Source organism: Micromonospora sp. NPDC023633 (assembly GCF_040640035.1).
Classification (GTDB): domain Bacteria; phylum Actinomycetota; class Actinomycetes; order Mycobacteriales; family Micromonosporaceae; genus Micromonospora.
Map to the genome: position 1 here is coordinate 1 of NZ_JBFABB010000010.1, position 57,671 is coordinate 57,671.

General features: G+C 75.6%; 5 protein-coding genes (1 of these 5 running past the window's edge). All 5 read left to right on the top strand.

The annotated features are described in order from the left end of the window. Positions 1-663 (top strand): phosphopantetheine-binding protein (locus AB0G13_RS04920; RefSeq protein ID WP_357868998.1); only part of this gene is annotated, 663 nt, incomplete at its 5' end. Positions 664-884: 221 nt separating this feature from the next. Further along, positions 885-1,745, top strand: coding sequence for a metallophosphoesterase (locus AB0G13_RS04925; protein WP_357869001.1), 861 nt, complete (start codon positions 885-887; stop codon positions 1,743-1,745). 325 nt (positions 1,746-2,070) lie between these two features. Beyond that, complete coding sequence (locus tag AB0G13_RS04930) at positions 2,071-24,666, top strand: type I polyketide synthase (protein ID WP_357869003.1); 22,596 nt, start codon at positions 2,071-2,073, stop codon at positions 24,664-24,666. A 26-nt stretch (positions 24,667-24,692) separates the two neighbouring features. Then, a complete protein-coding gene (locus AB0G13_RS04935) occupies positions 24,693-54,554 on the top strand; it encodes a type I polyketide synthase (RefSeq protein WP_357869006.1) in 29,862 nt (9,953 codons plus the stop codon). Positions 54,555-54,908: 354 nt separating this feature from the next. Further along, positions 54,909-57,671 carry the beginning of a type I polyketide synthase gene (locus AB0G13_RS04940; protein ID WP_357869009.1) on the top strand. The gene runs 7,509 nt beyond the window's last position, so the window shows 2,763 of its 10,272 coding nt (coding positions 1-2,763); it begins with the start codon at positions 54,909-54,911; its stop codon lies beyond the right edge, outside the window.

A 57,671-nucleotide genomic window follows, 5' to 3' on the forward strand; every position in this document is an offset into this window, starting at 1 on the left:
GAGGCGCAGGTGGTGGTGGCGGATGTGCGGTGGGATCGGTTCGTGCCGTCGTTCACGGCGTTGCGTCCGTCTCGCCTGTTCACCGACATCCCCGAGGCCCAGCCCGGGCCGGACGAGGAGGCGCCGAAGGGCGAGGACCGCGGCGCGGCGTCGGCGCTGCGGGAGCGGCTGGCCGCCGCCTCCGGGCCGGAGCGCGACCGGATCCTGCTCGACCTGGTCCGCGGCACCGCCGCGGCGGTGCTGGGACACGCCACGCCCAGCGTGATCAGGCCCGGCCGTGGCTTCCTCGAACTGGGCTTCGACTCGCTCACCGCCGTCGAACTGCGCAACCGGCTGACCGCCGAAACGGGCATCGGGCTGCCCGCCACCCTCGTCTTCGACCACCCGACGCCGGCCGCGCTCGCCGGTCACCTGCGGGCCGAGTTGGCCCCCGAGCAGCCGGCGTTGCCGATCGTGGCGGAGATCGAACGCCTCGACAAACTCCTCGGCGGGCTGCCGGGCGACCAGGTCGACGATGCGGTCGTCGGCCGGCTGGAGGAGCTGGTGGCCAGGTGGCGGGGACGACCCGCCACCACACCGGCGCCGGCCGCCGCGGAGGAGTTGGAGTCAGCGAGCCGGGAGGAGCTCTTCGACATCATCCAGCGGGAGTTCGGCAAGTCCTGACCGGACGGTGGAGGCGCGCTGTCGGCGCGGCGACGCCGTGACCTGGCCGACGTCGGCCAGGTCACGGCCGCCTAGGGGTGCGCGCAGCCCATCTAGGGGTGTGCCTGTGCGGGCCCGGCTCCGTAGGGTCGGAGCCCGTCAGGCCGTCTCGCCCTGCCCACCGGCAGCCGAGCGGTACGGATGTGGGTGCGTGCGGTACCCCGGATGGACGGGAGGTCCGCATGGCCGGATCCGGCCTGCCTCAGTTGCTCGCCATCAGTGACCTGCACGTGGTCCACGCCGAGAACAAGGCCATCGTGGAACGGCTGCGGCCGGAGCGGGACGGCGACTGGCTCATCGTCGCCGGCGACGTCGGGGAGTTCGTCGGCGACATCGAGTGGGCGCTGGGACTGCTCAGCCGCCGGTTCGCCAAGGTGATCTGGGCCCCCGGCAACCACGAGCTCTGGACCCCCCGCGAGGACCCGATCCAGCTGCGGGGGGACGCGCGCTACCAGCACCTGGTGGAACTCTGCCGCGGGCTCGGGGTGGTCACTCCCGAGGACCCGTACCCCGTCTGGGACCCGCAGGGAGACGATCCGGTCCTGATCGCCCCGCTCTTCGTGCTCTACGACTACACCTTCCGGCCGGCCGGGACGTACACCCGGGAGCAGGCCCTGGCGCGGGCCCACGAGGTCGGCGTGGTCTGCACCGACGAGATCCTGCTGCATCCGGACCCGTACCCGACCCGGGACGCCTGGTGCCGGGCGCGGCTGGCCCTGACCGAGCGCCGGCTCACCGCGGAACGGGGCGGGCTGCCCACCGTTCTGGTCAACCACTTCCCGCTCGTCCGGGAGCCCACCCGGATCCTGCGGTACCCGGAGTTCGCGCAGTGGTGCGGCACCGAGGCCACCGCGGACTGGCACGTCCGATTCGACGCCCGCGTCGCCGTCTACGGCCACCTGCACATCCCGCGCACCACCTGGTACGACGGGGTCCGGTTCGAGGAGGTCTCGGTGGGCTACCCCCGGGAGTGGCGTCGCCGCTCGACGCCCCCGGGACGGCTGCGCCGCATCCTGCCCGCGGTCGCCGGACAGCCCGCCTGAGCGGCCGTCGCGATGCTGGTCACGGCTTCCTCGCCGGCCCGTCGCGACGGCCCTTGCGGGCCGGCCGATCAGGGGTTCTCTAGGGGTTGGGCGCGCGATGGGCGCTCAGTACCGTCCAGTCACGGTGGCGGGCATGTGTCGGCGGGACGGTCCGGCGTGGCGGGCGCCTGAGCAGGCACGACAACCGGAATTCGGAACAGGTGTCGGGTTCATGAGCCGAACGGCCATGTCTCCACCCACCTGTGCACGAAGCCGTTCCGTCGGCGGTGGTGTGGTCAACGAATCGGCAGATTCCGATCGATAGCAAGCTCTGGGCGGGTGGGTCATGGCGGACGAAGACAAGCTCCTCGAACACCTGAAGTGGGTGACCTCCGAGCTCCGCCTGGCGCGCCGGCGCCTGACCGAGCTGGAGAACGAGGACGCCGAGCCGATCGCGATCGTCGGCATGGCCTGCCGGTTCCCCGGCGGGGTCGCCTCGCCGGAGGACCTCTGGGACCTGGTCGCGGGCGGTGTGGACGCCATCGGCACGTTCCCCGACGACCGGGGCTGGGACCTCGACGGGCTCTACGACCCCGACCCGGACCACCCCGGCACCACCTACAGCAACCGGGGCGGCTTCCTGCACGACGCCGGCCTGTTCGACCCGAGCCTGTTCGGGATCTCGCCGCGCGAGGCGCTGGCCATGGACCCGCAGCAGCGGCTCCTGCTCGAAGTGACCTGGGAGGTCTTCGAGCGGGCCGGCATCGACGCCACGTCGGTGCGGGGCAGCCGTACCGGGGTGTTCGTCGGCACCGCGGGGCAGGACTACACGTCGGTGCTGCGGCAACTGCCCGAGGGCACGGAGGGCTACGTCCTCACCGGCACGGCCGCGAGCGTCATGTCCGGCCGGCTGGCGTACTCCTTCGGGCTGGAGGGGCCGGCCGTCACGATCGACACCGCCTGCTCCTCCTCGCTGGTCGCCCTGCACCTCGCCGGTCAGGCCCTGCGCGACGGCGAGTGCTCCCTCGCCGTGGCCGGCGGCGTGACCGTGCTGGCCACGCCCGGCGCCTTCGTCGAGTTCTCCCGCCAGCGGGGGCTCGCCTCCGACGGCCGGTGCAAGGCCTTCTCCGCCGACGCCGACGGGACCGGCTGGTCCGAGGGCGTCGCCATGCTGCTCGTCGAGAAGCTCTCCGACGCCCGGCGCAACGGTCACCCCGTCCTGGCGGTGATCCGGGGCAGCGCCGTGAACCAGGACGGCGCCAGCAGCGGCCTGACCGCCCCCAACGGTCCCTCGCAGCAGCGGGTCATCCGGCAGGCGCTGGAGAACGCCCGGCTCAGCCCGTCCGACGTGGACGTGGTCGAGGCGCACGGCACGGGCACCCGGCTCGGCGACCCGATCGAGGCGCAGGCCCTGCTGGCCACGTACGGCCAGGGCCGGCCCGCCGACCGGCCGCTGTGGCTGGGGTCGCTGAAGTCGAACATCGGTCACCCGCAGGCCGCGGCCGGCGCCGGCGGCGTCATCAAGATGGTGATGGCGATGCGGCACGGCGTGCTGCCGCCCACCCTGCACGTGGCCCAGCCGTCCCCGCACATCGACTGGTCGACCGGCGCCGTGTCCCTGCTGGACGAGGCCCGCCCGTGGACGGGCGGCGAGCACGTCCGCAGGGCCGCCGTGTCGTCCTTCGGCATGAGCGGCACGAACGCCCACCTGATCCTGGAGCAGGCGCCCACTCCCGACCCGGCCGCCGACGAGGCCACCCCGGCCCGCCGGCCCGCCGTCGCGCCGGTGCTGCTCTCCGCCGCGCACCCGGCGGCGTTGTCCGCGCAGGCCAGCCGGTGGGCCCGCTGGCTGGGCGAGGACGAGGAGCCGCGCCCGCTCGACGTGGCCTGGTCGTCGGTGGTGTCCCGGTCGACGCTCGACCGGCGCGCGGTGGTGCTCGCCGAGGACCGGGCGGGCCTGCTGGCGGGCCTGGAGTCCCTGGCGGCGGGCGCGCCGTCGGGCACGGTGGTCACGGGCCAGGCCGGGGACCGGGGTCCGCTGGCGGTGCTCTTCTCCGGCCAGGGCGCGCAGCGCGCCGGTATGGGCCGGGAGCTGTACGGCGAGTTCCCCGTCTTCGCCGCCGCCCTGGACGAGGCGTGCGGGTACCTGGACCGGGTGCTGCCGCGCCCGCTGCGGGAGGTGCTGTTCGCGCCGGAGGGCTCCGCCGAGGCGGAGCTGCTGGACCAGACCGCCTTCACCCAGGCCGGGCTGTTCGCCGTCGAGGTGGCGCTGTTCCGGCTCGTGGAGTCGTTCGGCGTGGTGCCGGACTTCGTGGGCGGGCACTCGATCGGCGAGATCGCCGCGGCGCACGTGGCCGGGGTGCTGTCCCTCCAGGACGCCTGCCTGCTCGTGGCCGCGCGGGGCCGGCTGATGCAGTCGCTGCCCGACGGCGGCGGGATGCTCGCCGTGGCCGCCGACGAGGCCGCGGTGGTCGGGTCCATCGCCGGGCTGACCGACCGGCTCGGCGTCGCGGCGGTCAACGGCCCGACCTCGGTCGTGGTGTCCGGCGCCGTCGAGGCACTGGACGAGGTGGAGCGGGTCTGGCGGGACCGGGATGTGCGTACCCGCCGGTTGACCGTCAGCCACGCGTTCCACAGCCCGCTGATGGAGCCGGTGCTGGAGCGGTTCCGCGGCATCGTCGAGCGGTTGACCTTCGCCGCGCCCACGCTGCCGATCGTGTCGAACCTGACCGGGGCGCTCGCCGACGCCGACGAGATCCGCACCCCGGAGTACTGGGTGCGGCACGTCCGCGAGGCCGTGCGCTACGCCGACGGGATCGCCGCCCTGCGGGCCGCCGGTGTCGACACGTTCCTGGAGGTCGGTCCGCGCAGCGTGCTGACCGCGATGACGGCGGACGTCCTGCCCGACGACGACGTGCTGACCGTTGCCACCCAGCGCCGGGACCGGCCGGAGGCGCAGGCGCTCCTGGCGGCGCTGGCCGAGCTGCACGTGCACGGGGTGCCGGTGAGCTGGCAGCCGTGGTTCGCCGACACCGGGGCGCGGCGGGTGGACCTGCCCACGTACGCCTTCCAGCGGGAGCGGTTCTGGCCCGAGGTGGTGCCGTGGCGGGTCGGCGACGTGTCGGGCGCCGGCCTGGGCGTGGCGGGGCACCCGCTGCTCGGTGCGGCGGTGCGGCTCGCCGGCGACGACGAGGTGGTGCTGACCGGCCGGCTGTCGGCGTCGACGCACCCGTGGCTGGCGGACCACGTGGTCGGCGGTGCCGTGGTGGTGCCGGGCACCGCGCTGGTGGAGCTGGCGGTGCGCGCCGGCGACGAGGTGGGCGCGTCGCGGGTGCGGGAGCTGACCGTGGCGGCGCCGCTGGTGCTGCCGGAGTCCGGTGCGGTACGCGTGCAGGTGCGGGTCGGCGCTGCCGACGGCTCCGCCGCCCGGTCGGTGTCCGTGTACTCCCAGCCCGCGGACGACGACGCCGAGTGGGTGCGGCACGCCGACGGCGTGCTCGAACCGGTGTCGGCCGACGAGCCGGGCGTCGGGGCGTGGCCCCCGGCGGGCGCGACCGAGGTGGACCTGACCGGCTGGTATCCGGCGCTGGCGGAGCACGGCCTGTCGTACGGGCCGGTGTTCCAGGGCGTGCGGCGGGCCTGGACGGCCGACGGCGAGGCGTTCGCCGAGGTGGCGTTGCCGGACGGGGCGGCCGGGGACGCGACCGCGTTCGGGGTGCACCCGGCGCTGCTGGACGCCGCGCTGCACCCGGTGGCGCTGCTGCTGGCAACGGAGGCGGCGAGCGGGCCGCGCGTGCCGTTCGCGTTCGAGGGTGTGCAGGTGCACGCCTCGGGAGCCAGGACGCTGCGGGTGCGGTTGACCCGGGACGGCTCCGGGGTGCGGCTGGTCGCCTGCGACGCATCGGGCGCGCCGGTGGTGTCGGTGGACTCCCTGGTGCTGCGGGAGATGACCGCGACGGCGACCCGCAGCGCCGCCGCCCGGTCGCTGTTCGACGTGGCCTGGCAGGCCGACCAGATCGTCGGAGTCGACGACCTGCCGGGGTGGGCGACGCTGGGCCGGCAGGCCCCGGCCGCGCTGCCGCAGCTGCCGGTCTTCGCCGACGTGGCAGCGCTGGCGGCGAGCGGGGCCGCGCCCCGGCAGGTGCTGCTGACGGTCCCGGCCGGCGAGCCCGACGTCGCCGTGCCGGAGGCCGTGCGGGCGGTCACCAACGGTGTCCTGGACGTGCTGCGGTCCTGGCTCGCCGCCGAGCCGCTGGCGGACACGAAGCTCGTGGTGGTGACCCGGGGCGCGGTGGCCGCCGGGGACGACGACCAGGTCACCGACCTGGCCGCCGCGGCGGTCTGGGGTCTGCTGCGGTCGGCGCAGTCGGAGCACCCGGGGCGGATCGTCCTGGCCGACGTCGAGGGCGAGCTGACCCCCGCGACCCTCGCCGTGCTGGCCGGAGCCGCGGTCGACCCGTCGGTCTCCGGCGGGCAGCTCGCGGTGCGGGGCGAGCGGACCTTCGTGCCGAGGCTGGTACGGCCGGTGGGCGACGAGCTGACGCCGCCGTCCGGGTCGTGGCACCTGGCGGCCGTGGCGCCCGGCACCCTGGACGGGATCGAGCTGGTTCGTGCCGTGCCCGGGGCGCTGGACGCGGGGCAGGTACGCATCGCCGTGCGCGCGGCGGGGGTGAACTTCCGCGACGTGTTGATCGCGTTGGGGATGTACCCGGACCCGGCGGCCGTGATGGGCAGCGAGGGCGCGGGCGTGGTGGTCGAGGTCGGCCCCGGCGTGACCGACCTGGCGCCCGGCGACCGGGTGATGGGCATGTTCGAACTCGGGTTCAGCCCGCAGGCGGTCGCCCACCGGGAGCGCATCGCCAAGATGCCCGCCGGCTGGACCTTCACGCAGGCGGCGTCCGTCCCCCTGGTCTTCCTGACCGCGTACTACGCGCTGCGCGACCTGGCCGGCCTGCGGGCCGGCGAGTCGGTGCTCATCCACAACGGCGCCGGCGGCGTCGGCATGGCCGCCATCCAGCTCGCCCACCACCTCGGCGCCACCGTCCACGCGACGGCGAGCCCCGGCAAGTGGGGCGTGCTGCGCGGCCTGGGGGTGGCCGAGGAGCGGATCGCGTCGTCGCGGACCACAGAGTTCGAGCAGGTCTTCGGCGCGGCCACCGGTGGCGCCGGGGTGGACGTGGTGCTGGACGCGTTGGCCGGCGAGTTCGTCGACGCGTCGCTGCGGCTGCTGCCGCGGGGCGGCCGGTTCGTGGAGATGGGCAAGGCCGACCTGCGCGACCCGGAGGCCATCGCCGCCGACCACCCGGGCGTGGCCTACCGGGCGTTCGACCTGAACGAGGCGGGCAGCACCCGGATCGGCGAGATGCTCGCCGAGGTGCTCGCCCTCTTCGCGCAGGGCGCGCTGCGGCCGCTGCCCGTACGGGCGTGGGACGTGCGGCAGGCCCGGCAGGCGCTGCGGCACGTCAGCCAGGCCCGCCACGTCGGCAAGGTGGTGCTCCGCATCCCCGCGCCCCTCGACCCCGAGGGCACCGTGCTGGTCACCGGCGCGGCCGGGACCCTGGCCGGCGTGGTCGCGCGGCACCTGGTCGCCAGCGGTCAGGCCCGCCACCTGCTGCTGGCCTCCCGTCGCGAACCCGGCCGGCCCGGCGCCGACGACTACGCCACCCTGGTCAGGGAACTGACCGACGCGGGCGCCGACGTCACCGCCGTGACGGTCGACGTCAGCGATCCCGCGCAGGTCACCGGGCTGATCGCCGGGATCGACCCGGCGCACCCGTTGACCGCGGTGGTGCACACCGCCGGGGTGATCGCCGACGCGACCATCGGCTCGCTGGACGAGCGGGCCCTGCGTACGGTGCTGGCGCCGAAGGTGGACGCCGGCTGGGCGCTGCACGAGGCCACCCGGCACCTGGACCTCGCGGCGTTCGTGCTGTTCTCCTCCGTGGCGGCCACCCTCGGCTCCCCGGGGCAGGGCAACTACGCGGCCGCCAACGCGTTCCTCGACGCCCTCGCCCAGCACCGCCGGCAGCAGGGGCTGCCCGCCACCAGCATCGCCTGGGGCATGTGGGCCACCGCCAGCGCGATGACCGCCCACCTCGACGGCGACGACCAGCAGCGGCTGCGGCGGGTCGGGATGAGCGGTCTCTCTCCGGCCGAGGGCGCCGAACTCTTCGACGCCGCCCTGCCGGCGGTCCCGCCGGTCGTCGTCGCGGCCCGACTCCAGGTCACCGGCGAGGCGAGCCACGTGCCGCCGTTGCTGCGGCACCTGCTGCGCGGCGGACGGCGTCGCACGGCCACCGACCAGCCGACCGCCGGGACGTCGTGGCGGGACCGGCTCGCCGGCCTGTCCGAGGCGGACGCCCGCCAGGCGCTGGTCGACCTGGTCTGCGGGCAGGCCGCCACGGTGCTGGGTCACGCCTCGGCGCAGGCGGTTCCCGCCGCCCGGGCCTTCAAGGACCTGGGGTTCGACTCGCTGACCTCGGTGGAACTGCGCAACCGGCTGGGCGCCGCGACCGGGCTGCGGCTCTCCGCCACGCTGGCCTTCGACCACCCCACCCCGGCCCGGCTGGCCGACCACCTGTTCGCGCAGCTCGGCCGGTCCACCGGCGCCGGCCCCACGGTCCGTACGGTCGTCACCGCCGACGCCGACGAGCCGATCGCCATCATCGGCATGGCCTGCCGCTACCCCGGCGGTGTCGCCACCCCCGAGCAGCTGTGGCAGCTCGTCACCTCCGGTGCCGACGCGATCGGCGAGTTCCCCACCGACCGCGGCTGGGACCTCGACCGGCTGTACGGCACGGACGGCGACCAGGCGGGCGGCACCGTCACCGACCAGGGCGGCTTCCTCTACGACGCGGCCGACTTCGACGCCGGCTTCTTCAACATCAGCCCCCGCGAGGCCCTCGCCATGGACCCGCAGCAGCGGCTGCTGCTGGAGACCGCCTGGGAGAGCTTCGAGTACGCCCGCATCGACCCCACCGCGCTCAGCGGCACCGCCACCGGTGTCTTCATCGGCGCCGCCTCCTCCGGCTACGCCACCAGCGGACGCGACGACCTGGACGGCCTCGAGGGGCACCTGCTGACCGGCACGGCGGGCAGCGTCGCCTCCGGGCGGGTCGCCTACACGTTCGGCCTCGAAGGCCCGGCCGTCACCGTCGACACCGCCTGCTCCTCGTCCCTGGTGGCGCTGCACCTCGCCGCCCAGGCGCTGCGCGGCGGCGAGTGCGACATGGCCCTGGCCGGCGGGGTGGCGCTGATGGCGCAGCCCGGCATGTTCTCCGAGTTCTCCCGACAGGGCGGGCTGGCCCCCGACGGGCGGTGCAAGGCGTTCGCCGCCGGCGCGGACGGCACCGGCTGGTCCGAGGGCGTGGGGATGCTGCTGGTGGAGCGCCTGTCCGACGCCCGGCGCAACGGCCACCGCGTCCTCGCCGTCGTGCGTGGCTCCGCGGTCAACCAGGACGGCGCGTCGAACGGGCTGACCGCCCCGAACGGCCCGTCCCAGCAGCGGGTGATCCGGCAGGCCTTGGAGAACGCGCGGCTGACCCCGGCGGACGTGGACGCGGTCGAGGCGCACGGCACCGGCACCGTCCTCGGCGACCCGATCGAGGCGCAGGCGGTGCTGGCCACCTACGGGCAGGACCGCGACGGCGGGGAGCCGCTCTGGCTCGGGTCGATCAAGTCGAACATCGGCCACTCCCAGGCGGCGGCGGGCGTCGCCGGCGTGATCAAGATGGTGCTGGCGATGCGGCACGGCGTGCTGCCGCCCACCCTGCACGTGGACGAGCCGTCGCCCCACGTCGACTGGAGCGCCGGGGCGGTCGCCCTGCTCACCGAGGCACGGCCGTGGCCGGCCGCCGACCGGCCCCGCCGCGCGGCGGTGTCGTCGTTCGGCATCAGCGGCACCAACGCGCACACCATCATCGAGCAGGCCCCCGACGAGCCGGCCCCGGCGACGCCCCCGCCGGCCGGCGACCTTCCCGGCCTGGTCGGGCCCGCCGCCGTGCCCCTGCTGGTGTCCGGCAGAAGCCCTCGCGCACTCGGGGCGCAGGCCGCCCGCCTCGGCGAGCGGCTCGCCGCCGACGCCGACCTGGACCCGCGCGACCTCGGGTTCTCCCTGGCCGCCCAGCGGGCCCACCACCCGTACCGCGCGGTCGTCGTGGCCGCCGACCGGGACGACGCGATCGCCCGCCTGGCCGCCCTGGCCTCCGCTGACAGCTCGCCGGCCGCCGTGGACGCCGCACCGAAGGTCGTCTTCGTCTTCCCCGGCCAGGGCTCCCAGTGGACGGGGATGGCGCTGGACCTGCTGGAGACCTCGCCGGTCTTCCGGCAGCACATGAACGAGTGCGCCGAGGAGCTGTCCCGGCTGGTGGACTGGTCCCTGGAGGACGTGCTCCGGGAGGCGCCCGGCGCGCCGCCGCTGGACCGGGTGGACGTGGTCCAGCCCGTGCTCTTCTCCGTCATGGTGTCCCTCGCGCAGCTCTGGCGCTCGTGCGGCGTCGAACCGGCCGCCGTCGTCGGGCACTCGCAGGGCGAGATCGCCGCGGCCTGCGTCGCCGGCGCGCTGACCCTCGCGGACGCGGTGCGGCTCGTCGTGGCGCGTAGCCGCGGCCTGCTGGCGATCGTGGGTCGGGGCGGCATGGTCTCCGTCCCGCTTTCGGCCGCGGACACTGAGCAGCTGATCGCGCCGTGGCAGGGGAGTCTCTCCGTCGCCGCCGTCAACGGCGCCGCCGTGACCGTGGTCTCCGGCGACTCGGCGTCGGTCACCGCGCTGCTCGCGTACTGCGCCGAGCGGGACATCCGGGCCCGGCAGGTCGCCGTCGACTACGCGTCGCACTGCGGCCACGTCGACGCGGTCCGCGACGAGGTGATGGCCGGGCTCGGCACGGTCGAGGCGCGGTCCACCACGGTGGCCTTCCACTCCACCGTCACCGGCGAGCTGATCGACACCGTCGAGCTCGACGCGGAGTACTGGTACCGCAACCTGCGGGAACCGGTCCGGCTCGCGCCCGTGGTGGACCGGCTGGTCGACCAGGGCTTCCGGGCCTTCGTCGAGGTCAGCCCGCACCCCGTGCTGAAGGTGGTCGTCCAGGACGCGCTCGACCGGGCCACCGGCGCCGGCGACGCGGGCGTGGTGGCGGGTTCGCTGCGCCGCGACGAGAACGGTCCGCGCCAGCTGCTGGCCAATCTGGGCGACCTGCACGTCGCCGGGGTGCCCGTCGACTGGGCGGGCGTGTTCGCCGGCTCCGGCGCCGCCCCGGTCGACCTGCCCACGTACGCCTTCCAGCGGGACCGGTTCTGGCCGGCGGTCGACCGGTCCGCGACCGGCGACGTGTCTGGCGCGGGGCTGGGCGCGGCCGGGCACGGGCTGCTCGGCGCGGCGGTGCGCCTCGCCGGTGACGACGAGGTCGTGCTGACCGGCCGGCTGTCGGCGTCGACGCACCCCTGGCTGGCGGACCACGTGGTCGGCGGCGCGCTGGTGCTGCCGGGCACCGCCCTGGTCGAGCTCGCGGTGCGGGCCGGCGACGAGGTCGGCGTCTCCCGGGTCCGGGAACTGACCATCGCCGCGCCGCTGGTGCTGCCGAACTCGGGCGCGGTCCGCGTGCAGGTGCGCGTCGGCGCGGCCGACGGCTCCAACGCCCGGCCCGTGGCGGTGCACTCGCAGCCCGACGGCGACCCGGACGCCGCGTGGCTGCGGCACGCCGACGGCCTGCTGGAGGAGGCCGCCGACGAGCCGGCCCTGGGCCCCTGGCCGCCCACCGGGGCCGCCGAGGTGGACCTCGCCGGCTGGTACCCGGCGCTGGCGGAGCGCGGCCTGGCCTACGGGCCGGCGTTCCGGGGCCTGCGGCGGCTGTGGACCGCCGGCGACGAGGCGTACGCCGAGGTCGCCCTGCCGGACGAGGCGGCTGCCGACGCCGCCAGCTTCGCCGTGCACCCGGCACTGCTGGACGCCGCGCTGCACCCCGTCGGGCTGCTGCTGACCGAGCGGTCCGGCGGACCGCGCGTGCCCTTCGCGTTCGAGGGCGTGCAGGTGCACGCGTCCGGCGCCAGGACGCTGCGGGTGCGGCTGACCCGGTCGGGCTCGCGCGTGCGGCTGGTGGCCGGCGACGAGTCCGGCGCGCCGGTGGTGTCCGTCGAGTCGCTCGCCCTGCGGGAGATGACCGACGCCTCCGGCGCCGAGGCCGCGGAGCGGTCGCTGTTCGAGGTGACGTGGCAGCCCGAGCCGGTCACCCCGGCGCGGGACGTCTCCGGCTGGGTGCTGCTCGGCGACGGGGACGCGCCGGCGGGCCTGGCCACGCCGGTCTTCCCGACCGTCGACGAGCTGACCGCGGCGGTCTCGGCCGGCTCGGTCGAGGCACCTCGCGCGCTGGTCCTTCCGGTGCGCGCCGGCACGCCTGAGGGCGACCTGCCCGACCTCGTCCGTACGGTCACCGCCCGGGTCCTGGACGTGGTGCGGTCCTGGCTGGACAGCGCGGCCCTGGCCGACACGACGCTGGTGGTGCTGACCCGCGGCGCCATGGCCGCCACCCCGGCCGACGCGCTGCGGGACCTGCCCGGCGCGGCGGTCTGGGGCCTGCTGCGCTCCGCGCAGTCCGAGCACCCGGGGCGGATCGTCCTCGCCGACGTCGACGGCGAACTCACCCCGGCCACCCTCGCCCTGCTGGCCGCCGTGGCCGAGGACCCGTCGGCCACCGGCGGTCAGGTGGCCGTACGCGGCGACGAGGTGCGCACCCCCCGCCTGGGCCGGCCCGCCGGCACGGCTGCCGAGGAACTCGTGCCGCCGGCCGGGCTGTGGCGGGTCGGGGCGGTGAGCCCCGGCACCCTGGACGGCATCGGCATGGTGCCCGCCACGGCCGTCGCCCTGGACGCGGGCCAGGTGCGCATCGCCGTCCGCGCGGCCGGGGTCAACTTCCGGGACGTGCTGATCGGCCTGGGGATGTACCCCGATCCGACGGCCGTGATGGGCAGCGAGGGCGCGGGCGTGGTGGTCGAGGTCGGCCCCGGCGTGACCGACCTGGCGCCCGGCGACCGGGTGCTCGGCATGTTCGAGCCCGCCTTCGCCCCCGAGGTGATCGCCACCCGCGACCTCGTCGCGAAGATCCCCGCCGGCTGGTCCTTCGCCCAGGCCGCGTCCGTGCCGGTGGTCTTCCTGACCGCGTACTACGCGCTGCACGACCTGGCCGGTCTGCGGGCCGGCGAGTCGGTGCTCATCCACAACGGCGCCGGCGGCGTCGGCATGGCCGCCATCCAGCTCGCCCGGCACTGGGGCGCGACGGTGTACGCCACCGCCAGCCCCGGCAAGTGGGGCGTGCTGCGGGGCCTGGGCGTGGCCGAGGAACGGATCGCGTCGTCGCGGACCACCGAGTTCGAGCAGGCCTTCGGCTCGGTGACCGGTGGCGCCGGGATGGACGTGGTGCTGGACGCGTTGGCCGGCGAGTTCGTCGACGCGTCGCTGCGGCTGCTGCCCCGCGGTGGCCGGTTCGTGGAGATGGGCAAGGCCGACCTGCGCGACCCGGACGTGGTCGCCGCCCGGCACCCGGGCGTGACGTACCGCGCGTTCGACCTCAACGAGGCCGGACACCGGCGCATCGGCGAGATGCTCACCGAGGTGCTCGCCCTGTTCGAACAGGGCGCGCTGCGGCCGCTGCCCGTTCGGGCGTGGGACGTGCGGCAGGCCCGGCAGGCGCTGCGGCACATCAGCCAGGCCCGGCACATCGGCAAGGTCGTCCTGCGGGTGCCCGCGCCCGCCGACCCGGACGGCACCGTGCTGATCACCGGCGCCGGCGGCGCCCTCGCCGGCGTGTTCGCCCGGCACCTCGTCACCACCGGCCAGGCGCGGCACCTGCTGCTGGCTTCCCGACGCGGCCCGGAGCAGTACCGGGACCTGGTCGAGGAGCTGACCCGCGCGGGCGCCCGGGTCACCGTCGGCACCGCCGACGTGGCCGACCCCGCGCAGGTGACCCGGCTGCTGGAACTGGTGGAGCCGGCGCACCCGCTGACCGCGGTGGTCCACACCGCCGGGGTGATCGCCGACGCGACCATCGGCTCGCTCGACGCGCCGGCCCTGCACGCCGTGCTGACGCCGAAGGTGGACGCCGGCTGGGCGCTGCACGAGGCCACCCGCCACCTGGACCTGGCCGCGTTCGTGCTGTTCTCCTCGGTGGCGGCCACCCTCGGCTCCCCGGGGCAGGCCAACTACGCGGCCGCCAACGCGTTCCTCGACGCCCTCGCCCGGCACCGCCGGGAGCAGGGCCTGCCCGCCACCAGCCTCGCCTGGGGTCTCTGGGCCACCAGCAGCGCCATGACCGCGCACCTGGGCGGCACCGAACACCGTAAGGCGATCCGCGCCACCAGCGCCCCGCTGACCGACCGGCAGGGCGTGGCGCTCTACGAGCTGGCGCGCCAGCGCGGCAACGCGCACCTCGTACTCATGAACCTGCCGCCGGCCGCGTCGCGGCCGACCGGCCAGACGGTGCCCAGCCTGCTGCGTGACCTGATCCGGGCCACCGGCCCGGCCCGGCGCGCGGTGGGCCGGGGCCTGGCGGACACCGCGTCGGTGCGGGACCGGCTGGCGACGCTCAGCCCGGCGGAGCGGCGCGGCCACCTGCTCGACCTGGTGGCCGCCAGCGTGGCCGCCGTGCTCGGGCACCGCTCGGCGGAGAGTGTCGACACCCAGCGCGCCTTCAAGGAACTGGGCTTCGACTCGCTCACCTCGGTGGAGCTGCGCAACCGCCTCTCCGCCGCGACCGGGTTGCGGCTGCCCGCGACCGTGGCGTTCGACTACCCCACCCCGGTGGTGCTCGCCGAGTTCCTCGACAAGGAACTCGGCGGCGCGGCGGTCGTGGACCGGCCCGCCGCGGTCGGCACCGCCGCCGCCCTCGACGAGCCGATCGCCATCATCGGCATGGCCTGCCGGTTCCCCGGCGACGTGCAGACCCCCGAGCAGCTCTGGGACGTGGTCACCGCCGGCGCCGACGTCATCTCGCCCTTCCCCACGGACCGGGGCTGGAACCTGGACGACCTGCGCGTCGGCGGCGAGGACGGCACGGCCGTACCGCGCCAGGGCGGCTTCCTCCACGACGCCGCGCAGTTCGACGCCGCCTTCTTCGGGATCTCCCCCCGGGAGGCGCTCGCGATGGACCCGCAGCAGCGGCTGCTGCTGGAAACGTCCTGGGAGGCCTTCGAACGGGCCGGGATCGACCCCCACTCGGCGCGGGGCAGCAGCACCGGCGTCTACGTCGGGCTCATCTACCACGACTACGCCTCCCAGGCCGCCGGCACCGACGACGAACTGGGCGGCCACGTCGGCAACGGCAGCGCCGGCAGCGTCGCCTCGGGCCGGATCTCGTACCTGTTCGGCCTCGAGGGGCCCGCGGTCACCGTCGACACCGCCTGCTCGTCGTCGCTGGTGGCGCTGCACCTGGCCACCCAGGCGCTGCGGCAGGACGAGTGCCGGCTCGCGCTCGCCGGCGGGGTGAGCGTCATGTCCACCCCCGGCATGCTCACCGAGTTCTCCCGGCAACGCGGCCTGTCGCCCGACGGGCGGTGCAAGGCGTTCGGCGCGGGCGCCGACGGCACCGGCTTCGCCGAGGGCGTCGGCATGCTCCTGCTGGAGCGCCTCTCCGACGCGCAGCGCAACGGCCACCGCGTCCTCGCCGTTGTCCGCGGCAGCGCGGTGAACCAGGACGGCGCCAGCAGTGGCCTGACCGCGCCGAACGGCCCCGCCCAGCAGCGGGTGATCCGGCAGGCACTCGCCAACGCCCGGCTCGCCACGACCGACGTGGACGCCGTCGAGGCGCACGGCACCGGCACCGCCCTGGGCGACCCGATCGAGGCGCAGGCGCTGCTGGCCACGTACGGGCAGGGCCGGCCGCAGGACCGGCCGCTGTGGCTGGGGTCGGTGAAGTCCAACATCGGCCACGCCCAGGCGGCGGCCGGCGTCGCCGGCGTGATCAAGATGGTGCTGGCGATGCGGCACGGCGTGCTGCCGCCGACCCTGCACGCCGAGAAGCCGTCCCCGCACATCGACTGGACGACCGGGTCGGTCGCCCTGCTCACCGACGCGCGGCCGTGGCCGGTGGTCGAGCGGCCCCGCCGCGCGGCGGTGTCGTCGTTCGGCATCAGCGGCACCAACGCGCACACCATCATCGAGCAGGCCCCGGAGCCCGCCCCGGCGCAGCCCGCACCGCCCGCCACGACCGTCCCGGGCGACCTCGTCGCCTGCGTCCTCTCGGCCCGCGACGACGCCGCCCTGCGCGCGCAGGCGCGCCGGCTGCGGACCCTCGTCGACGACGAGCCGGACCTGACCGTCGCCGACGTCGGCCGGGCGCTCGCCACCGGCCGGACCGTCTTCGAGCACCGCGCGGTGCTGTTGCCCGGCGACCGCGCCGGACTGCTCACCGCCCTTGCCGCGCTGGCCGACGACGAGCCCTCGGCCGCCGTCGTGCGGGGGGTGGCCCGGACCGGCCGGACCGCCGTCCTCTTCTCGGGTCAAGGGGCGCAGCGCGCCGGCATGGGTCGCGAGCTGTACGCGGCCTTCCCGGTCTTCGCCGCCGCCCTGGACGAGGTGTGCGGGCACCTCGATGCGCTGCTGCCGCGCGCGCTGCGCGGGGTGCTGTTCGCCGAGGCGGGCACGCCCGAGGCGGAACTGCTGGACCAGACGGTGTTCACCCAGGCCGGGTTGTTCGCCGTCGAGGTGGCCCTGTTCCGGCTGGTCGAGTCGTTCGGTGTCGCGCCGGACCTGGTGGCCGGGCACTCCATCGGCGAGGTGGCCGCCGCCCACGTCGCCGGCCTGTTCAGCCTGGCCGACGCGTGCGCGCTGGTCGCGGCCCGCGGCCGGCTCATGCAGGCCCTGCCCGCCGGCGGCGGCATGCTGGCCGTGGCCGCCGCCGAGGACGCGGTGGCCGAGTCGATCGCGGGCCTGACCGACCGGATCGGCGTCGCGGCGGTGAACGCCCCGAACGCCGTGGTGGTCTCCGGGGACGTCGAGGCGCTCGACGGGCTGGAGCGGAGCTGGCGGGAGCGGGGTGTCCGTACCCGCCGGCTGACCGTCAGCCACGCGTTCCACAGCCCGCTGATGGAGCCGATGCTGGCCGAGTTCCGGCAGGTGCTCGACGGGCTGACGTTCCACTGGCCCGTCCTGCCGATCGTGTCCAACCTGACCGGCCAGGTCGCCGACCCCGACGAGATCGGCACCCCCGACTACTGGGTCCGGCACGTCCGGGAGACGGTCCGGTTCGCCGACGGGGTCGCGAGCCTCCGCGAGCGCAACGTCCGTACGTTCCTCGAACTCGGCCCCGACGCGGTGCTCGCCGGCATGGTGGGCGCCTGCCTGCCGGACGACGGCGCCGCGCCGTCGGCGGCGGTCGTGGCGACCCTCCGCCCGGGGCGACCGGAACCGGTGTCGCTGGTCCACGCGCTGGCGGAACTGCACGTGCACGGCGTGCCGGTCACCTGGACCGCCCTCCTGCCGGCCGCGACCCGCCCGGTCGACCTGCCGACGTACCCGTTCCAGCGGCAGCGCTTCTGGCCGGCCGTGGGCCGGCTGCGGGCCGGTGACGTCAGCGGTGCCGGCCTCGGCGTGGCGGGGCACGGGCTGCTCGGCGCGGCGGTGGACCTGGCCGGCGACGACGAGGTCGTGCTGACCGGCCGGATCTCCCTGAGCACGCACCCGTGGCTGGCCGACCACGTGGTCTCCGGCGTGACGCTGGTCCCGGGTACGGCGCTGGTGGAGCTGGCCGTGCGCGCCGGCGACGAGGTGGACCTGCCCCGGCTGCGCGACCTGACGGTGCTGGTGCCGCTGGTGCTCCCCGAGTCCGGCGCCGTGCGGATCCAGGTGCGGGTCTCCGCGTCGGAGTCGCCGCAGCGCCCCGTCGCCGTCTACTCCCGCCCGGACGACGACCCCGAGGTGGGCTGGACCCGCCACGCGGAGGGCGTGCTGGAACCGGCGACGGCGGACGAGCCGGGGACGGCCGCCTGGCCGCCGGCCGGCGCCGCCGAGGTGGACCTGGCGGGCTGGTACCCGGCGCTGCTCGGGCACGGCCTGGCGTACGGGCCGGTGTTCCAGGGGCTGCGTCGGGTGTGGACCGTCGAGGACGACGTGTACGCGGAGGTGGCGCTGCCGGACGACGCGGCGGCGGAGGCTGCCCGGTTCGGGGTGCACCCGGCGCTGCTGGACGCCGCTCTGCACCCGATCGGGCTGCTGCCCGGCACGGAGGAGTCGAGCGGGCCGCGGGTGCCGTTCGCGTTCGAGGGTGTGCAGGTGCACGCCTCGGGGGCGGGGCTGCTGCGGGTGCGGTTGACCCGCAACGGTTCCGGGGTGCGGCTTGTCGCCTGCGACGAGGCGGGCGCGCCGGTGGTGTCGGTGGACTCCCTCGTCCTGCGGGAGCTGACCGGCGTGGCCGCCGCGAGCGCGGCGTCCCGCTCGCTGTTCGAGGTGGCCTGGCAGGCCGAGGAGGCCGAAGCGGTCGACGACGCCTCCGGCTGGGCGGTGCTGGGCGGGCCGGCCCTGCCGGGCGTCCCCGGCGGTCCCTCCGCCGAGACGATCAGGCAGCTGCGGGCCGCGATCGACGCCGGCATCACGCCGCCGCGCCTGCTGCTGTTCACGCCGGCCGCATCGAACGCCGACGACGCCGACCCGGCGGAGGCCGTACGCACGGTGACCTCCGACGTGCTGGGCCTGGTGCAGGCGTGGCTGGCCGCCGACGCGCTGGCGGACTCGAAGCTCGTGGTGGTGACCCGGGGCGCCGTGGCCGTCCGCGACGAGGACCGGGTGACCGACCTGGCGGCTGCGGCCGTGTGGGGCCTGCTGCGCGCGGCGCAGTCCGAGCACCCGGGCCGCATCGTCCTGGCCGACGTCGACGACGCGATGAGCCCCGGCGTGCTGGGCATCCTGGCCCGCTTCGCCGGGGACCCGGCCGGCGGCCAGCTGGTCGTCCGCTCCGGTGCGGTGTTCGTGCCGCGTCTGGTGCGGGCGGTCGCCCCGGCTCCGGCGGAGACGCCGGTGGTGGGCGACGGCGCGGTGCTGGTGACCGGTGGCACGGGTGCACTGGGTGCGTTGGTGGCGGAGCACCTGGTGTCGGTGCACGGGGTGCGGTCGCTGGTGTTGGTGTCGCGGCGTGGCCCGGAGGCTGCGGGTGCGGGCGAGTTGTCGGAGCGGTTGTCCGGGCTGGGTGCGTCGGTTCGGGTGGTGACCTGTGACGTGACGGACCGGGACCAGGTGTTCGGGTTGGTCGGTGAGGTCGCTGCGGCGGGCCGGTTGGCGGGTGTGGTGCACACCGCGGGTGTCCTGGACGACGGGGTGGTCGAGCGGGTCACCGACGAGCGGCTTGCGGGGGTGTTGGCGCCGAAGGTGTCGGCGGGTTGGTTCCTGCATGAGGCGACGGCGTCTCTGGATCTTGATTTGTTTGTGGTGTTTTCGTCGGTGGCGGGGGTGTTGGGTTCGCCGGGTCAGTCGGCGTATGCGGCGGGTAACGCGTTCCTGGACGGGTTGGCGGTGTATCGGCGGCAGTTGGGGTTGCCGGCGGTGAGCCTGGCGTGGGGCATGTGGGACACCGCCGGCATGGCCGCGTCGATCGGCGGCAACGACCGGGCCCGGACGGCGCGCGCCGGACTCCGGCCGATGAACGCCCGCACCGGGCTGGAACTGTTCGACGCCGCGGTGAGGGCCGAGCGGGCGGTGCTGGTGCCGGCCGTGATCGACGTACCCGCGCTGCGGGCGGCGGCCTCCGGCGCGGTCGTACCGCCGATGCTGCGCAACCTGGTCGACGTGGCGACGACCCGCCGCCGCGCCGGGCAGGGTGACGGCGGCTGGGCCGACCGGCTCGCCGGCCTCAGCGCCGAGGACGGCCTCGCGCAGGTGGACCAGCTGGTACGCGGCCTGGTCGCGCAGGTGCTCGGGCACGGTGGCGCGGAGGCGGTGCCGGCGGACCGGGCATTCAAGGACCTGGGCTTCGACTCGCTGACCGCCGTCGAGCTGCGCAACCGGGTGAACGGCGCGACCGGCCTGCGCCTCACCTCGACCCTGGTGTTCGACTACCCGTCCCCGCAGGCCCTGGCGGCCCACGTGTACGCGGAACTCGCCGGCACCCGGCCCGGCGCCGTCGCCTCCGACGAGCCGACGGCCGGCGACGCCGACGAGGCGATCGCGATCGTCGGCATGGCCTGCCGCTACCCGGGCGGCGTGGAGTCTCCCGACGAGCTGTGGAAGCTGGTCAGCACCGGCGGGGAGGGCATCGGGGAGTTCCCGGCCGACCGGGGCTGGGACCTCGAGTCGCTGTACGACCCGGATCCCGACCACGCCGGCACCTCGTACACCCGGCACGGCGGCTTCCTGTACGGCGCGGCGGAGTTCGACCCCGGCTTCTTCGGCATCTCGCCGCGCGAGGCCCTCGCCATGGATCCGCAGCACCGCCTGCTGCTGGAGGCGTCGTGGGAGACGTTCGAGTCGGCGGGCCTGGACCCGACCGGCCTGCGGGGCAGCCGGACCGGTGTGTTCGCGGGCGTCATCTACCACGACTACTCGACGCGGCTCATGGAGACGCCCGAGGTCGAGGGCTACATCGGCACGGGCAACTCCGGCAGCGTGCTCTCCGGTCGGGTGGCGTACACGTTCGGCCTGGAGGGCCCGGCGGTCACCGTGGACACGGCGTGCTCGTCCAGCCTGGTGGCGCTGCACCTGGCGGTGCAGGCGCTGCGCAGCGGCGAGTGCGACCTCGCGCTGGCCGGCGGTGTGACGGTGATGGCGACGCCGGGCACGTTCGTGGAGTTCTCGCGCCAGCGGGGTCTGTCGCCCGACGGCCGGTGCCGGTCGTTCGCGGCGTCGGCCGAGGGCACGGGCTGGTCCGAGGGCGTCGGCGTGCTGCTGGTGCAGCGCCTCTCCGACGCGCGGCGCGAGGGCCGGCGCATCCTGGCCGTGGTACGCGGCAGCGCCGTGAACCAGGACGGCGCGTCGAACGGGTTGACGGCGCCGAACGGCCCGTCGCAGCAGCGGGTGATCCGCCAGGCCCTCGCGTCGGCGCGGCTCTCGGCCGCCGACGTCGACGTGGTCGAGGCGCACGGCACCGGAACGACGCTGGGTGACCCGATCGAGGCGCAGGCCGTGCTGGCCACCTACGGGCAGGACCGGCAGGGCCGGGAGCCGCTGTGGCTCGGTTCCATCAAGTCGAACATCGGGCACGCCCAGGCCGCGGCCGGCGTCGCCGGCGTGATCAAGATGGTGCTGGCGATGCGGCACGGGCTGGTGCCGCCGACGCTGCACGTGGACGAGCCGTCCCCGCACATCGACTGGACCTCCGGGGCGGTGGCGCTGGCGACCGAGCCCACTCCGTGGCCGCAGGTGGACCGGCCGCGTCGGGCGGCGGTGTCGTCGTTCGGCATCTCCGGCACCAACGCGCACGTGATCATCGAGCAGCCGCCGGTCGAGGCGATCGAGGGCGAGATCGTCGCCCGGGACGTACCGCCGGTGGTGCCGGTGCTGCTCTCCGCCCGCGACGCGGCGGGGCTGTCGGCGCAGGCGGGTCGGTGGGCGCGCTGGTTGTCGGCGGACGGGCAGCGGCGTCCGGTGGACGTCGCGTGGTCCTCGGTGGTGTCGCGGTCGGCGCTGGAGCACCGGGCGGTCGTGTCCGGGGCGAGCCGGGACGACCTGCTGGCGGGCCTCGCGGCGGTGGCCGCGGGCGAGCCCTCCGGGGCTGTCGTGACCGGCTCCGCGGCCGCACGCGGCCAACTCGCGCTGCTGTTCTCGGGTCAGGGTGCGCAGCGCGCCGGCATGGGTCGGGAGTTGTCCGCCGGGTTCCCGGTGTTCGCCGCCGTGTTGGACGAGGTGTGCGCGCAGTTGGACCCGTTGCTGCCGCGTCCGCTGCGGGAGGTGCTGTTCGCGGCCGAGGGCTCCGCCGAGGCGGGGCTGTTGGATCAGACGGTGTTCACGCAGGCCGGCCTGTTCGCGGTCGAGGTGGCGCTGTTCCGGTTGGTGGAGTCGTTCGGGATCGTGCCGGACATGCTGGCCGGTCATTCGATCGGTGAGGTCACGGCCGCGCACGTGGCGGGGGTGCTGTCCCTGTCGGACGCGTGTCAGCTCGTCGCCGCGCGGGGCCGGTTGATGCAGGCGCTGCCGGCGGGTGGCGGGATGCTGGCGGTGGCGGCGGACGAGGCTGCGGTGGTGGAGTCTCTCGCGGGCCTGGGCGACCGTATCGGCATCGCGGCGGTCAATGGTCCGACGTCGGTCGTGGTCTCCGGTGCCGAGGATGTGCTGGACGAGGTGGAGCGGGTCTGGCGGGAGCGGGGTGTCCGCACCCGTCGGCTGACGGTCAGTCACGCGTTCCACAGCCCGTTGATGGAGCCGATGCTGGCGGAGTTCCGTGCGGTTCTGGACGGGTTGACGTTCGCCGCGCCGTTGTTGCCGGTCGTGTCGAACGTGACCGGCGCGTTGGCCGACGCCGACGAGATCCGCACGCCCGAGTACTGGGTGCGGCACGTCCGCGAGGCGGTGCGCTACGCCGACGGGATCACCGCGCTGCGGGCCGCCGGGGTGGACACGTTCCTGGAGGTCGGCCCGCAGAGCGTGTTGACCGCGATGGCGGCGGATGTGCTGCCCGACGACGACGCCGTGCTGGCGGTCGCTGTGCAGCGGAAGGATCGGCGTGAGGCGCACGCGCTGCTGCACGCCCTGGCGGAGTTGCACGTGCACGGGGTGCCGGTGAGCTGGCAGCCGTGGTTCGCCGACACCGGTGCCCGCCGGGTGGACCTGCCCACGTACGCCTTCCACCGGGAGCGATACTGGCCCGAGCCGGCGGGCCGGCCACGACCGGCGGCGACCCACGGCGGCGACGCCGACTTCTGGGACGCGGTGGAACGCGCCGACCTGACCGCCCTCGCCGCGCAGTTCGGCGACGACGGCGCGGCCCTGGACGCCCTCACCCCGGCCCTGCCGGTCCTGTCGACCTGGCACCGGGCGCGCACGCGGCGGGCGGTCGTGGATGGCTGGTCGTACCGGGTCGGGTGGAAGCGGACCGACATCACCGCCGACCCGGCGCGGCCCGGCGTGTGGCTGCTCGTGACGGCGGAGGACGACCTGGCGGACGGCACCCGGGCGGAGGCGGTCACCAAGGCCCTCGCCGAGGTCGGCGCCGACGTGGTCCGGCTCACCGTCGACCCGGTCGGCACCGACCGGGCGGGCCTCGCCCGGCGGCTGGCCGACGCGCTGGCCGACGGGCCCGTCACCGGCGTGCTCTCCCTGCTCGGCCTCCGCGACCAGCCGCACCCCGCCCACCCGGCCGTGCCGGTCGGGACGGCCGCCACGCTGCTGCTGCTCCAGGCCCTGCACGACACCGGGGCGCCGGCCCGGCTGTGGTGCCTGACCCAGGGCGCGGTCAGCACCGGCGACGGGGACACGGTGCACGGCGTCGCCCAGAGCGGACTCTGGGGCCTGGGGCTCGTGGCTGGCCTGGAACATCCCCAGCTGTGGGGTGGACTGGTGGACCTGCCCGACCAGGTCGACGCGACGGCGTGGGACCGGCTCGCGCGGGTGGTGACCGGCTCCGGCGACGAGGACCAGCTGGCCGTACGCCCCTCCGGGGTGTTCGTCCGCCGCCTGGTCCGCTCGGCACCCGCCGCCCCCGACGCGGCGGAGCGGTGGCGGCCGTCCGGCACGGTGCTGGTCACCGGCGGCACGGGCGCGCTGGGCGCCCACGTGGCCCGGTGGGCGGCGGCCAACGGCGCCGCGCACGTCGTGCTGACCAGCCGTCGGGGCGAGCGCGCCCCGGGGGCGGTGGAGCTGCGCGAGGAGCTGACCGCGCAGGGTGTCCGGGCGTCGGTCGTCGCCTGCGACGTGGCCGACCGCGACCAGGTGGCGGCACTGCTGGCGCGGCTGGACGAGGACCCCGCGCCGTTGACGGCCGTGGTCCACGCGGCGGGCGCCGGCGAGTCCGGCCTGATCGCCGACACCGACCTGGCCGCGTTCGCCGGTGTGCTCGACGGCAAGGTCGCCGGCGCGCTGCACCTGGACGCCCTGCTCGGCGACCGGCCGCTGGCCGCGTTCGTGCTCTTCTCCTCCATCGCCGGGGTGTGGGGCAGCGGCGGGCAGTCCGCCTACGCCACGGGCAACGCCTTCCTCGACGCGCTGGCGGAGCACCGTCGCGGACGGGGCCTGCCGGCGACGTCCGTGGCCTGGGGACCCTGGGCCGACGGCGGCATGGCCACCGGCGAGGCCCAGCGACTGCTGGCCCGGCGCGGCCTGACCGCGATGGCACCGGCCGAGGCCGTGCACGCCATGCGGTACGCCGTCGGCCTGCCCCGGGCGGCACTGACCGTGGTGGACGTCGACTGGGCGGTCTTCGCCCCGGCGTACGCCTCGGCCCGTCCCCGACCGCTGCTCGACGACATCGCCGAGGTCCGGGAGGCGCTCCACGCCCGCGCCGAGGAGCAGCCGGGCGGGGTCGCCGACGCCCTCCGGGAGCACCTGCTCACCCTGCCCCGACCCGAGCGGGTCCGGCACCTGGTCGACCTGGTCCGTACCCACGCCTCCGCCGTGCTCGGCCACGCGGGCACGGACCGGGTCAAGCCCCAGCGCGCCTTCAAGGAACTCGGGTTCGACTCGTTGACGGCGGTCGAGCTGCGCAACCGGCTGACCGGGGCCACCGGCCTGTCGCTGCCGGCGACCCTCGTCTTCGACTACCCGAACCCGGCCGTGCTCGCCGAGAACCTGCTCGACGGACTGGTGCCCGAGGCGGCGCAGGCCGACGACGGCGACCCGGCGGAGGCGGCCGTCCGGCAGGCGCTCGCGACGATCCCGCTGGCCCGCATCCGCGAGGCCGGGCTGCTGGACCTGCTGCTCAATCTCACCGACGCCGACGGCGGTCCCCGCGACGAGTCCACCGACGAGGCCCTGGACCTCGACGAGCTCGACACCGACACCCTCGTCAGGCTGGCGCTTGACGGAACCGATTCCTGACCGTTGTCCCCAGTACGGAGCTCATGATGTCTACGTCCGCAGACAAGGTCGTCGAGGCGCTTCGCGCGTCGCTCAAGGAGACGGGCCGCCTCCGCCAGCTCAACCAGCAGCTGACCGCTGCCGCCCGGGAGCCCATCGCGATCGTCGCGATGTCCTGCCGCTACCCGGGCGGCGTCGCCAGCCCCGAGCAGCTCTGGGATCTGGTGGCCTCCGGCGGCGACGCGATCGGCGGCTTCCCGACGGACCGCGGCTGGGACCTGGACAACCTGTACGACCCGGACGCCGACCGGGCCGGCCGGTCCACCACCCGGGAGGGCGGCTTCCTCTACGACGCGGCCGACTTCGACGCCGAGTTCTTCGGCATCTCGCCCCGCGAGGCCATGGCGATGGACCCCCAGCAGCGGCTGCTGCTGGAGACGTCGTGGGAGGCGTTCGAGTACGCGGGGATCGCGCCCGCGTCCATGCGCGGGCAGAAGGTCGGCGTCTTCGTCGGGACCGCCGCCAACGGCTACGGGATGGGACCGCAGAGCGAGGCCGAGGGCACCGACGAGGGCTACCTGCTGACGGGTACGGCCACCAGCGTCGTCTCCGGGCGGATCGCGTACGCCCTCGGCCTGGAGGGCCCGGCGGTCACGGTCGACACGGCCTGCTCGTCGTCGCTGGTCGCCCTGCACCTGGCGTGCCAGGCGCTGCGGCAGGGCGACTTCGACCTGGCCCTGGCCGGCGGCGTGTGCGTCATGGCCACCCCTGGCCCCTTCGTGGGCTTCTCCCGGCAGCGGGGGCTCGCCCCCGACGGCCGGTGCAAGTCGTTCGCCGCCGCCGCCGACGGCACGGGCTGGTCCGAGGGCGTCGGCATCCTGCTGGTCGAGCGGCTGTCGGACGCGCAGCGCAAGGGGCACCCCGTCCTCGCCGTGATCCGGGGCAGCGCCGTCAACCAGGACGGCGCGTCCAACGGCCTCACCGCGCCCAACGGCCCCGCCCAGCAGCGGGTGATCCGGCAGGCCCTCGCCAACGCCCGGCTGACCACGGCCGACGTGGACGCCGTCGAGGCGCACGGCACCGGCACCGTCCTCGGCGACCCGATCGAGGCGCAGGCGCTGCTGGCCACGTACGGGCGGGACCGCCCCGCCGACCGGCCGCTGCTGCTCGGCTCGATCAAGTCGAACATCGGTCACAGCCAGTCCGCCGCAGGCGTGGCCGGCGTGATCAAGATGGTGATGGCGATGCGGCACGGGCTCGTCCCGTCCACCCTGCACGTGGACGAGCCGACGCCCAAGGTGGACTGGTCGGCGGGCGAGGTGTCGCTGGTGACCGAGGCCCGCCCGTGGCCGGTGACCGACCGTCCCCGGCGGGCGGCGGTCTCGTCGTTCGGCATCTCCGGCACGAACGCGCACACCATCCTGGAGGAGCCGCCCGCGCCCGACGCCGACGGCACGACCCCCGCCGACGCCCGCCCGGCACCCGCCGTCACCCTGCCGGTGGTGCCCGTGCTGCTGTCCGCCCGGTCGGACGCCGCGCTGACCGCGCAGGCGGGCCGCTGGGCCCGGTGGCTGGACGCCGACGAGACCCTCCGACCGGTGGACGTCGGCTGGTCGTCGGTGGTGTCGCGCTCCGCGCTGGAGCACCGCGCGGTGCTCACCGCCACCGACCGCGAGGACCTGCTGGCCGGGCTGCGCGCCCTCGCCGCCGGGCAGCCGTCCGGCACGGTGGTCACGGGGCAGGCCGCCGACCGGGGCCCGCTCGCGGTGCTCTTCTCCGGCCAGGGCGCGCAGCGCGCCGGCATGGGCCGGGAGCTGTACGGGACGTTCCCGGTCTTCGCCGCCGCGTTGGACGAGGTGTGCGGGCGGCTCGACCCGCTGCTGCCGCGCCCGCTGCGGGAGGTGCTGTTCGCGGAGGCGGGCACCCCCGAGGCGGAGCTGTTGGACCAGACCGTCTTCACCCAGGCCGGTCTGTTCGCGGTCGAGGTGGCGCTGTTCCGCCTCGTGGAGTCGTTCGGGGTCACGCCGGAGTTCGTGGGCGGGCACTCGATCGGCGAGGTCACCGCCGCGCACGTGGCGGGGGTGCTGTCCCTGGCCGACGCGGCGGCGCTGGTGGCGGCGCGGGGCCGGCTGATGCAGGCGCTGCCGGCCGGCGGCGGGATGCTCGCCGTCGCCGCCGACGAGGAGGCGGTGGCCGAGTCGATCGCGGCCCTGGCCGGCCGGGTCGGCGTCGCGGCGGTCAACGGGCCCACCTCGGTCGTGGTCTCCGGCGCCGTCGAGGCCCTCGACGAGGTCGAGCGGCTCTGGCGGGAGCGGGGCGCGCGGACGCGCCGGCTCACGGTCAGCCACGCGTTCCACAGCCCGCTGATGGAGCCGATGCTCGACGAGTTCCGCGCGGTCCTCGACGGGCTCGCCTTCGCCGCGCCGACGCTGCCGATCGTGTCGAACCTGACCGGGGCGCTCGCCGACGCCGACGAGATCCGCACCGCCGACTACTGGGTCCGGCACGTGCGGGAGGCCGTCCGCTTCGCCGACGGGGTCGCCGCGCTGCGCGACGCGGGCGTGGACACGTTCCTGGAGATCGGCCCGCGCAGCGTGCTGACCGCGATGACCCGGGACGTGCTGAGCGGGCGGGAGCCGGCGGACGCCGACGACACCCCCGTCATCGCGGTGCCCGTCCTGCGCGCCGACCGTCCCGAGGCCCCGGCCCTGCTCGCCGCGCTGTCCGAGCTGCACGTCAACGGGGCGACCGTCGACTGGCCGGCCCTCTACTCCGGCGCCGGGGCGACCCCGGTCGCCCTGCCCACGTACGCGTTCCAGCGGCAGCGCTACTGGCCCGAGCAGATGCCGGTGTCGGTCACCGGCCCGGTCAGCCCGGACGTGGTGGACGTCGAGTTCTGGTCGGCGGTGGAGCGGTCCGACGTGGCGGCGCTGGCGGCGCAGTTCGGCGACGACGGGGCGGACGTCCTGGCCCCGGCCCTGCCGGTCCTGTCGTCCTGGCGCAAGGCACGGCTGCGGGACGCGGTCGTCGACGGCTGGTCGTACCGGGTGGTGTGGAAGCGGAGCGCCGCCCCCGCGCCGGTCACCCCGTCGGGCCGCTGGCTGCTGGTGGAACCGGCCGGCGACGCCCCCGCGACGGAATGGGCCGAGGCGCTCGCGGAGGCGCTGGCCGCCGCCGGCGGCGAGGTGTCCCGGCTGGCGGTGGACCCGACGGCGGAGCGCGAGCACGTGACGTCGCGGGTGGCCGAGGCCGTGGGAGACGCCCGGTTCGCCGGCATCGTCTCCCTGCTGGGCCTGCTGGACCGGCCGCACCCCGGTCAGCCGGCGGTTCCGCTCGGCACGGCCGCCACGATGGCGCTGGTGCAGGCCCTGCACGCCGCGGACCTCGCGGCACCACTGTGGATGGTGACCCGGGGCGCGGTCGGCACCGGGGACACCGACCCGGTCCGCAGCGTCGCCCAGGGCGGGCTGTGGGGCCTGGCCCGGGTCGCCGGGCTGGAACACCCGCAGCTCTGGGGCGGCCTGGTCGACCTGCCGGACGGGCCCGACCGGACCGACTGGGACCACGTGGTGGGCGTCCTGACCGGCGGCGGCCACGAGGACCAGGTCGCCGTGCGGCCCGCCGGCGTGTTCGTGCGGCGACTGGTCCGCGCCACGCCGGCGGCCGTCGGCACGGTCGAGCGCTGGCAGCCGTCGGGCACGGTGCTGATCACCGGTGGCACCGGGGCGCTCGGCGCCCACGTGGCCCGCTGGGTGGCGGCCAACGGCGCGGCGCACGTCGTGCTCACCAGCCGCCGGGGCGACCGCGCCCCGGGGGCCTCGGAGCTGCGCGACGAGCTGACCGCGCTCGGTGCCCGGGTGACCCTGGTCGCCGCCGACATGGCCGACCGCGCCCGGGTCGAGGCGCTGCTGCGCGACGTCGACGCCGACGAGGCACCGCTCACGGCGGTGGTGCACGCCGCCGGGGTGGGCCAGCTGAACATGCTGGCCGACACCGACCTGGCCGGGCTGGCCGAGGTGCTGGACGGCAAGATCGCCGGTGCGGTGCACCTGGACGAGCTGCTGGGCGACCGGCCGCTCGACGCGTTCGTGCTCTTCTCCTCCATCGCCGGCATCTGGGGCAGCGGCGGACAGGCCGCCTACGCCGCCGGCAACGCCTTCCTCGACGCCCTCGCCGAGCGGCGCCGGGCCCGCGGCCTGGCCGCCACCGCCGTCGCCTGGGGCCCCTGGGCCGACGGCGGCATGGCCAGCGGCGAAGGCCAGGAGCTGCTGGCCCGGCGCGGCCTCAGCCCGATGTCCCCGGCCCAGGCCGTGTACGCGCTGCGCAGCGCGGTGGGCCGCGCCGTGCCGTCGGTGACCGTGGCGGACGTCGACTGGTCCCTGTTCACCCCGGCGTTCGCCGCCGCCCGCGCCCGCCCCCTGCTCGACGACATCGCCGAGGCCCGGGACGCCCTGCGCGTGGTCGACGCGGAACCGGAGGACACCGCCGGCGGCGGGCTGCGGCAGCACCTGCTGACGCTGCCCCGCGCCGAACAGGACCGCTACCTGACCGACCTCGTACGCACGCACACCGCCGCCGTGCTCGGCCACTCCGGCACCGAACTGGTCAAGGCGAACCGGGCGTTCAAGGAACTGGGCTTCGACTCGCTGACGGCGGTCGAGCTGCGCAACCGGCTCGGCGCCGCCACCGGGCTCACCCTGCCCACCACCCTCGTCTTCGACTACCCGAACCCGGCCGCCCTCGCCGACCACCTGTCGGCGACGCTGCGCCTGCACGAGGTCGAGACCGTCACCGCCTGGGGCCCCGCCGGGCCGGTGGACGACGACCCGATCGTCATCGTCGGCATGAGCTGCCGGTACCCGGGCGGCGTGGCCAACCCGGACGACCTGTGGGACCTGGTCGCCACCGGGCGCGACGGGATCAGCGGCTTCCCCGAGGACCGGCACTGGGACATGGGCCGGCTGCTGGCCGTTGACGCCGACGGGCAGCCCGTGTCGCACACCCGGGAGGGCGGCTTCGTCGACGGCGCCACCACCTTCGACCCCGGCTTCTTCGGCATCTCGCCGCGCGAGGCCGTCGCCATGGACCCGCAGCAGCGCCTGCTGCTGGAGGCGTCCTGGGAGGCCATGGAGCAGGCCGGGATCGACCCGGACGAGCTGCGCGGCAGCCGTACCGGCGTGTTCGTCGGCGCCTCCCCGTCGGGCTACGGCACCACCGACACCCCGGCGGAACTGGCCGGCTACCAGCTCACGGGCGGCGCGCACAGCGTCATCTCCGGCCGGGTGTCGTACACCTTCGGGCTGGAGGGCCCGGCGGTGACGGTCGACACCGCCTGCTCGTCGTCCCTGGTGGCGGTGCACCTCGCCGCCCAGGCGCTGCGCGGCGGCGAGTGCGACATGGCGCTGGCCGGTGGCGTCACCGTCATGGTGACCCCGGGCGCCTTCGTCGAGTTCTCCCGCCAGGGCGGCCTCGCCCCGGACGGGCGCTGCAAGTCCTTCGCCGCCGACGCCGACGGCACCGGCTGGTCGGAGGGGGTCGGCGTGCTGCTGGTCCAGCGGCTCTCCGACGCCCGGCGGCAGGGCCGCCAGGTGCTCGCCGTGATCGCCGGCAGCGCCGTCAACCAGGACGGCGCGTCCAACGGCCTCACCGCCCCCAACGGGCCGGCCCAGCAGCGGGTGATCCGGCAGGCCCTCGCGAACGCGCGGCTGATCACGGCCGACGTCGACGCCGTCGAGGCGCACGGCACCGGAACGACGCTCGGCGACCCCATCGAGGCGCAGGCCCTGCTGGCGACCTACGGCCAGGGCCGCCCCGCCGACCGGCCGCTGCTGCTCGGCTCGATCAAGTCGAACATCGGCCACAGCCAGGCCGCCGCCGGCGTCGCCGGCATGATCAAGATGGTGCAGGCGATGCGGTACGGCCTGCTCCCGCAGACCCTGCACCTCGACGAGCCGACCCCCCACGTGGACTGGTCCGCCGGCGCGGTGTCCCTGCTGGCCGAGGCGCGTCCCTGGCCGGCGGTGGACCGGCCGCGCCGGGCCGCCGTGTCGTCGTTCGGCATCAGCGGTACGAACGTCCACCTGATCCTGGAGCAGCCGCCCGCGCCGAGCGGCGGGGACGAGCCGGACGCCGGCGACGAGCCGTCCCGGACGCCGTCGGTGGCGCCGGTGCTGCTCTCGGCCCGGGACGCGGCGGGGCTGTCGGCGCAGGCCGACCGCTGGGCGGCGTGGCTGAGCGGGGACGAGACCCCGCGTCCGCTCGACGTGGCCTGGTCGTCGGTGGCGTCGCGGTCCGTGCTGGAGCACCGGGCGGTCATGTCCGGTGGGAGCCGGGAAGAGCTGCTGGCGGGCCTCGAAGCCGTGGCGGCGGGCGAGCCCTCGGTCGGCGTGGTCACCGGCCCGGGCGGGCAGCGGGGCCAGCTCGCGCTGCTCTTCTCGGGTCAGGGTGCGCAGCGAGCCGGTATGGGTCGGGAGCTGTCCGCCGGGTTCCCGGTGTTCGCCGCGGCGCTGGACGAGGTGTGCGCGCACCTCGATTCGCTGCTGCCGCGTCCGCTGCGGGAGGTGTTGTTCGCGGAGGCGGGCAGTGCCGAGGCGGGGCTGTTGGATCAGACGGTGTTCACGCAGGCCGGGTTGTTCGCGGTCGAGGTGGCGTTGTTCCGGTTGGTGGAGTCGTTCGGGATCGTGCCGGACATGCTGGCCGGTCACTCGATCGGTGAGATCACGGCCGCGCACGTGGCGGGGGTGTTGTCGCTGGCCGACGCGTGCGCGTTGGTGGCGGCGCGGGGCCGGCTGATGCAGGCGCTGCCGGCCGGCGGCGGGATGCTGGCGGTGGCGGCGGACGAGGCTGCGGTGGTGGAGTCTCTCGCGGGCCTGGGCGACCGTATCGGCATCGCGGCTGTCAACGGACCCGCCGCCGTGGTGGTGTCCGGTGCCGTCGAGGCCCTGGACGAGGTGGAGCGGGTCTGGCGGGACCGGGGTGTCCGTACCCGCCGGCTGACGGTCAGCCACGCGTTCCACAGCCCTCTGATGGAGCCGATGCTGGCGGAGCTCCGTGCGGTTCTGGACGGGTTGACGTTCGCCGCGCCGTTGTTGCCGGTCGTGTCGAACGTGACCGGCGCGCTGGCCGGCGAGGAGATCCGTACGGTCGACTACTGGGTGCGGCACGTGCGGGAGGCGGTGCGCTACGCCGACGGGATCACCGTGCTGCGGGCCGCCGGGGTGGACACGTTCCTGGAGGTCGGTCCGCAGAGCGTGTTGACCGCGATGGCGGCGGACGTGCTGCCCGACGACGACGCCGTGCTGGCGGTTGCCGTGCAGCGCAAGGATCGGCCGGAGGCGCACGCGCTGCTGCACGCCCTGGCGGAGCTGCACGTGCACGGGGTGCCGGTGAGCTGGCAGCCGTGGTTCGCCGACACCGGTGCCCGCCGGGTGGACCTGCCCACGTACGCCTTCCACCGGGAGCGGTACTGGCTGCCGCCGGCCGGCCAGTCGGCCGACGTCTCGGGCGCGGGCCTCGGTGTGGCGCGGCACCCGCTGCTCGGCGCGGCGGTGTCGGTCGCCGGCGAGGACATGGTGGTGCTGACCGGCCGGCTGTCGGTGTCGACCCATGCGTGGCTGGCCGACCACGTCGTGTCCGGCGCCGTGGTCGTGCCGGGTACCGCCCTGGTCGACCTCGTCGTCCGGGCGGGCGACGAGGTCGGTGCCTCCCGCGTACGTGAGCTGACCGTGCTCGCCCCGCTCGTGCTGCCCGCCACCGGCGGCGGGGTACGGGTGCAGGTCCGGGTGGGTCCCGTCGACGCGACGGGCACCCGGTCGGTGACCGTGCACTCCCAGCCCGAGGACGACCCGGAGGAGGGGTGGACCCGGCACGCCGACGGCCTCGTCGGCGCGCCCACGGCCGACGAGCCCACCCTGGGCGCGTGGCCGCCGCCCGGCGCGTCCGAGGTGGACGTCACCGGTTGGTACGCGACGGTGGCCGAGCACGGACTCTCCTACGGACCGGTCTTCCGGGGCCTGCGACGGGCGTGGACCGCCGAGGGCGAGGTGTTCGCCGAGGTCGTCCTCCCCGACGAGGTGATCGGGGACCCGGCGGGCTTCGGGGTGCATCCGGCGCTGCTGGACGCCGCCCTGCACCCCGTCGGGCTGCTGCCCGCCGACGAGGCGGGCGGCGGGGCGCGGGTGCCGTTCGCGTTCGAAGGAGTGCAGGTCCACGCGGTCGGGGCACGGACGCTCCGGGTCCGCCTCACCGCCTCCGGCAGCTCCGTGCGGCTGGTCGCCGTCGACGAGACGGGTGTGCCGGTGGTGTCGGTGGACTCGCTGACGCTGCGCGAGATGACCGGACTGGCGGCGCCTCCGGACGAGGCGCACCGCTCCCTGTTCGAGGTGTCCTGGCAGCCCGAGCAGATCACCGTGCCCGACGGCGGGTACGGCTGGATCCTGCTCGGTGACCGCCCGCTCGACGGCGCGTCGCAGCTTCCGGCGTACGCCGACCTCGCGGCGGTGACCACGGCGGTGGCGGACGGCACCGCCCCTGCCCCCGCGGCGCTGCTGCTGCCCGTCTCCCCGGCGGCGACCGGGGCGGACGTGCCCGCCGCGGTGCGGTCGGTCACGGCGGGCGTCCTCGGCGCGGTGCAGGCCTGGCTGGCCGCCGACCTCCTCGCGGACTCGCGGCTGGTCGTGGTGACCCGCGGCGCGGTGGCCACCGGCACGGACGACCGCGTCACCGACCTGGCGGGGGCAGCGGTCTGGGGCCTGCTGCGCTCGGCCCAGTCGGAACACCCCGGACGGATCGTGCTGGCCGACCTCGAACCGGGCGTCGACCTGGACGCCGACCTGCTGGCCCTGCTCGCCGCAGCCGCCGACGACGCGGGCCTCGGCGGGCAACTCGCGGTGCGGGCGGGCACGGCGTACCTGCCACGGCTGGTCCGCGCCACCGGTGGCGCGCGCACCCCGGCGGCCCTCGGCCGGGGAACCGTCCTGGTGACCGGGGGCACCGGGTCGCTGGGCGCCCTGGTGTCGGAACACCTCGTCACCGCGTACGGCGTGCGTTCGCTGGTGCTGGCGTCCCGCCAGGGCCCGGCGGCCCCCGGCGCCGACCAGCTGGTGGAGCGGCTGGCCGCGCTGGGCGCGGCCGTCCGGGTGGTCGCCACGGACGTGACCGACCGCGCGCGGGTCGGTGAGCTGGTCCGGGCGATCACCGACGAGGACCGGTTGGCCGGTGTGGTCCACACGGCCGGCGTCCTGGACGACGGTGTGGTCAGCGGGATCACCGCCGAGCGGTTGGCGGACGTGCTGGCCCCGAAGGTCACGGCGGGCTGGTGGCTGCACGAGGCGACCGCGGAGCTGGACCTCGACCTGTTCGTGCTCTTCTCCTCCGTCGCCGGGGTCCTCGGCTCTCCGGGCCAGGCCGCCTACGCGGCCGGCAACGCCTTCCTGGACGCCCTCGCCCTGCTGCGGGCGCAGCGGGGGCTGTCCGCGGTGAGCCTCGCGTGGGGCATGTGGGACACGGCCGGCATGGCCGCGTCGATCAACGACGCCGACCGGGCCCGGGTGACCCGGGCCGGTCTGGTCCCGATGACCGCCCCGGTCGGGCTCGGGCTGTGGGACGCCGCCCTGGCCCACGGCGGCGCGGCGCTGGTACCGGCGGTGGTCGACCTGCCCGCCATGCGGGCGCAGACCGCTGCCGGCCGGGTGCCCCCGATGCTGCGGGCCCTGGTGGGACCGACCGCGAAGCGTCGCCGTTCCGGCACCGGAGCATGGGCCGACCGGCTGGCCGGGCTCGACCCGCAGGAGGCGCGGACGCAGGTGGCCCTGCTGGTCCGCGGGATGATCGCGCAGGTCCTCGGGCACAGCGGCGCCGACCAGGTGCCGGCGGACCGGGCGTTCCGGGAGCTGGGCTTCGACTCGCTGACCGCCGTGGAGCTGCGCAACCGGATCAACAGCGCGACCGGGCTGCGGCTCACCTCGACGCTCGTCTTCGACTACCCGACCCCCGGCGCCCTGTCGGAGCACCTGTACGAGCAGCTGTCCGGCCAGGTCGCCGAGCAGCAGGACGCCGTGCGGGCGACCACCGTCGACGAGCCGATCGCCATCGTGGGCATGGCCTGCCGCTACCCCGGCGGCGTGACGAGCCCGCAGCAGCTGTGGGACCTGGTCGCCGCAGGGGCTGACGGCATCGGCGAGTTCCCCACCGACCGGGGCTGGGACCTCGACCGGATCTTCCACCCCGATCCGGACAACCCCGGGACGTCGTACACCCGGCACGGTGGCTTCCTGTACGGGGCGGCGGAGTTCGACCCCGCCTTCTTCGGCATCTCGCCGCGCGAGGCGATCGCGATGGACCCGCAGCAGCGGCTGCTGCTGGAGACCTCGTGGGAGACGTTCGAGTCCGCCGGGCTCGACCCGTCGCGGCTGCGGGGCAGCCGGACCGGCGTCTTCGCCGGGTTGATGTACCACGACTACGCCTCCGGCGTGCAGGATCTGCCCGAGGGCGTGGGCGGCTACCTCGGCACCGGCACCTCCGGCAGCGTGCTGTCGGGTCGGGTGGCGTACACGTTCGGGCTGGAGGGCCCGGCGGTGACCGTGGACACCGCGTGCTCGTCGTCGCTGGTGGCGCTGCACCTCGCGGTGCAGGCGTTGCGTAGCGGTGAGTGTGATCTGGCGTTGGCCGGTGGTGTGACGGTGATGGCGACGCCGGGGACGTTCATCGAGTTCTCGCGGCAGCGTGGTCTGTCGCAGGACGGCCGCTGCAAGTCGTTCGCGGCGTCGGCGGACGGCACCGGCTGGTCCGAGGGCGTCGGTGTGCTGCTGGTGCAGCGCCTCTCCGACGCCCAGCGCGAGGGCCGGCGGATCCTGGCGGTGGTACGCGGGTCGGCGATCAACCAGGACGGCGCGTCGAACGGCCTGACCGCGCCGAACGGTCCGTCGCAGCAGCGGGTGATCCGGCAGGCCCTGGCGAACGCGCGGCTCACCACCGCCGACGTGGACGCCGTGGAGGCGCACGGCACGGGCACCACGCTCGGCGACCCGATCGAGGCGCAGGCGCTGCTGGCCACGTACGGGCAGGACCGCCCGCAGGACCGGCCGCTGTGGCTGGGCTCGATCAAGTCGAACATCGGGCACACCCAGGCCGCCGCCGGGGTGGCCGGCATCATCAAGATGATCATGGCGATGCGGCACGGGATGCTGCCGTCGACGCTGCACGTGGACGAGCCGTCCCCGCACATCGAATGGAGCGCCGGGGCCGTCTCCCTGCTCACCGAGGCGCGCGACTGGCCCGCGGCGGGCCGGCCCCGGCGGGCAGCGGTCTCGTCGTTCGGAGTCAGCGGCACCAACGCCCACGTGATCATCGAGCAGCCGCCTGCCGAGGCGGAGCAGACCCGGGGCGGGGACGCGCCGACGCGCGGCGACGAACCCGCCGCCGAGCAGGTGCCGGCCCCGGTGCTGCTGTCGGCCCGATCCGAGGCCGCCGTCGCGGCGCAGGCGGACCGCTGGGCCCGCTGGATCGCCGGCGACGAGGAACTGCGCCCCGTCGACGTCGGCTGGTCGTCGACGGTCGGCCGGGCCGTGCTGGAGCACCGCGCGGTCGTCACCGCGACGGACCGGGACGAACTGCTGGCCGGGCTGCGCGCCCTCGCCGCCGGTGACTCGGCCGCCGCCGTGGTCACCGGCACCGGCACGACGCGTACCCAGCTCGCCGTGCTCTTCTCCGGTCAGGGCGCGCAGCGCGCCGGCATGGGCCGGGACCTGTCCGCCCTGTTCCCGGTCTTCGCCGCCGCGCTGGACGAGGTGTGCGCGCAGCTCGACCCGTTGCTGCCGCGCCCGCTGCGGGAGGTGCTGTTCGCGGCCGAGGGCTCGGCCGAGGCGGAGCTGCTGGACCAGACCGTCTTCACCCAGGCGGGCCTGTTCGCGGTCGAGGTGGCGCTGTTCCGGCTGGTGGAGTCGTTCGGCATCGTGCCCGACGTGGTCGCCGGTCACTCGATCGGTGAGATCACGGCCGCGTACGTCGCCGGGGTGCTGTCCCTGGCGGACGCGTGCGCGTTGGTCGCGGCGCGGGGCCGGCTGATGCAGGCACTGCCGGCCGGCGGCGGCATGCTGGCCGTGGCGGCGGACGAGGCCGCGGTGGTGGAGTCCCTCGCGGGCCTGACCGACCGCGTGGGTGTCGCGGCCGTCAACGGGCCTGCCGCCGTGGTGGTCTCCGGCGCCGTCGACGCGCTCGACGAGGTGGAGCGGCTCTGGCAGGACCGGGGTGCCCGTACCCGCCGGCTGACCGTGAGCCACGCGTTCCACAGCCCGCTGATGGAGCCGATGCTCGACGAGTTCCGCGCCGTCGTGGCGGGGCTGACGCTCCGGGCGCCGCTGCTGCCGGTGGTGTCGAACCTGACCGGGGCGCTCGCCGAAGCGCAGGAGATCACCCGCGCCGAGTACTGGGTCCGGCACGTCCGCGATGCCGTCCGCTACGCCGACGGCATCGCCACCCTGCGTGCCACCGGGGTGGACACGTTCCTGGAGATCGGCCCGCAGAGCGTCCTCACCGCGATGAACGCCGACCTGCTCGCCGAGGACGCGCTCGCGGTGGCCGTCCAGCGTCGGGACCGTCCCGCCCCGCAGGCGTTGCTGCACGCGCTCGCCGAACTGCACGTCCACGGCGTCCCGATGACCTGGACGCAGTGGTTCGCCGACACCGGCGCCGCCCGGGTCGACCTGCCGACGTACGCCTTCCAGCACCAGCGGTACTGGCTCGGCGCGGGTCAGGCGCGTACCCCGGACGTGTCCGGCGCGGGCCTGGGCGTGGCGGGGCACCCGCTGCTCGGCGCGGCGGTCACCGTCGCCGGCGCCGACATGGCGGTGCTGACCGGCCGACTGTCGCTCGCCACCCACGCGTGGCTCGCCGACCACGTCGTCTCCGGCGTGGTGATCGTGCCCGGTACCGCCCTGGTGGAGCTTGCCGTCCGGGCGGGCGACGAGGTGGGCGCGTCGCGGGTGCGGGAGTTGACCGTGGCCGCGCCGCTGGTGCTGCCGGAGGCCGGTGCGGTGCGGGTGCAGGTGCGCGTCGGCGCGGCCGACGAGGCGGGCACCCGGGTCGTGGCGGTGCACTCGCAGTCCGAGGGCGACCCGGAGGCCGAGTGGGTCCAGCACGCGGAGGGCGTGCTGGAGCCGGCGTCGGCCGACGAGCCGGGCGTGGGGGAGTGGCCGCCGGCCGGCGCGTCCGAGGTGGACCTGGCGGGCTGGTACCCGACGCTGGCGGAGCACGGCCTGGCGTATGGCCCGGTGTTCCAGGGGCTGCGTCGGGTGTGGACCGCCGAGGACGACGTGTACGCCGAGGTGGCGCTGCCGGACGACGCGGCGGCGGAGGCCGCCCGGTTCGGGGTGCACCCGGCGCTGCTGGACGCCGCTCTGCACCCGATCGGGCTGCTGCCCGGCACGGAGCAGTCGAGCGGGCCGCGGGTGCCGTTCGCGTTCGAGGGTGTGCAGGTGCACGCCTCGGGCGCGCGGGTGTTGCGGGTGCGGTTGACGCGGGCGGGTTCGGCGGTGCGGCTGGTCGCCTGCGACGAGTCGGGTGCGGCCGTGGTGTCGGTGGACTCGCTGGCGCTGCGCGAACTGACCGGCGCGGCCGCGGCGAGCGCGGCGGCCCGCGCGATGTTCGAGCTCACCTGGCAGGCCGAGGAGGTCACCCCGGCCGGGGACGCCTCCGGGTGGGCGCTGCTGGGCGCGCCGGCCACCGCCGACCTGCGGGCTTTCGGCGACGTCGAGGCGCTCGTCGCGGCGGTCGACGCCGGTCGGGTGACCGCGCCGAAGAGGCTGGTGCTGCCGGTCGACGCGTCGGGTGCCGCCGTCCCGGACGGGGTGCGCACGGCGACGTCGGCCGTGCTCGCGACCGTCCAGTCCTGGCTGGCTGCCGACGAGCTGGCGGACTCCCGGCTGGTGGTGGTGACCCGGGGCGCGGTGTCCGTGCGGGACGGGGACCGGATGACGGACCTGGCCGCTGCGGGGGTGTGGGGTCTGCTGCGGTCGGCGCAGTCGGAGCATCCGGGTCGCATCGTCCTGGCGGATGTCGACGGTGACGTGGACGCCGGGCTGCTGGGTGTGCTGGCCACGGTGGCGGACGAGCCGGTGGCGTTCGGTGGTCAGGTGGCGGTGCGTTCCGGTGCGGTGTTTGTGCCGCGTCTGGTGCGGGCGGTCGTCCCGGCGTCGGCGGACGCTCCCGCGATCGGCGACGGCGCGGTGCTGGTCACCGGCGGTACGGGCGCCCTGGGTGCGTTGGTGGCGGAGCACCTGGTGTCGGTGCACGGGGTGCGGTCGCTGGTGTTGGTGTCGCGGCGTGGCCCGGAGGCTGCGGGTGCGGGCGAGTTGTCGGAGCGGCTGTCCGGGCTGGGCGCGTCGGTGCGGGTCATGGCGTGTGACGTGACGGACCGGGACCAGGTGTTCGGGCTGGTCGGTGAGGTCGCTGCGGCGGGCCGGCTGGCGGGTGTGGTGCACACCGCGGGCGTCCTGGACGACGGGGTGGTCGAGCGGGTCACCGACGAGCGGCTTGCGGGGGTGTTGGCGCCGAAGGTGTCGGCGGGTTGGTTCCTGCATGAGGCGACGGCGTCTCTGGATCTTGATTTGTTCGTGGTGTTTTCGTCGGTGGCGGGGGTGTTGGGTTCGCCGGGTCAGTCGGCGTATGCGGCGGGTAACGCGTTCCTGGACGGGTTGGCGGTGTATCGGCGGCAGTTGGGTCTGCCGGCGGTGAGCCTGGCATGGGGCATGTGGGACACGGCGGGTATGGCGGCGTCGGTCGACGAGGCGGATCGGGCGCGCTCGGCGCGGGCGGGTCTGACGCCGATGAGCGCCGAGGTCGGGTTGGAGCTGTTCGACGCGGCGCTGGGCGCCGACCGGGCTGCCCTGGTGCCGGCCGTCATCGACGTACCGGCGATGCGCGCTGCCCTCGGTGCCGGTCCGGTGTCGGCCGTGCTGCGTACCCTGATCGGGTCGACGGCGGCCCGGCGACGGGCCGCGCGGGGCGGCGACTGGGCCAACCAGCTGGCGGGCCTGGCGCCCGACGAGGCGCGGGCCCAGATCGACGTGCTGGTGCGGGGCCTGGTCGCGCAGGTGCTCGGGCACGGTGGCGCGGAGGCCGTGCCGGCCGACCGGGCGTTCCGGGAGCTGGGCTTCGACTCGCTGACCGCCGTGGACCTGCGCAACCGGCTGAACGCGGCCACCGGGCTGCGGCTGGCTTCGACGCTGGTCTTCGACTACCCGACCCCGACCGTGCTCGTCGACCACCTCTACGAGCAGGTCTCCGGGCAGCTCACCGCCCGCCAGACGGCGGTGCGCACCGCCAACACCGACGAGCCGATCGCGATCGTGGGCATGGCGTGTCGCTACCCGGGCGGTGTCGAGAGCCCGGACCAGCTGTGGGCGTTGCTGGCCGGCGGCGGTGACGGGATCTCGGAGTTCCCCACCGATCGCGGCTGGGACCTGGAGAGCCTGTTCGACCCGGACCCGGAGCACAGCGGTACGTCGTACACGCGGCACGGTGGTTTCCTGTACGGGGCGGCGGAGTTCGACCCCGGCTTCTTCGGCATCTCGCCGCGTGAGGCCCTGGCGATGGATCCGCAGCAGCGGTTGCTGCTGGAGGCGTCGTGGGAGTCGTTCGAGTCGGCGGGTCTGGATCCGCAGCGGCTGCGGGGTAGCCGGACCGGTGTGTTCGCCGGGGTGATGTACCACGACTACGCCTCGCGCCTCATGGACCTGCCGCCGGACGCCGAGGGCTTCGTCGGCACGGGCACCTCCGGCAGCGTGCTGTCGGGTCGGGTGGCGTACACGTTCGGGCTGGAGGGCCCGGCGGTCACCGTCGACACGGCCTGCTCGTCGTCGCTGGTGGCGCTGCACCTTGCCGCGCAGGCGTTGCGTAGCGGTGAGTGTGATCTGGCGTTGGCCGGTGGTGTGACGGTGATGGCGACGCCGGGGACGTTCATCGAGTTCTCGCGGCAGCGGGGTCTGTCGCAGGACGGTCGGTGCAAGTCGTTCGCGGCGTCGGCGGACGGCACGGGCTGGTCCGAGGGCGTCGGTGTGCTGCTGGTGGAGCGGCTGTCGGACGCGCGACGCAACGGACACCGCGTGTTGGCGGTGGTCCGTGGCACGGCCGTGAACCAGGACGGCGCGTCGAACGGGTTGACGGCGCCGAACGGTCCGTCGCAGCAGCGGGTGATTCACCAGGCCCTCGCGAATGCGCGACTCACCACCGCCGACGTGGACGCGGTGGAGGCGCACGGCACGGGTACGACGCTGGGTGACCCGATCGAGGCGCAGGCGTTGCTGGCGACGTACGGGCAGGACCGCCCCGTCGACCGGCCGTTGCTGCTCGGGTCGGTGAAGTCGAACATCGGGCACACGCAGGCCGCGGCCGGCGTGGCCGGTGTGATCAAGATGGTGTTGGCGATGCGGCACGGCCTGGTGCCGCCGACGCTGCACGTGGACGAGCCGTCCCCGCACGTCGACTGGTCGGCCGGGGCGGTGGCCCTCGCCACCGAGGCGACGCCGTGGCCGGCCGTGGATCGGCCGCGTCGGGCGGCCGTGTCGTCGTTCGGTATCTCCGGCACCAACGCGCACGTGATCATCGAGCAGCCGCCGGTCGAGGCGATCGAGGGCGAGATCGTCGCCCGGGACGTACCGCCGGTGGTGCCGGTGCTGCTGTCCGCCCGCGACACCGCCGCGCTGGCCGCTCAGGCGGGTCGGTGGGCGCGGTGGCTCACCGCCGACGAGGCCCCGCGTCCGCTGGACGTCGCCTGGTCCTCGGTCACCACGCGGCCCGCACTGGAGCACCGCGCGGTCGTCACCGCCGCCGACCGGGACGACCTGGTCGCGGCGTTGGCCGCCTTCGCCGGCGGCGACCCCGTCGGTACGGTCGTCTCCGGCGCTGCCGGGCAGCGGGGCCAGCTCGCCTTGCTGTTCTCGGGTCAGGGTGCGCAGCGAGCCGGCATGGGTCGGGAGCTGCACGCCGGGTTCCCGGTCTTCGCCGCCGCGCTCGACGAGGTGTGCGCGCACCTCGATTCGCTGCTGCCGCGTCCGCTGCGGGAGGTGCTGTTCGCGGCCGAGGGCTCCGCCTCGGCGGGGCTGCTGGACCAGACCGTCTTCACGCAGGCCGGCCTGTTCGCGGTCGAGGTGGCCCTGTTCCGGCTGGTGGAGTCGTTCGGCATCGTGCCGGACATGCTGGCCGGTCACTCGATCGGTGAGGTCACGGCCGCGCACGTGGCGGGGGTGTTGTCGCTGGCGGACGCGTGCGCGTTGGTGGCGGCGCGGGGCCGGTTGATGCAGGCGCTGCCGGCGGGTGGCGGGATGCTGGCGGTGGCGGCGGACGAGGCTGCGGTGGTGGAGTCTCTCGCGGGCCTGGGCGACCGGGTCGGCATCGCGGCGGTCAATGGTCCGACGTCGGTGGTCGTGTCCGGTGCCGTCGACGCCCTGGACGAGGTGGAGCGGGTCTGGCGGGACCGGGGTGTCCGCACCCGCCGGCTCACGGTCAGCCACGCGTTCCACAGTCCGTTGATGGAGCCGATGCTGGCGGAGTTCCGGTCGGTGCTGGACGGGTTGACGTTCGCCGCGCCGTTGTTGCCGGTCGTGTCGAACGTGACCGGCGCGCTGGCCGGCGAGGAGATCCGTACGGCCGAGTACTGGGTGCGGCACGTCCGCGAGGCGGTGCGCTACGCCGACGGGATCGTCGCCCTGCGTGCCAGCGGGGTGGACACGTTCCTGGAGGTCGGCCCGCAGAGCGTCCTGACCGCGATGGCGGCGGACGTGCTGCCCGACGACGACGCCGTGCTGGCGGTTGCCGTGCAGCGCAAGGACCGGCCGGAGGCGCACGCGCTCCTGCACGCCCTGGCGGAGCTGCACGTGCACGGCGTTCCCGTGAGCTGGCAGCCGTGGTTCGCCGACACCGGCGCGCGCCGGGTGGACCTGCCCACGTACGCCTTCCAGCACCAGCGCTACTGGCCCGCCGCCAACCGGGCGCGGATGGGTGACGTGTCCGGGGCGGGACTCGGCCGGGCCGAGCACCCGCTGCTCGGCGCGGCGGTGGACCTGGCCGGCGACGACGAGATGGTGCTGACGGGCCGGCTTTCCCTGGCGACGCACCCCTGGCTGGCGGACCACGCGGTCTCCGGGCTGACGCTGGTCCCCGGTACCGCCCTGGTCGAGTTGGCGGTGCGAGCCGGCGACGAGGTGGGCCTCTCCCGGCTGCGGGAGCTGACCATGGCCGCCCCGCTGGTCGTCCCCGCATCCGGAGGCGTGCGGATCCAGGTGCGGGTGTCCGCGTCGGAGTCGCCGCAGCGTCCCTTCGCCATCTACTCCCGTCCCGACGACGACCCCGAGGCGGGCTGGACCCGGCACGCGGAGGGCGTGCTGGAGTCGTCCACCGCCGGAGAGCCGGACATGGTCGCCTGGCCCCCTGCCGGCGCGTCCGAGGTGGACCTGGCGGGCTGGTACCCGACGCTGGCGGAGCACGGCCTGGCGTACGGGCCGGTCTTCCAGGGGCTCCGGCGTGCCTGGACCAGCGGCGGCGAGGTGTACGCCGAGGTGGTCCTGCCGGACGACGCCGCGACGGAGGCCGCCGGGTTCGGGGTGCATCCGGCGCTGCTGGACGCCGCTCTGCACCCGATCGGGCTGCTGTCGGGCGCGGAGGAGTCGGGCGGGCCGCGGGTGCCGTTCGCGTTCGAGGGTGTGCAGGTGTACGCCTCGGGCGCGGGGGCACTGCGGGTGCGCCTGACCCGCAACGGTTCCGGGCTGCGGCTGGCGGCGTACGACGAGGCGGGCGCGCCGGTGGTGTCGGTGGACTCCCTCGCCCTGCGGGAGCTGACCGGCGTGGCCGCGCCGGGCGCGGCGTCGCGGTCGCTGTTCGAGCTGCGATGGCCGGCCGTGGAGGCCGTCCCGGGCGGGGACTCCGCCGGGTGGGCGCTGCTGGCGGGCGGCCGGGACGTGCCGGCCGAGCTGGCGGCACGGGCCGGGCTGGTGGGGTACGCCGACGTGGCGGCGGTTGCGGGGGCGGAGTCCGTCTCACGGACGCTGCTGCTTCCGGTGTTCCCCGCGCCCGGCTCGGCGGCGGAGACGCCGGAGTCGGTCCGGGCGGTGACCTCGGACCTGCTGGCGACGGTGCAGTCCTGGCTCGCGGCGGAGGCGCTGGCGGACTCGCGGCTGGTGGTGGTGACCCGGGGCGCGATGTCCGTCGGGGCCGAGGACAGGGTGACGGATCTGGCGGGCGCGGCGGTGTGGGGCCTGCTGCGGTCGGCGCAGTCGGAGCATCCGGGCCGGATCGTCCTCGCGGACGTCGACGGTGACCTGGATCCGGCGCTGGTGGCCCTGCTGGACGGCGTCTTGCGGGAACCGGCCACGACCGGCGGCCAGTTGGCCGTCCGCAGGGGCGCGGTGTACTCGCCGCGCCTGGTCCGGGCGGGCGTCACGGCGGCGCAGGCGCCGAGCCTGGGTGACGGCGCGGTGCTGGTCACCGGTGGCACGGGTGCCCTGGGTGCGTTGGTGGCGGAGCACCTGGTGTCGGTGCACGGGGTGCGGTCGCTGGTGTTGGTGTCGCGGCGTGGCCTGGAGGCCGCGGGTGCGGGCGAGTTGTCGGAGCGGTTGTCGGCGTTGGGTGCCGCCGTTCGGGTGGTGGCCTGTGACGTGACGGACCGGGACCAGGTCGGCGCGTTGGTGGCCGAGATCGGCGCGGCGGGCCGGCTGGCGGGTGTGGTGCACACCGCGGGCGTGCTGGACGACGGGGTGGTCGAGGGGCTGACGGCGGAGCGGCTTGCGGGGGTGTTGGCGCCGAAGGTGTCGGCGGGTTGGTTCCTGCATGAGGCGACGGCGTCTCTGGATCTTGATTTGTTTGTGGTGTTCTCGTCGGTGGCGGGGGTGTTGGGTTCGCCGGGTCAGTCGGCGTATGCGGCGGGCAACGCGTTCCTGGACGGGTTGGCGGTGTATCGGCGGCAGTTGGGTCTGCCGGCGGTGAGCCTGGCGTGGGGCATGTGGGACACGGCGGGTATGGCCGCGTCCCTCGACGACGCGGACCGGGCGCGCTCGGCGCGGGCGGGTCTGACGCCGATGAGCGCCGAGGTCGGGTTGGAGCTGTTCGACGCGGCCCTGGGCGCCGACCGGGCTGCCCTGGTGCCGGCCGTCATCGACGTGCCCGCGCTGCGGGCGGCCACCTCCGGCGGCCCCGTGCCGGCCGTGCTGCGCACCCTGATCGGCGTGACCAGCATCCGCCGCCAGGCGGGGCAGGGCGGTGGCGGCTGGGCCGACCGGCTCGCCGGGCTGACCGAGGACGAGGGCCGGGCCCAGATCGACGTGCTGGTGCGGGGCCTGGTCGCGCAGGTGCTCGGGCACGGTGGCGCGGAGGCCGTGCCGGCCGACCGGGCGTTCCGGGAGCTGGGCTTCGACTCGCTGACGGCGGTCGAGCTGCGTAACCGGCTGAACGCGGCCACCGGGCTGCGACTGGCCTCGACGCTGGTCTTCGACTACCCGACCCCGGCGGTGCTCGCCGACCACCTGTGGTCGGAGCTGGCCGGGGTGCGTCAGTCGACCGCCGGCCCGGTCGTCGGCACGGTCCTCGGCACCGACGAGCCGATCGCGATCGTGGGCATGGCCTGCCGCTACCCGGGCGGTGTCGAGAGCCCCGACCAGCTGTGGGAGTTGCTGGCCGGCGGCGGTGACGGGATCTCCGAGTTCCCGGCCGACCGGGGTTGGGACCTGGAGTCGCTGTTCGACCCGGACCCGAACCGCAGCGGTACGTCGTACACGCGGCACGGTGGTTTCCTGTACGGGGCGGCGGAGTTCGATCCCGGCTTCTTCGGCATCTCGCCGCGCGAGGCTCTGGCGATGGATCCGCAGCAGCGGTTGCTGCTGGAGGCGTCGTGGGAGTCGTTCGAGTCGGCGGGTCTGGATCCGCAGCGGCTGCGGGGTAGCCGGACCGGTGTCTTCGCCGGGGTCATGTACCACGACTACGCCTCCCGGCTGATGGACCTGCCGACCGAGGTGGAGGGCTACGTCGGCACCGGCACCTCTGGCAGCGTGCTGTCCGGTCGGGTGGCGTACACGTTCGGGCTGGAGGGCCCGGCGGTCACCGTGGACACCGCGTGCTCGTCGAGCCTCGTCGCGCTGCACCTTGCCGCGCAGGCCTTGCGCAGTGGCGAGTGTGATCTCGCCCTGGCCGGTGGTGTGACGGTGATGGCGACGCCGGGGACGTTCATCGAGTTCTCGCGGCAGCGTGGTCTGTCGCAGGACGGCCGCTGCAAGTCGTTCGCGGCGTCGGCCGACGGCACCGGCTGGTCCGAGGGCGTCGGCGTGCTGCTGGTGCAGCGCCTCTCCGACGCCCAGCGCGAGGGCCGGCGGATCTACGCGATCGTGCGGGGCACGGCCGTGAACCAGGACGGCGCGTCGAACGGCTTGACGGCGCCGAACGGTCCGTCGCAGCAGCGGGTGATCCACCAGGCTCTGGCGAACGCGCGGCTGACTCCGGCCGACGTGGACGCGGTCGAGGCGCACGGCACGGGCACCACTTTGGGTGACCCGATCGAGGCGCAGGCGTTGCTGGCGACGTACGGGCAGGACCGCCCCGTCGACCGGCCGTTGCTGCTCGGGTCGGTGAAGTCGAACATCGGGCACACCCAGGCCGCGGCCGGCGTGGCCGGTGTGATCAAGATGGTCCTGGCGATGCGGCACGGCCTGGTGCCGCCGACGCTGCACGTGGACGAGCCGTCCCCGCACGTCGACTGGTCGGCCGGGGCGGTGGCCCTCGCCACCGAGGCGACGCCGTGGCCGGCCGTGGATCGGCCGCGTCGGGCGGCGGTGTCGTCGTTCGGTATCTCCGGCACCAACGCGCACGTGATCATCGAGCAGCCGCCGGTCGAGGCGATCGAGGGCGAGATCGTCGCCCGGGACGTACCGCCGGTCGTGCCGGTGCTGCTGTCCGCCCGCGACACCGCCGCGCTGGCCGCTCAGGCGGGTCGGTGGGCGCGGTGGCTCACCGCCGACGAGGCCCCGCGTCCGCTGGACGTCGCCTGGTCCTCGGTCACCACCCGACCCGCGCTGGAGCAGCGCGCCGTCGCCGTGGTGGCCGACCGCAACGACCTGCTCTCCGCACTGCGGGCCCTCGACGCGGGCGAGCCCTCCGGGGCCGTCGTGACCGGCTCCGCCGCCGCACGCGGCCAACTCGCGCTGCTGTTCTCCGGTCAGGGTGCGCAGCGCGCCGGCATGGGCCGCGAGCTGTCCGCCGGGTTCCCGGTGTTCGCCGCCGCGCTGGACGAGGTGTGCGCGCAGTTGGATCCGCTGCTGCCGCGTCCGCTGCGGGAGGTGCTGTTCGCGGCCGAGGGCTCCGCCGAGGCGGGGCTGTTGGATCAGACGGTGTTCACGCAGGCCGGGTTGTTCGCGGTCGAGGTGGCGCTGTTCCGGTTGGTGGAGTCGTTCGGCATCGTTCCGGACATGCTGGCCGGTCACTCGATCGGTGAGGTCACGGCCGCGCACGTGGCGGGGGTGTTGTCGCTGGCGGACGCGTGCGCGTTGGTGGCGGCGCGGGGCCGGTTGATGCAGGCGCTGCCGGCGGGTGGCGGGATGCTGGCGGTGGCGGCGGACGAGGCTGCGGTGGTGGAGTCTCTCGCGGGCCTGGGCGACCGGGTCGGCATCGCGGCGGTCAATGGTCCGACGTCGGTCGTGGTCTCCGGTGCCGAGGATGTGCTGGACGAGGTGGAGCGGGTCTGGCGGGAGCGGGGTGTCCGCACCCGTCGGCTGACGGTCAGTCACGCGTTCCACAGCCCGTTGATGGAGCCGATGCTGGCGGAGTTCCGTGCGGTTCTGGACGGGTTGACGTTCGCCGCGCCCTTGCTGCCCGTCGTGTCGAACGTGACCGGCGCGCTGGCCGACGCCGACGAGATCCGCGCGCCCGAGTACTGGGTGCGGCACGTCCGCGAGGCGGTGCGCTACGCCGACGGGATCGTCGCCCTGCGTGCCAGCGGGGTGGACACGTTCCTGGAGGTCGGCCCGCAGAGCGTCCTGACGGCGATGGCGGCGGACGTGCTGCCCGCCGACGACGCCGTGCTGGCGGTCGCCGTGCAGCGCAAGGATCGGCCGGAGGCGCACGCGCTGCTGCACGCCCTGGTGGAGCTGTACGTGCACGGGGTGCCGGTGAGCTGGCAGCCGTGGTTCGCCGACACCGGCGCGCGCCGGGTGGACCTGCCCACGTACGCCTTCCAGCACCAGCGCTACTGGCCCGAGGGCTCGCCCGCGAAGCAGGCCGCCACGGACGGCAGCGACGCCGAGTTCTGGGCCGCCGTCGAGCGTGGCGACCTGGCCGCCCTCGCCGCCGAACTCGGCGACGACACCCAGGCTCTGGACGCCCTCAGCCCGGCCCTGCCGGTCCTCTCGCGCTGGCGTCAGCTCCGGTCCCGGGACACCGCACTGGACGGCTGGTCCTACCGGGTCGGGTGGGAGCCGGCGCGGCCGGCCCCGGCGACGGGGCTGTCCGGGCGGTGGCTGGTCGTCACCCTCGACAGCGACGCCGACGCGGGCACTGCGAAGACGCTCACCGAGGCGGGCGCGCAGGTCGACACGCTGACCGTGTCACCCACCCTCACCCGGGTCGACCTGGCCGAACGGCTGCGCCGGACCAGCGCGGACGGCTGGGCCGGGGTGCTCTGCGTCCTGCCCCGTCAGGACCAGCCGCCCGCGCACACGCCGGCGGTGCCCGCCGGCACGGCGGTGCTGCTCACCCTCACCCGGGCGCTCACCGACACCGGCCTGCCGGGACGGGTGTGGGCGCTCAGCCGGACCGCGATGCCGGTCACGGCGGGGGAGCCCGGCGACGCCTGGGCGGCCCTGACCTGGGGCCTCGGCCGCGTCGTCGCCCTCGAACAGCCGGACCGCTGGGGCGGCCTGGTCGACCTGCCCGACCGCACCGACCGGAGCACCCGCGCCGGGCTCGTCGCGGTCCTGGCCGACGGCACCCTGGACCAGGTTGCCGTCCGGCGCAACGGCCTCTTCAGCCGGCGGTTGGTGCCGGCCGCGTCGCCCGCCGGGTCGGGTTGGCGGCCCGCCGGGACGGTGCTGGTGACCGGCGGTACGGGTGCGTTGGGTCGGCACGTGGCCCGGTGGCTGCTGGCCAACGGGGCCGGCGAGGTGGTGCTGGCCTCGCGGCGGGGTCCGGACGCGCCGGGCGCGGCGGAGTTGGCCGAGGAGTTGGGTGCGGTGCGGGTGGTGGCGTGCGACGTCACCGACCGGGCGGCGGTCGACGCGCTGGTCGCGGGGTTGCCGGGGCTGACCGCCGTCGTGCACACCGCCGGCGCGTCCGGCGGCACCACCCCGGCGTACGAGGTGACCGACGGCGAGCTGTCGGAGACCCTGGCCGGCAAGGTGCTCGGCGCCGTGCACCTCGACGCCGCCTGCCGGGGCCGGGACCTCGACGCGTTCGTGGTCTTCTCCTCGGTCGCCGGCGTCTGGGGCGGCGGCGGCCAGGCCGGCTACGCGGCCGGCAACGCCCTGCTCGACGCCCTCGTCGCCGCCCGCCGGGCGGCCGGGCTGCCCGCCACCGCCCTGGCCTACGGCCCGTGGGCGGAGGACGGCATGGCCTCCGGCGAGACCGCGGACGGCCTGCGCCGCCGGGGGTTCAGCCCGCTCGCGCCCGACGTCGCCGTCGCGGCGCTGGGCCGCTGGGTGAACGCCCCGGAGGCGGCGCCGGTGATCGTCGACGTCGACTGGTCCCGGTTCGTGACGGCGTTCACCGCCGCGCGGCCGAGCCACCTCTTCGCCCGGGTCGCCCCGGCCGTCGCCGAGGAGCCGGAGCGGCCGGAGAGCGCGGCCGCCACCGACGGGCTGCGGGCCAGGCTCGTCGCGCTGCCGGCGACCGGCCAGGAGGCGTTGCTCGTCGACCTCGTCCGCGCGGAGGCGGCGGCGGTCCTCGGTCACGCCACCACCGGCCAGGTGCCGGCCGGCCGGGCGTTCCGGGAGCTGGGCTTCGACTCCCTCGCCGCCGTCCAACTGCGCGACCGGCTGGGTCGGGTCACCGGCCTGACCCTTCCGTCGACCGTGGTCTTCGACCACCCGTCGGCGGCGGAACTGGCCCGCTTCCTGCGTACCGAAATCGTGGTCGGCGCGGACGGCGGCCCGGCCGCCGGCGGCGCGACCGTGGTCCGGCCGCCGGCGGACGAACCGATCGCGATCGTCTCCATGGCCTGCCGGTTCCCCGGCGGCGTGTCGTCGCCGCAGGAGCTGTGGCGGCTGCTGACCGACGGGGCGGACGCGGTGACGCCGATGCCCACCGATCGGGGCTGGGACCTCGACGCCCTGTTCGACAGCGACCCGGAGCGGGTCGGCACCAGCTACACCCGCAGCGGCGGGTTCCTGCACGACGTGGCCGGCTTCGACGCCGCGTTCTTCGGGATCAACCCGCGCGAGGCCCTCGCGATGGACCCGCAGCAGCGCCTGCTGCTGCACACCACCTGGGAGGTGTTCGAACGCGCCGGCATCGACCCGCACCGGGTGCGCGGCTCCGCCACCGGCGTCTTCATGGGCACCAACGGGCAGGACTACGCCACCCTGCTGCTGGGCGCCCGGTCCCAGGTGGAGGGCTACCAGGCGACCGGCAACGGCGCGTCGGTGGTCTCCGGCCGCCTGGCGTACTCGTTCGGGCTGCACGGCCCCGCCGTCACCGTCGACACGGCCTGCTCGTCGTCGCTGGTGGCGCTGCACCTGGCCGCGCAGGCGTTGCGCAGCGGCGAGTGCGACCTCGCCCTGGCCGGCGGCGTGACGGTGATGTCGACCCCGGGCGCGTTCCTGGAGTTCTCCCGGCAGCGCGGCCTCGCCGCCGACGGGCGGGTCAAGGCGTTCGCCGAGGCCGCCGACGGCACCGGCTGGGGCGAGGGCGTCGGCGTCCTGCTGCTCCAGCGGCTCTCCGACGCCCAGCGCGACGGCAACCGGATCCTCGCCGTCGTACGGGGCAGCGCGGTCAACCAGGACGGCGCGAGCAACGGCCTCACCGCGCCGAACGGGCCCGCGCAGCAGCGGGTCATCCGGCAGGCCCTGGACAACGCCGGCCTGACCCCGGGCGACGTGGACGTCGTCGAGGCGCACGGCACCGGCACCACCCTCGGCGACCCGATCGAGGCGCAGGCGCTGCTGGCGACGTACGGCAGGGACCGTTCCGCCGACCGGCCGCTGTGGCTCGGGTCGGTGAAGTCGAACATCGGCCACACCCAGGCCGCGGCGGGCGCCGCCAGCCTCATGAAGATGGTGCTGGCCCTGCAACACGAGGTGCTGCCGGCGACCCTGCACGTCGACGCGCCGACCCCGCACGTCGACTGGACGTCCGGCGCGCTGGCCCTGCTCACCGAGGCACGCCCCTGGGAATCCGGCGGGCGCCCCCGCCGGGCCGGCGTCTCGTCGTTCGGGATCAGCGGAACGAACGCCCACGTGATCCTCGAACAGGCGCCGGCGGACGACTCCGCTGACGAGGCCGGCCGGCCCTCGCCCACCGCTGCGGTACTGCCGTGGCCGGTCTCCGCCGCCACGGCCGCCGGGCTGCGCGACCAGGCCGACCGCCTGGCCGCCCGGCTCGGCGACGCGGCCCACCCCGAGGGCACGGATGACCGGCCCGACGACGGCGCGGTGAGCTGGGCGCTGGCCGAGGGCCGGGCACACCTGGCCCACCGGGCGGTGGTCGTCGCCGCCGACCCGGAGACCCGGCTCGCGGCGCTGCGCGCCCTCGCCACCGGCAGCGCGCACCCCGCCCTCGTCTCGGCTGCCCCGGCCGCGACGGGCGGCACCGCCGTCCTCTTCTCCGGTCAGGGCGCGCAGCGTGCCGGGATGGGTCGGGAGTCGTACGGGGCTTTCCCGGTCTTCGCGTCCGCGTTGGACGAGGTCTGCGTCGAGCTGGACCCGTTGCTGCCCCGCCCGTTGCGGGAGGTGCTGTTCGCCGGAGCGGGCTCGCCCGAGGCCGGCCTGCTGGACCAGACGGTGTTCACCCAGGCCGGGTTGTTCGCGGTCGAGGTGGCCCTGTTCCGCCTGGTCGAGTCGTTCGGGATCGTGCCGGACTTCGTGGGCGGTCATTCGGTTGGCGAGATCGTGGCTGCGCACGTGGCCGGGGTGTTGTCCCTGGCCGACGCATGCGCGTTGGTCGCCGCCAGGGGACGGTTGATGCAGGCGCTTCCGGCCGGCGGCGGCATGCTCGCGATCGCCGCGTCCGAGGCCGACGTGGCGGAGACGCTCGACGGGGCGACCGGTCGGGTCGGGATCGCCGCCGTCAACGGGCCCGCCGCCGTTGTCGTCTCGGGTGCGGTCGATGCCCTGGACGAGGTGGAGCGGCTCTGGAAGGAGCGCGGGACACGCACCCGCCGGTTGACTGTGAGCCACGCGTTCCACAGCCCGCTGATGGAACCGATGCTCGCCGAGTTCCGTGACCTGCTGGACGGGCTCACGTTCGCCGCACCTGTGCTGCCGGTGGTGTCGAACCTGACCGGGGCGTTCGCGGACGCCGACGAGATCCGCAACCCGGACTACTGGGTGCGGCACGTCCGCGAGGCCGTCCGGTACGCCGACGGGGTGCGGGCGCTGCGGGACGCGGGCGTCGACACGTTCGTCGAGGTCGGCCCCGCCGCTGTGCTCACCGCCATGAACGCCGACCTGCTCCCCGACGACGCCACGACCGTGGCGACCCTGCGGGCCGGGGTACCGGAGGTGACGGCGCTGCTCACCGCCGCGGCCACCCGCTACGCCAGCGGCCGGGACGTCGAGTGGTCGGCCCTGCTGACGTCGCTCGCCGGCTCCCGGCCCGACGCTCGTGACCTGCCGGAGCTGCCCACGTACGCGTTCCAGCCGCAGCGGTACTGGCCCACCCTGACCGCCACGCCGACCGGCGGCGCCGACCGTGCCGACACCGAGTTCTGGCGGGCAGTCACCGACGGCGACCTGGACCGGCTCGGCATCGACGCCAGTCAGCCGCTGAAGGACCTGCTGCCGGAGCTGGAGTCGTGGCGCCGCCGGCAGCACCAGGAGGGCACACTGGGCGGTTGGCGGTACCGGGTCACCTGGCGACCCCAGCGGCTCACCGCCGGCCAGCCGGGCACCTGGCTGCTCGTCGCTCCGCGCCGGCCGGCGGCCGAGAAGATCGCCGACGCGTTGCGCGACGGCGGGGCCACGGTGCGGGTGCTCACCGTGGATCCGTCGACCGTCGATCGGGACGGGCTCGCCGCCGACCTGGCGCGGGCCCGCGCCGAGCACCAGCCGACCGGGCTGCTCTCCCTGCTCGCCCTGGACGAGGCGCCGCACCCGGGGCAGGACGTCCTGCCGTCCGGGCTCGCGGCGAACCTGCTGCTCCTTCAGGCACACGTCGGCCAGCAGGGCGACGCGCCGCTGCCGCTCTGGCTGGCCACGACCGGGGCCGTCGCCACCGACGAGGAGCCGGCCAGCCGGCCGTGGCAGGCCACCACCTGGGGCCTCGGTCTGGCCGCTGCTCTTGAACACCCCCGGCACGTCGGGGGCCTCGTCGACCTGCCCGGCACGGTGACCGGGGACCTCGGCGCCGCGCTGGTCGCCGCGCTGACCAACACCGAGGGGGAGGACCAGCTCGCTGTTCGCGCCACGGGCGCGTACGCGCGGCGGCTGGTCCGGGTCAGCGGCCCGGCCGAGGGTACGGGCGGCGGCTGGACGCCGCACGGCACCGTTCTGGTCACCGGTGGGGCGGGCGTCACCGCCCGGTACGCCACCGACTGGCTGGACCGGCAGGGCGCGGCCGTGGTGCCGCTGGAGCAGCCGACCGGCAGGAAGCTGACCGATCGGATGGCGCAGCTCGCCGCCGACGGCCAGCCGGTGTCCGCGCTGCTGCACGTGCCGGCGGACACCGGCACCGTACCGCTGGAGGAGCTGACCGTCGCGGGCCTCGCCGCCGACTTCGTCGCCACCGTCGGGGACATCCCCCGGTACGCCGACGAACTGGAGAGCCGAGCCCTCGGGGCACTGGTGATCTGCTCCTCCACCTCCGGGGTGTGGGGCTCCGGCGGGCGGTCCGGCCAGGCGGCCGGTGACGCCCTGCTCCAGGCCCTCGCCGCGAACCGGCGGCGGGCCGGACTGCCGGTTGCGTCGGTGGCGTTCGGTCCCTGGGCCGACGGTCTCACCGACGCCGACCTGGAGCAGTTGAGCCGGCGCGGCATGCCCGGCATGGCCCCGGGCCTGGCCACCGCCGCACTGTGGCGGGCTGCGGCAGAAGGCGCACAGGTCGTGGTGGCCGACGTGCGATGGGACCGGTTCGTGCCGGCGGTCGCCGCCGTGCGGACCCGGCCGCTGTTCCTCGAGGTTCCCGAGGCAGCGGAGGCCCTGCGTGACCTGCACACCGGGGAGCCGGCGGACGACGGGGCGGCGGCCGCGCTACGCGAGCGGCTCCGGCCGCTGTCGGACGCGGAACGCGACGCCGTCCTGGTCGAGGTGGTGTCCACCCAGGCCGCGGCGGTGCTCGGTCACTCCGGCACCGCGGACCTCGGTCCGGCGCGCGCGTTCCGGGAGGTCGGCTTCGACTCCATGACCGCCGTGGAGCTGCGCAACCGGCTCCGGGCAGCCGTCGGGGTCACGCTGCCGGCGAGCGTGGTGTTCGACTATCCGACCCCGCTGGCGCTGGCCCGCCACCTGCGTACTCTCGTGGTGGAGGACGGGGCTGCCGCCAGCGCGGGCCTGCTGTCGGAGCTGGCGAAGCTGGACGGCCTCTTCGCCGCCAGCGCGCCGGACCAGCTCACCCGGCAGAAGCTGCTGGTGCAGCTGCAGGCGTTCGTCGCCCGCTGGGGTGAGGACCAGGCGACGCCGGTCGAAGCGCCGGTGACGGCAACGCTCGACGGGGCCAGCGACGCCGAGATCTTCGAATTCATCCGCCGGGAACTCGGCGGGCCCGGCGGCAATGCCGGGGGCGATTTCTGAACCACTTGCGTGTCCATTCCTGGGCGTGCTGACGGAGCCGGTCGTGGAGGCTGTCATGGCCACCGCGACCGGCTCCACCGGGCCGCTGTGCCCGGTCCCGGCCGGGCGGCCCTCGGCCAGCCTGCGGCCGATCCCGCCGAGGTCCTGCTAGGGGCGGCCGTAGGGGCAGCCTAGGGGTTGTGACCGTCGCCGGCCGACAATACCTTCCCTCTCGGAAGTAGGACGTGGTTCCGCTTCGACGTTGAGAGCTGTTGCAATTCGCGGTCGGGGTGAATGGGTTTTGGTGCCGCGGCTTGGGGCATCGATGAATGGCACTGGGTCGCCTGGTTCTTCCGGCTCAAAGAGGTGGCACTGATGGCGACTGAAGACACTCTCCGGGAATATCTGAAATGGGTTACCGCGGATCTCCACCAGACGAAGAGGAAACTCGGCGAACTGGAGGCGGGGCAGCGGGAGCCCATCGCCATCGTCGGCATCGGGTGCCGGTTCCCGGGCGGCGTGCGGACCCCCGAGGACCTGTGGCGGCTGGTCGCCTCCGGCGGTGACGCCATCTCCGACTTCCCGTCCGACCGGGGCTGGGACCTGGAGCGGCTGATCCACCCCGACCCCGACCACCCCGGCACCTCGTACGTCGGGCAGGGCGGTTTCCTCGACTGCGCCACCGAGTTCGACGCCGGGTTCTTCGGCATCTCCCCGCGCGAGGCGCTGGGCATGGATCCGCAGCAGCGGCTCTTGCTGGAAACCTCATGGGAGGCGTTCGAGCACGCCGGGATCGACCCGGGCACGCTGCGCGGCCACCAGGTGGGCGTCTTCGCGAGCACCACCGGTCAGGACTACGCGGCGCTGCTCCAGGCCCCGCCGCCCGGCGTCGAGGGGTACGTCCTCACCGGCACGGCCGCGAGCGTCGTCTCGGGCCGGATCTCGTACGTGCTCGGCATCGAGGGTCCCGCCGTCTCCGTCGACACCGCCTGCTCGTCGTCGCTGGTCGCGCTGCACCTGGCCTGTCACGCCCTGCGCCAGGGGGAGTGCACCCTTGCGTTGGCCGGTGGCGCCACCGTCATGTCGACCCCGGCCGCCTTCATCGGCTTCTCCCGGCAGCGCGGCCTCGCTGCCGACGGACGGGTGAAGGCGTTCGCCGGGGCCGCCGACGGAACCGCCTGGGGCGAGGGCGTCGGCGTCCTGCTCGTCGAGCGCCTGTCGGACGCACGCCGTAACGGCCACCCCGTCCTCGCTGTGGTGCGGGGCAGCGCCGTCAACCAGGACGGCGCCTCCAACGGCCTCACCGCCCCCAACGGGCCCTCCCAGCAGCGGGTCGTGCTCAAGGCCCTCGCCAGCGCCCGGTTCACGCCCGCCGACGTGGATGTCGTTGAGGCGCACGGCACCGGCACCAGCCTCGGCGACCCGATCGAGGCCACCGCCCTGCTCGCCACGTACGGGCAGGGCCGCCCCCCGGGCCGGCCGCTCCGGCTGGGCTCGGTGAAGTCGAACATCGGTCACACCCAGGCGGCGGCCGGCGTCGCCGGGGTGATCAAGATGGTGATGGCCCTGCGGCACGGCACACTGCCGGCCACCCTGCACGTCGACGAGCCCACCCCGCACGTGGACTGGACGGCCGGCGCGGTGTCGCTGCTCACCGAGGCGCAGCCGTGGCCAGCGGGGGAGCAGCCGCGCCGCGCGGGTGTCTCGTCGTTCGGCATGAGCGGCACCAACGCCCACGTCATCATCGAAGAGGCCCCGGCGGAGGCCCCGGACGCCAGCGCCGCTCCGCAGGCGCCGTCGGGCTCCCCACCCCCCGCCGGCACCGGGAACACCGCCGACGCCGGCCCGGCCCCGGTGACGGCCGCCGGGCTGGTGCCCGTGCTGCTCTCCGCCCGCGACCGGGCCGGGCTCGCAGCCCAGGCCGGGCGCTGGGCCGACTGGCTCCACGCCGACCCCGACGCCGCCGACGCCGGGCTGGCCGACGTCGGCTGGTCCTCGGTCACCACCCGGGGTGCCCTGGAACACCGGGCCGTCGTCCTCGCCGCCGACCGCGCCGACCTCCTGCGCGACCTGCGTACCCTCGCCGCCGACGGTGGCGCGTCCGGCCTCGTCGTCGGCGCCGGGCCACGTGCCGGGCAGCTCGCCTTCCTCTTCTCCGGGCAGGGCGCCCAGCGTCCCGGCATGGGCCGGGAACTCGCCGCGACGTTTCCCGTGTTCGCCCGCGCGCTCGCCGAGGCCTGTGCCGCGCTCGACCCGCACCTGCCCCGCCCGCTCGGCCCCGTGCTCGCCGCCGAGCCGGGCACCGAGGAAGCCGACCTGCTCGACCAGACCCTCTACACCCAGGCCGGGCTGTTCGCGGTCGAGGTGGCGCTGTACCGGCTGCTGGAGTCCTGGCAGGTCACCCCCGACGTGCTGATGGGCCATTCCATCGGCGAGGTGGTTGCCGCCCACGTCGCCGGGGTGTTCTCCCTGCCCCACGCCGCCGCGCTGGTGGCCGCACGCGGCCAGCTCATGCAGCGGTTGCCCACCGGTGGGGCCATGCTCTCCGTGGCCGCCGGGCGGGACGAGGTCGAGGCCGTCCTCGCCGGCGTCGACGGCCCGGTCGGCATCGCCGCCGTCAACGGTCCCGCCGCCGTGGTCGTCTCCGGCGCCGCCGACGCCGTCGACGAGGTGGAGCGCGTCTTCACCGACCGGCAGACACGCACCAGGCGGCTGCGGGTCAGCCACGCCTTCCACAGCCCGCTCATGGAACCGATGCTTGCCGCGTTCGCCGCCGTGGTGGACCGGCTGGAGTTGCGCGCCCCCACGCTGCCCATCGTGTCCAACCTGACCGGAGCGCCGGTCGACCCGGAGGCCATCCAGAGCACCGACCACTGGGTACGACACGTCCGCGAGACGGTCCGCTTCGCCGACGGCGTCGACGGGCTGCGCGCCCTCGGCGTCGGTACGTTCCTGGAGGTCGGCCCGAGTGGCGTGCTGACCGCGCTGACCCGGGACATCCTCGGCGTGGACGACGATCCGACGGCCGCCGTGGCGCTGCTGCGCCGGGACCGCGCCGAGCCCGCGTCCCTGCTCACCGCGCTCGCCGAACTGCACGTCGCCGGTGTGCCGGTCGGCTGGCGGCACCTCTTCGCCGGC

Coding starts and splice junctions, on each gene's coding strand:
- AB0G13_RS04925 (WP_357869001.1), top strand. CDS start 885: ATGGCCGGATCCGGCCTGCCTCAGTTGCTCGCCATCAGTGACCTGCAC.
- AB0G13_RS04930 (WP_357869003.1), top strand. CDS start 2,071: ATGGCGGACGAAGACAAGCTCCTCGAACACCTGAAGTGGGTGACCTCC.
- AB0G13_RS04935 (WP_357869006.1), top strand. CDS start 24,693: ATGTCTACGTCCGCAGACAAGGTCGTCGAGGCGCTTCGCGCGTCGCTC.